The organism is Arenimonas sp., assembly GCF_022842045.1.
Taxonomy (GTDB): Bacteria; Pseudomonadota; Gammaproteobacteria; order Xanthomonadales; family Xanthomonadaceae; genus Arenimonas.
Genome location: NZ_JALHQI010000018.1, coordinates 1 through 46,786, shown reverse-complemented (window position 1 = coordinate 46,786; position 46,786 = coordinate 1). Strand labels below are relative to the sequence as shown.

Annotated in this window: 43 protein-coding genes and 1 pseudogene; 27 read left to right on the top strand and 17 right to left on the bottom strand. The window is 70.2% G+C overall.

Annotation, left to right across the window (positions count from 1 at the left end):
* From gyrB to Q0C12_RS05930, 10 genes and pseudogenes are all read left to right on the top strand, one after another.
* Positions 1 to 855: pseudogene (gene gyrB, locus Q0C12_RS05975) on the top strand (DNA gyrase subunit B); the annotation flags it as partial.
* Entirely contained in the window at positions 833 to 1,939 is a 1,107-nt protein-coding gene (locus tag Q0C12_RS05970) for a CPBP family intramembrane glutamic endopeptidase (protein WP_290887568.1), read from the top strand. The pseudogene gyrB and the gene Q0C12_RS05970, both read left to right, overlap by 23 nt.
* A gap of 73 nt (positions 1,940 to 2,012) precedes the next feature.
* Complete coding sequence (locus tag Q0C12_RS05965; RefSeq protein ID WP_290887565.1) at positions 2,013 to 3,614, top strand: inactive transglutaminase family protein; 1,602 nt, start codon at positions 2,013 to 2,015, stop codon at positions 3,612 to 3,614.
* Between the two features lie 3 nt (positions 3,615 to 3,617).
* Entirely contained in the window at positions 3,618 to 4,589 is a 972-nt protein-coding gene (locus Q0C12_RS05960) for an alpha-L-glutamate ligase-like protein (protein WP_290887562.1), read from the top strand.
* Positions 4,590 to 4,771: 182 nt separating this feature from the next.
* Positions 4,772 to 6,031, top strand: coding sequence for a tetratricopeptide repeat protein (locus tag Q0C12_RS05955; protein ID WP_290887559.1), 1,260 nt, complete (start codon positions 4,772 to 4,774; stop codon positions 6,029 to 6,031).
* A 106-nt stretch (positions 6,032 to 6,137) separates the two neighbouring features.
* Entirely contained in the window at positions 6,138 to 6,794 is a 657-nt protein-coding gene (locus tag Q0C12_RS05950; RefSeq protein ID WP_290887556.1) for an energy transducer TonB, read from the top strand.
* Between the two features lie 52 nt (positions 6,795 to 6,846).
* Positions 6,847 to 7,641, top strand: coding sequence for a MotA/TolQ/ExbB proton channel family protein (locus Q0C12_RS05945; protein WP_290887553.1), 795 nt, complete (start codon positions 6,847 to 6,849; stop codon positions 7,639 to 7,641).
* A gap of 28 nt (positions 7,642 to 7,669) precedes the next feature.
* Positions 7,670 to 8,083 carry a biopolymer transporter ExbD gene (locus tag Q0C12_RS05940; protein ID WP_290887550.1) on the top strand — a complete coding sequence of 138 codons (414 nt, stop codon included), beginning with the start codon at positions 7,670 to 7,672 and terminating at the stop codon, positions 8,081 to 8,083.
* Positions 8,084 to 8,095: 12 nt separating this feature from the next.
* Positions 8,096 to 8,506: a biopolymer transporter ExbD gene (locus Q0C12_RS05935; RefSeq protein ID WP_290887547.1), complete on the top strand. Its 411-nt coding sequence runs from the start codon at positions 8,096 to 8,098 to the stop codon at positions 8,504 to 8,506.
* 156 nt (positions 8,507 to 8,662) lie between these two features.
* Positions 8,663 to 9,058: a biopolymer transporter ExbD gene (locus tag Q0C12_RS05930; protein WP_290887545.1), complete on the top strand. Its 396-nt coding sequence runs from the start codon at positions 8,663 to 8,665 to the stop codon at positions 9,056 to 9,058.
* Here Q0C12_RS05930 and Q0C12_RS05925 read toward each other — a convergent pair.
* Entirely contained in the window at positions 9,055 to 9,816 is a 762-nt protein-coding gene (locus tag Q0C12_RS05925) for a pyridoxine 5'-phosphate synthase (RefSeq protein ID WP_290887543.1), read from the bottom strand. The two genes, Q0C12_RS05930 and Q0C12_RS05925, sit on opposite strands and share 4 nt — an antisense overlap.
* 87 nt (positions 9,817 to 9,903) lie before the next feature.
* Between Q0C12_RS05925 and Q0C12_RS05920 the strand changes: the two genes are divergently transcribed.
* Complete coding sequence (locus Q0C12_RS05920) at positions 9,904 to 12,774, top strand: diguanylate cyclase (protein ID WP_290887539.1); 2,871 nt, start codon at positions 9,904 to 9,906, stop codon at positions 12,772 to 12,774.
* Positions 12,764 to 12,928: a DUF2256 domain-containing protein gene (locus Q0C12_RS05915; protein ID WP_290887536.1), complete on the top strand. Its 165-nt coding sequence runs from the start codon at positions 12,764 to 12,766 to the stop codon at positions 12,926 to 12,928. Before Q0C12_RS05920 ends, Q0C12_RS05915 begins: the two co-directional genes overlap by 11 nt.
* 9 nt (positions 12,929 to 12,937) lie before the next feature.
* On the opposite strand, the gene Q0C12_RS05910 is transcribed toward Q0C12_RS05915, so the two are convergent.
* From Q0C12_RS05910 to Q0C12_RS05890, 5 genes are all read right to left on the bottom strand, one after another.
* A complete protein-coding gene (locus Q0C12_RS05910) occupies positions 12,938 to 13,180 on the bottom strand; it encodes a GlsB/YeaQ/YmgE family stress response membrane protein (RefSeq protein ID WP_290887534.1) in 243 nt (80 codons plus the stop codon).
* Positions 13,181 to 13,261: 81 nt separating this feature from the next.
* Positions 13,262 to 13,522 (bottom strand): hypothetical protein, encoded by a 261-nt coding sequence (locus Q0C12_RS05905; RefSeq protein ID WP_290887532.1) that lies wholly within the window; start codon positions 13,520 to 13,522, stop codon positions 13,262 to 13,264.
* An 84-nt stretch (positions 13,523 to 13,606) separates the two neighbouring features.
* On the bottom strand, positions 13,607 to 15,022 hold the full coding sequence (gene cls / locus Q0C12_RS05900; RefSeq protein WP_290887577.1) for a cardiolipin synthase: 1,416 nt from the start codon (positions 15,020 to 15,022) through the stop codon (positions 13,607 to 13,609).
* A 59-nt stretch (positions 15,023 to 15,081) separates the two neighbouring features.
* Entirely contained in the window at positions 15,082 to 15,783 is a 702-nt protein-coding gene (locus Q0C12_RS05895) for a 2OG-Fe(II) oxygenase (protein ID WP_290887530.1), read from the bottom strand.
* Entirely contained in the window at positions 15,780 to 16,802 is a 1,023-nt protein-coding gene (locus Q0C12_RS05890; protein ID WP_290887528.1) for a class 1 fructose-bisphosphatase, read from the bottom strand. The genes Q0C12_RS05895 and Q0C12_RS05890 overlap by 4 nt, the downstream gene beginning before the upstream one ends.
* 87 nt (positions 16,803 to 16,889) lie before the next feature.
* On the opposite strand from Q0C12_RS05890, the gene Q0C12_RS05885 reads away from it, so the two are divergent.
* Entirely contained in the window at positions 16,890 to 18,134 is a 1,245-nt protein-coding gene (locus Q0C12_RS05885; RefSeq protein WP_290887526.1) for a DUF4010 domain-containing protein, read from the top strand.
* Between the two features lie 9 nt (positions 18,135 to 18,143).
* Here Q0C12_RS05885 and Q0C12_RS05880 read toward each other — a convergent pair whose 3' ends face one another.
* Together Q0C12_RS05880 and Q0C12_RS05875 are read right to left on the bottom strand one after the other, a co-directional pair.
* Complete coding sequence (locus Q0C12_RS05880; RefSeq protein ID WP_290887524.1) at positions 18,144 to 18,782, bottom strand: response regulator transcription factor; 639 nt, start codon at positions 18,780 to 18,782, stop codon at positions 18,144 to 18,146.
* Complete coding sequence (locus tag Q0C12_RS05875) at positions 18,779 to 19,924, bottom strand: histidine kinase (protein WP_290887522.1); 1,146 nt, start codon at positions 19,922 to 19,924, stop codon at positions 18,779 to 18,781. Before Q0C12_RS05875 ends, Q0C12_RS05880 begins: the two co-directional genes overlap by 4 nt.
* Positions 19,925 to 20,066: 142 nt before the next feature.
* On the opposite strand from Q0C12_RS05875, the gene Q0C12_RS05870 reads away from it, so the two are divergent.
* Entirely contained in the window at positions 20,067 to 20,771 is a 705-nt protein-coding gene (locus Q0C12_RS05870) for a hypothetical protein (protein WP_290887520.1), read from the top strand.
* Here the strand turns inward: Q0C12_RS05870 and phhA are convergent.
* Positions 20,768 to 21,655: a phenylalanine 4-monooxygenase gene (gene phhA / locus Q0C12_RS05865; RefSeq protein WP_290887518.1), complete on the bottom strand. Its 888-nt coding sequence runs from the start codon at positions 21,653 to 21,655 to the stop codon at positions 20,768 to 20,770. The genes Q0C12_RS05870 and phhA overlap by 4 nt on opposite strands.
* Before the next feature lie 121 nt (positions 21,656 to 21,776).
* Between phhA and Q0C12_RS05860 the strand changes: the two genes are divergently transcribed.
* On the top strand, positions 21,777 to 22,256 hold the full coding sequence (locus Q0C12_RS05860) for an Lrp/AsnC family transcriptional regulator (RefSeq protein ID WP_290887516.1): 480 nt from the start codon (positions 21,777 to 21,779) through the stop codon (positions 22,254 to 22,256).
* A 16-nt stretch (positions 22,257 to 22,272) separates the two neighbouring features.
* Here the strand turns inward: Q0C12_RS05860 and Q0C12_RS05855 are convergent, their stop codons facing one another.
* Positions 22,273 to 23,922, bottom strand: coding sequence for a M20/M25/M40 family metallo-hydrolase (locus Q0C12_RS05855; RefSeq protein WP_290887514.1), 1,650 nt, complete (start codon positions 23,920 to 23,922; stop codon positions 22,273 to 22,275).
* Positions 23,923 to 24,008: 86 nt separating this feature from the next.
* Here Q0C12_RS05855 and Q0C12_RS05850 point away from each other — a divergent pair, with 86 nt between their 5' ends.
* Positions 24,009 to 24,638, top strand: a complete 630-nt coding sequence (locus tag Q0C12_RS05850) for a DUF2238 domain-containing protein (protein WP_290887512.1) — start codon at positions 24,009 to 24,011, stop codon at positions 24,636 to 24,638.
* Here Q0C12_RS05850 and Q0C12_RS05845 read toward each other — a convergent pair.
* From Q0C12_RS05845 to Q0C12_RS05835, 3 genes are read right to left on the bottom strand one after another with little or no spacing between them, the layout of a single operon-like run.
* Entirely contained in the window at positions 24,635 to 25,846 is a 1,212-nt protein-coding gene (locus Q0C12_RS05845; protein ID WP_290887510.1) for a GGDEF domain-containing protein, read from the bottom strand. The genes Q0C12_RS05850 and Q0C12_RS05845 overlap by 4 nt on opposite strands.
* Before the next feature lie 33 nt (positions 25,847 to 25,879).
* A complete protein-coding gene (locus tag Q0C12_RS05840; RefSeq protein ID WP_290887508.1) occupies positions 25,880 to 26,641 on the bottom strand; it encodes a rhomboid family intramembrane serine protease in 762 nt (253 codons plus the stop codon).
* A gap of 43 nt (positions 26,642 to 26,684) precedes the next feature.
* Positions 26,685 to 27,623: a TerC family protein gene (locus Q0C12_RS05835; RefSeq protein ID WP_290887574.1), complete on the bottom strand. Its 939-nt coding sequence runs from the start codon at positions 27,621 to 27,623 to the stop codon at positions 26,685 to 26,687.
* A gap of 316 nt (positions 27,624 to 27,939) precedes the next feature.
* Here Q0C12_RS05835 and Q0C12_RS05830 point away from each other — a divergent pair, with 316 nt between their 5' ends.
* From Q0C12_RS05830 to Q0C12_RS05785, 10 genes are all read left to right on the top strand, one after another.
* Entirely contained in the window at positions 27,940 to 29,115 is a 1,176-nt protein-coding gene (locus Q0C12_RS05830) for a GGDEF domain-containing protein (protein ID WP_290887506.1), read from the top strand.
* 33 nt (positions 29,116 to 29,148) lie between these two features.
* On the top strand, positions 29,149 to 30,321 hold the full coding sequence (locus Q0C12_RS05825) for a class I SAM-dependent rRNA methyltransferase (protein WP_290887504.1): 1,173 nt from the start codon (positions 29,149 to 29,151) through the stop codon (positions 30,319 to 30,321).
* Positions 30,322 to 30,366: 45 nt separating this feature from the next.
* Entirely contained in the window at positions 30,367 to 30,954 is a 588-nt protein-coding gene (locus tag Q0C12_RS05820; RefSeq protein ID WP_290887502.1) for a pyridoxamine 5'-phosphate oxidase family protein, read from the top strand.
* A 50-nt stretch (positions 30,955 to 31,004) separates the two neighbouring features.
* Complete coding sequence (locus tag Q0C12_RS05815; RefSeq protein ID WP_290887500.1) at positions 31,005 to 32,279, top strand: TCR/Tet family MFS transporter; 1,275 nt, start codon at positions 31,005 to 31,007, stop codon at positions 32,277 to 32,279.
* Between the two features lie 54 nt (positions 32,280 to 32,333).
* A complete protein-coding gene (gene folE / locus Q0C12_RS05810) occupies positions 32,334 to 32,915 on the top strand; it encodes a GTP cyclohydrolase I FolE (RefSeq protein ID WP_343212438.1) in 582 nt (193 codons plus the stop codon).
* A gap of 45 nt (positions 32,916 to 32,960) precedes the next feature.
* A complete protein-coding gene (locus Q0C12_RS05805) occupies positions 32,961 to 33,536 on the top strand; it encodes a hypothetical protein (RefSeq protein ID WP_290887498.1) in 576 nt (191 codons plus the stop codon).
* A 121-nt stretch (positions 33,537 to 33,657) separates the two neighbouring features.
* A complete protein-coding gene (locus tag Q0C12_RS05800; RefSeq protein ID WP_290887496.1) occupies positions 33,658 to 34,350 on the top strand; it encodes an OmpA family protein in 693 nt (230 codons plus the stop codon).
* 176 nt (positions 34,351 to 34,526) lie between these two features.
* On the top strand, positions 34,527 to 35,315 hold the full coding sequence (locus Q0C12_RS05795) for an EAL domain-containing protein (protein WP_290887493.1): 789 nt from the start codon (positions 34,527 to 34,529) through the stop codon (positions 35,313 to 35,315).
* Between the two features lie 98 nt (positions 35,316 to 35,413).
* Positions 35,414 to 35,821, top strand: coding sequence for a BlaI/MecI/CopY family transcriptional regulator (locus Q0C12_RS05790; protein ID WP_290887490.1), 408 nt, complete (start codon positions 35,414 to 35,416; stop codon positions 35,819 to 35,821).
* Positions 35,818 to 38,193 (top strand): M56 family metallopeptidase, encoded by a 2,376-nt coding sequence (locus Q0C12_RS05785; RefSeq protein WP_290887488.1) that lies wholly within the window; start codon positions 35,818 to 35,820, stop codon positions 38,191 to 38,193. Before Q0C12_RS05790 ends, Q0C12_RS05785 begins: the two co-directional genes overlap by 4 nt.
* Positions 38,194 to 38,277: 84 nt before the next feature.
* On the opposite strand, the gene Q0C12_RS05780 is transcribed toward Q0C12_RS05785, so the two are convergent.
* Positions 38,278 to 41,775, bottom strand: a complete 3,498-nt coding sequence (locus Q0C12_RS05780; RefSeq protein WP_290887486.1) for an indolepyruvate ferredoxin oxidoreductase family protein — start codon at positions 41,773 to 41,775, stop codon at positions 38,278 to 38,280.
* 263 nt (positions 41,776 to 42,038) lie between these two features.
* Here Q0C12_RS05780 and Q0C12_RS05775 point away from each other — a divergent pair, with 263 nt between their 5' ends.
* Positions 42,039 to 44,129 carry a PASTA domain-containing protein gene (locus Q0C12_RS05775; protein ID WP_290887483.1) on the top strand — a complete coding sequence of 697 codons (2,091 nt, stop codon included), beginning with the start codon at positions 42,039 to 42,041 and terminating at the stop codon, positions 44,127 to 44,129.
* Between the two features lie 350 nt (positions 44,130 to 44,479).
* On the opposite strand, the gene fni is transcribed toward Q0C12_RS05775, so the two are convergent.
* The 3 genes from fni to Q0C12_RS05760 form a co-directional block, all read right to left on the bottom strand.
* Positions 44,480 to 45,505 (bottom strand): type 2 isopentenyl-diphosphate Delta-isomerase, encoded by a 1,026-nt coding sequence (fni, locus tag Q0C12_RS05770; protein ID WP_290887481.1) that lies wholly within the window; start codon positions 45,503 to 45,505, stop codon positions 44,480 to 44,482.
* On the bottom strand, positions 45,502 to 46,398 hold the full coding sequence (locus Q0C12_RS05765; protein ID WP_290887479.1) for a Brp/Blh family beta-carotene 15,15'-dioxygenase: 897 nt from the start codon (positions 46,396 to 46,398) through the stop codon (positions 45,502 to 45,504). Before Q0C12_RS05765 ends, fni begins: the two co-directional genes overlap by 4 nt.
* Positions 46,395 to 46,786 (bottom strand): lycopene cyclase family protein (locus tag Q0C12_RS05760; RefSeq protein ID WP_290887476.1); only part of this gene is annotated, 392 nt, incomplete at its 5' end. The genes Q0C12_RS05765 and Q0C12_RS05760, both read right to left, overlap by 4 nt.

Below are 46,786 nucleotides of genomic sequence, written 5' to 3'. Positions count from 1 at the left end.
ATCGAGCGCGGCCACGTCTACATCGGCCTGCCGCCGCTGTACAAGATCAAGCAGGGCAAGAACGAGATGTACCTCAAGGACGACGGCGCGCTCAACGCCTACCTCGTCAACAACGCGGTCGAGAACGCCGAGCTGCGCCCGGGCGAAGGCCTGCCGGCGATCTCCGGCGCGGCGCTGGAAAAACTGCTGCTCGATTTCGTCGCCGCGCGCGAGACCATCGCCCGCTTCGCGCATCGCGTCGATTCGCCGGTGCTCGAGGCGATGCTGGAAATGCCCGCGCTCACCGCCGAACATTTCGCCGACGAACAGCGCCTGGCGCCGTGGTGCCGCGAGCTGGAGAAGCGACTGAACGCCACCGGCCTCGGCCGCGCGCGCTACGTCTTCTCGATCCAGCCCGCCAGCGACGACGGCCACGCGGGCGCGCTGGTGGTGCAGAAGCAGCACCACGGCCTGGCCGCGACCCAGGTGCTCGCCGCCGCCCAGCTGCTCGGCGGCGAACTGCGCCAGGTGAACGAAATGGCGGCCACGCTCAACGGCCTGCTGCAGCCGGGCGCCACGCTCGTCCGCGGCGGCAAGAGCCAGCCCGTGTCCAACTTCGTGCAGGCCCAGGAATGGCTGCTCGAGGAAGCGAAGAAGGGCCGCATGATCCAGCGCTTCAAGGGCCTGGGCGAAATGAATCCCGAGCAGCTGTGGGAAACCACGGTGAATCCGGAAACGCGCCGCCTGCTGAAGGTGCGCATCGAGGACGCCGTCGCCGCCGACCAGATCTTCGCCACGCTGATGGGCGACGTGGTCGAACCGCGCCGCGAGTTCATCGAGGACAACGCGCTGCGTGTCGCCAACCTCGACGTCTGACGACGCCGCGACATCGCCTCGCCACCGCGTACTGCGCTGGTGGCGGGGCACGCCGTTCCGCGGCGCCATCCTCGACCTGCTGCTTTACTTCGGTGCGACGCTCGCGCTGACCATCGCCTTCGCCACGCCGCTGGTGCTGCAGTTCCAGCGCGAGCAGCCCTACGGGCCGCAGCGCGTGCAGCTGGTGTTCCAGCCCTGCGAGGCCGAGCGCTGGAACGAGGCGGCGGTCAAGGACGTCCTCGCACGCCAGGGCGAGCTGCGCCCCGCGCGCGCGCCGGACGGCAGCCCGATCCCGAAGTTCATGAACGTGCTGATGCTGCCGCACGAGGCGGAGGGCGCGCACGAGCCCGCGGTACTCGGTTACTTCGAGCTGCATCCGCACACCGGCCAGCGCCCGCACATCGATGGCCCGGCCCTGGTGAAGGCCGCCGGCTGCCCGGTGACCGAGATCCGGGTGTCGCCGCTGGCCAGCCTGGTGGATGCGATGCAGTCGCTGCCGCAGCGCCTGGCCAGCCCGCTGGTGATCCTGGCGTTGTGCGCATCCGGGCTGGCCGCGCTGCTGGTGTGGTGGGTGCGCGGGCGCCGGCTGCCGGCGCTGCCGGCACCCATGCCGCTGGGCCGCGCGCTGGTGCTGGCCGTGCTCGCCGGCGTGCTGCTGCAGGCGGCGGCCACCGGCCTGCTGCTCGGGCTGCGGGACCTCGGCCTGCCGCTGGAGCCCAGTAACCTCGAGCCCCTGTTGGCCCTGATCGAAGAGCGGCCGGTGGTTGCCTTCCTGCTGGTGGCCGGCGTCGCGCCGGTCGGGGAGGAGCTTTTCTTCCGGCATGTATTGCTGCGGCGATTCGCCGTGGTCGGACGGGCGGCCACCGGCCTGGTCGCCAGCGCGGTGGTGTTCGGCGTCCTGCACGAGATCACCGCGGGCAACGGCGGCCGCCTAGCGCAGCTGGCCATGGCCGGGATCTACGTGCTGATGGGCGCGGCCTTCGGGTTGTTCTACCTACGGACCGGGCGCTTCGCGGCGGTCGCGCTGGCGCACGGGGTGGCGAACGCCGTGGCGCTGGGCCTGCTGGCGTATTCGACTTCCTGACTCCGGGGTTACACTGGCGCGTCGCCGTCGGCCGGGGAAATCCGGCGGCTCCAAGCAACCGACCTGGACACCCATGAGCAAACGCCACCTTTACCTGCTGGCCTTCTCGATCATCGCGATCGCGTGCGCGGCCATGTACTACAAGTGGAACGTGCTCAAGTTCCCGCTGCAGCCCGATGCGCAGGTGCAGGTGTGGACCGTGCAGGCGCACGTCGAATACCAGCCGCGCGCCGCCGCCAACGCGGTGACGCTGCAGATCCCGTCCTACACGCCCGGCTTCGCGGTGCTCGACGAGCGCTTCATCGCGCGCGGCTATTCCAAGCTCGAGTCCACCAGCCCGGAGGGCCGCGAGGTGCAGTGGGCCAACCGCCGCGTGGTCGGCGAGCAGGACCTCTACTACCGCGCCACCATCGTGCGCAGCCAGGAGCAGGACCAGGCGCTGCTGGACTTCGACCCGGTGATCCCGTCGCCGCCGGAGCTCGAGGAGCCCTACGTCACCGCCGCCGACAGCCTGCTGCTGCAGGTGCGCGAGGGCTCGATCAACAACGTCACCTACGCGCGCGAACTGCTGCGCCGCCTCGGCGAGGCCACGCCGAGCGAAGAGGTGGCCCTGCTGGCCGAACGCTACGGCGCCGATGAAAGCGACCGGGCCCACTTCGCCGTACAGCTGCTGGCCCGCCGCAGCATCCCGGCGCGCGTCATCCATGGCATCCGCCTGACCGACGAGCCGCGCGAAGGCGAGGGCCGCCTGCAGCCGTGGCTGATGGTGCACGACGGCCTGGCCTGGACCATCATCGATCCGCGCACCTTCGCCGAGGGCCTGCCGTCCGACCTGTTCCTGTGGAGCAGCAGCGATCGCCGCGTGCTGCAGATGGAGAGCGAGTCCGCCGCTTCGCTGATGTTCTCGGTCAGCCGCAACCTGGCCGACGCCATGGCCATCGCCGAGCGCCGGCTCGAGGTGCAGGACGCCAACCTGGTCCGCTACTCGCTGCTGAGCCTGCCGCTGCAGGCCCAGGAAACCTACCGCGTGCTGCTGATGGTGCCGATCGGCGCCTTCATCATGCTGCTGCTGCGCAACCTGGTCGGCGTCAAGACCTACGGCACCTTCATGCCGGTGCTGATCGCGCTCGCCTTCCGTGAAACCGCGCTGGTGGCGGGCGTCACGCTGTTCGTCCTGGTGGTCGGCTTCGGCCTGCTGGTGCGCTTCTACCTCGAGCGCCTGCGCCTGCTGCTGGTGCCGCGCCTGACTGCGATCCTGATCCTGGTGGTGCTGCTGATGGCCGCGGTCAGCGTCCTGTCGAACCGCCTGGGCCTGGAGGTCGGCCTGTCGGTGGCGCTGTTCCCGATGGTGATCATGGCCATGACCATCGAGCGCATGTCGGTGGCCTGGGACGAGCGTGGCGCCGGCACCGCCATCCGCGAGGGCGTGGGCACGCTGATCGTCGCCGCGCTGGCCTACCTGGTGATGAGCTGGCGGCCGCTGGAGCACCTGGTGTTCGTTTACCCCGAGACCCTGCTGGTGCTGTTCGCGTTCTCGCTGCTGCTCGGCCGTTACTCCGGTTACCGGTTGAACGAGCTGTTCCGCTTCCGCGCCCTCGCCCGCGAGCCGGACCCGATCACGCCGCCGCCGGCGCCCGCCGACGCCACCGACACCGCGTCTTCCGGCAAGGCCTGAGCCATGGGCTGGTTCAATCCCTTCCGCGTCGCCAAGCGCCTCCGGCAGATCGGGCTGATGGGCATCGGCCAGCGCAACGCGCACTACGTGCTGATGCACAACCCGCGCAAGTTCTACCCGCGCGTGGACGACAAGCTGCTGACCAAGAAGCTGGCGCTGCAGGTCGGCCTGCCGGTGCCCGACCTGTACGCGGTGGTGCGCGAGGAACACGAGATCGCCGAGCTGCACGAGAAGCTCAAGGGCCGCGACAGCTTCGTGGTAAAGCCGGCGCACGGCTCCGGCGGCGACGGCATCCTGGTCATCTCCGGCCGCCGCGGCGACAAGTACCGGCGCGCCAGCGGCTCGCTGATGTCGCGCGACGAGTTCGAGCACCACCTGTCGAACGGCCTGTCCGGCCTGTTCTCGCTCGGCGGCCAGCCCGACCACCTGATCGTCGAGTACTGCGTGCAGTTCGACCCGATCTTCGACAACGTCAGCTACAAGGGCGTGCCCGACGTCCGAATCATCGTCTTCCTGGGCTATCCGGTGATGGCGATGATCCGCCTGCCCACCCGCCTCTCGGACGGCAAGGCCAACCTGCACCAGGGCGCCATCGGCGTCGGCATCGACATCCCGACCGGCAAGACCAAGCGCGGCGTCTGGGGCACCGAGATCATCCGCGAGCACCCCGACACCGAGCACAGCATCGTCGGCCTGGCCATCCCGCACTGGCGCGACCTGCTGCAGATGGCCTCGCGCTGCTACGAGCTGTCCGGCCTGGGCTACGTCGGCGTCGACTTCGTGCTCGACCGCGACAAGGGACCCTTGATCCTCGAACTCAACGCCCGCCCCGGCCTCGCCATCCAGATGGCCAACGGCAATGGCCTCGAGCACCGCCTGCGCAAGATCGAGGCGCTGCGTGACCGCGGCGAACTGGCCAAGGACCCGGCCGAGCGCGTGCAGTTCGCGATCGACAACTTCCCGACCACTGGCTGAACGCCGCCGGGGCCTTCACGCCGATTTAAACCTACGGCCCGCGACAACGGTCAAGCTGCGGCCAAGAGAAATGGATACGGGGGCGAACGGTCCGACAGGACATCCGGGTTGAGCCGGGCACGCGTTCCCCGTTACCCTTGCTGGCCCACACCGCGCACGGCGCGGCGCCAAGGAGTCATGTAATGAAGGCCCTACACACGCTCAAGATCGTCGTGCTCGCCGTGTTCCTGACGGCTTCGTTCGCGGCGCCCGACGCCGACGCCCAGCGCAAGCGCGGCGAACCGACCGAGCTCTATCCCGACGCCGCCCGCAAGTCGCCCGCCGGTACCTACGCGCCGCGCCTGGCCAAGCAGCACAAGACGCTGCAGGAGATCTACACCGAGGAAGGCCGCGAGCAGGAAGCGCTGGCGCTGGCCGAGGAAATCATCAACCACGAGAGGGCCAAGCCCTTCGACAAGGCCATCGCGATGATGACCGCCGGCACCGTGGCCGTGTCCATGGACGACGAGGCCCGCGGCATCGACTACTTCGAGCGCGCGATCGCCGAGGATGCCCTGGTCAACGACAACCACTACAACCTGATGGTCAACCTGGCGGCGCTTTACATCAACGCCGAGCAGTTCGACAAGGCCGACCCGCTGCTGGCGCGGCTGATCAGCGAGACCTCGACCAAGAACCCCGACGTCTACGCGATGCAGGCCTCGAGCTTCTACAACAACGACAAGTTCGCCGAGGCGATCGAGTCCCTGAAGAAGGCCTCCGAGCTCAAGGGCGAGTCGCAGCCGCAGTGGAACCAGATGATGCTGGCCGCCTACGCCGAGCTGGGCCAGGACGACCAGGCCATCGCCCTGGGCGAATCCATCCTCGCCAAGAACCCGGACGACAAGCGCGCCATCTCCAACCTGGCGCTGCTCTACAGCAACAACGAGCAGCCCGAGAAGGCCGTGGCCCTGCTCGACGGCGCCCGCAAGCGCGGCCTGCTGAACGAAGCCGTCGACTACGAGCGCATCTTCTCCACCTACTACAACATGGAGCAGGAGGCGCAGGCCGCCGGCGTGCTCGAGGAAGGCCTGGCCAAGGGCATCCTGCCCCAGGAGGCCAAGTACTACACGATGCTGGCCCAGGCCCACTACTTCAGCGACAGCATCGCCCCGGCCATCAGCGCCGCCCAGAAGGCCGCCGACCTGTCCAAGGACGGCGAGCCCGGCCTGTTCCTGGCCCAGGTGCTGGGCCAGGAGGACCGCAACGCCGAGGCCATTGCCGCCGCCCGGGCCGCCATCGCCAAGGGCGTGAAGAGCCCCGGCACGGCATGGATGGTGATCGCCCGGGCCGAGTACTATTCGGACAACCTGGCGGCCGCCAAGACCGCTTACCGGGAAGCTGCCAAGGACCCGACCACCCGCGACCAGGCCCAAAAGGCCCTGGCCCAGATTTCCCGTTGATCGGTTGGTAAACCGGTAACCTTGGTATAAGCTAACAAGTTCCCGCCGCTCCCCGGCGGGTCACGGCTTAACGCCGGCAGACCAGAGAGCTCGAGCCGCCACCCGCATGACGGACAAGAATTACAACTACGAAGACAAGCCCCAGGGCATCAGCTGGGCTCGCATCGGCGGCAATGCCTTCGCCATCGCGCTGCATGCGATCGCGTTCATGCTGATGCTGATCCCCGTGGCTACCCCGGAGAAGGCCGAGAAGCCCGACGAAGTGACCCAGGTCAGCTTCATCGAGCCGCCGCCGCCGCCCCCGCCGCCGCCGCCGCCGCCGCCGGAGCCGCCGAAGGTGGTCCAGCGCATCATCGAGCAGCCCAAGCCGACGCCGGCCCCGCCGCCGCCGGAAGAGCCGCCGGTCGTGTTCGACGATCCGAGCCCGATCGACATCGAGGCGCCGCCGCCGGCCCCGCCCGCGCCGCCGGCCCCGCCCGCCGACTTCAGCCCGTCCGAGGACATCAGCGGCCGTGCGATGAACCCGCCGCGCTATCCCCAGAAGGAGCTGCGCGATGGTATCGGTGGCGTGGTGATGCTGCGCGTCACCATCGACGCTTCCGGTAACGTGCTCGACGTGCAGATCCAGCGGTCGAGCCGCAACCGCAATCTTGATCGCGCGGCCATGGATGCCGCTCGCAAGTGGAGGTTCAACCCGGGTATGCGCGGCGGCCAGAAGGTCGGTGGCGACGTCCTGGTGCCCGTGAACTTCAATCCCGGCTAAGCAATAAAAGCGTTCATCCCGTAACGGTCAATCACACAAGAAAGGCACCCTTATGCTGCAGGACATCCTCCTCACCGCCGCCGCCGCCGTCCCGGCTGCCGTTGGCGGCGCTGCCAACAACGCCGAAGCCCTCAACCAGATGGGCTTCGCCCACCTCTGGAAGGAAATGACCTCCGCCCCGGGCGAGTTCCTCGTCTCCTGGGTGGTCTTCCTGATGCTGGTCGTGATGTCGTTCGGCTCGTGGTGGTACACGATCGTGAACTTCATCAAGAACACCGTCGTCTCCGGCCGCGCCGACACCGTCGTCCGCACGTTCTGGGAAACCCCGAACGCCCAGGACGCGATCCGCTTCATGGAAGAGCAGCCGGCCAACGAGCCGTTCTCGAAGATCGCGCTCGACTGCGCCCAGGCCGCTGCGCACCACCAGCGCCATGAGGGCAGCCGCCTGGTCGACGCCCTGAACCGCTCGGAGTTCATCGACCGCGCCCTGCGCCAGGCCGTCACCCGCGAGAGCGCCAAGCTCGAGAACGGCATGACCTGGCTGGCCACCGTCGGCGCGACCGCCCCGTTCGTGGGTCTGCTCGGCACCGTGTGGGGCATCTACGGCGCCCTGATCCGCATCGGCGCCACCGGCTCGGCTTCCATCGACGCCGTGGCCGGCCCGGTGGGCGAGGCGCTGATCATGACCGCCTTCGGCCTGTTCGTCGCGATTCCGGCCGTGCTTGCGTACAACGCGTTCAACCGCGCCAACCGCAACACCTACGCCAAGTTCGACACCTTCGCGCACGATCTGCACGACTTCTTCGCCACCGGCTCGCGCGTCGGCGACGTGCCGGCCAAGCGCTGAGTCAACAGTCCAACCAGGAGCGGCAGGCATGGCCTTTTCTACAAACTCCGGTGGCGGCGGCCCGATGGCGGACATCAACGTCACGCCCCTCGTGGACGTGATGCTGGTGCTGCTGATCATCTTCATGATCACGGCGCCGCTGATGTCGCATAAGGTGAAGGTCGACCTGCCCCAGGCCACCCTGGAGCAGAAGCCCGAGATCGACCAGCCTCCGATCACGCTGGCGATCGAAGCCAGCGGCCAGGTCTACTGGAACGACGAGAAGATCTCCACCGAAATGCTCGAGGCGCGCCTGGCCGTCCTGGCCCAGCGCTCCCCGCAGCCCCAGGTGGACGTGCGCGCCGACAACGTCACGCGCTACGCGATCATCCAGGACGTCGTGAAGAAGGTGCGCCTGGCGGGTATCCGCAAGGTCGGCTTCGTGTCCTCCCCCGAGCGCTGAGGAAAGACTCCCATGGCATTCTCCTCCAACGCTGGCAGCGGCCCGATGGCCGACATCAACGTCACGCCCCTCGTGGACGTGATGCTGGTGCTGCTGATCATCTTCATGGTCACCGCCCCGGCCCTGTCCTACCAGATCCAGGTCGACCTGCCCCAGCGGACCACCAATCCGCCGCCGCAGCCGAAGGATCCGCCCGAGCCGATCCGCCTGCGGATCGAAGCGGGTGGCACCGTCACCTGGAACAACTCGCCGATGCCGATCTCGGTGCTCCAGTCGTCCCTGGAAGTCGAAGCCGAGCGCTCGATCCAGCCGACCCTGGAAATCGAGACCGACCCCGACGCGCAGTACGAAATGCTGGCCAAGGTCCTGGCTCGCGCCAAGAACGCCGGCATGGAAAAGATCTCTTTCGTGGAACCCGGCTAAGGCCGCGCTTCCCGCACCTGCAGCAACGCCGCCTCCGGGCGGCGTTTTTTTTTGGACCGGTGGGAGGGACTTCAGTCCCGATGCTCCTGACCTCGTCTTGCGACGGTGTCCACCCGGGCGTACAAGGAAGTCGGGACCCCCGGAAGGAGTAGCGCCATGGCCTTCACCGCCGCACGGACCGCTTCCGACACGATGTCGGAGATCAACATCACGCCCCTGGTCGACGTCATGCTGGTGCTGCTGGTGATCTTCATGGTCACCGCCCCACTGATGGACTTCCGGATCCCGATGGGGCTCTCCCAGCCCACCCCCGAGCCGCCGCCGCCGAGTGAACAGGTCTCGCTGTTGGTCGAGCGCGGCGACCTGTTCCGGCTCGCGGGGCAGCCCGTCACGGCCCAGGCCCTGCCGGCCGCGCTGAAGGCGATCGAAAGCCGCCAGCCGGGCTTCCTGCTGCGGATCGAGGTCGATCCCGAAGCCGACTACCAGTCCGCCGCCACCGCATTCGCCGCCGTGGAGCGCTCGGGCATCGGCAAGTACGGATTGGCCGACTAGGCCCCGCCGGACGCCGCGCGGATGAGGTCGCGGTAGGCCCGGACCGTCGGACCGAGGCCCTGGTGCAAGGCCTCGCCGAACAGTGCGTGCCCGATCGACACTTCGAGCACGCCCGGCACGCCGCGCAGGAAGTCGCCGAGGTTGGCCTGGCTCAGGTCGTGGCCGGCGTTGACGCCCAGGCCCAGGGCCTGCGCCTCGCGCGCGGTGCGGGCACACAGGGCGACAGCCGCCCGGGCGTCGCCCGTGGCGTGCGCTTCGGCGAACGGCCCCGTGTAGAGCTCGATCCGGTCCACGCCCATGTCTGCCGCCAGGGCCAGGCCCTCGGCCCCCGGGTCCATGAACAGCGACACCCGCACGCCCCAGGCCTTGAGCTGCGCCACCAGGGGAGCCAGCCGCGCCGCGTCGCGCGCCAGGTCGAACCCGTGGTCGGAGGTGAGCTGGCCGTCGCCGTCGGGAACCAGGGTTGCCTGGGTCGGGCGGACCGCGTCCACCAGCGCCAGGAAGCCCGGGTAGCCGGGGCGAGGCGGTGCAAACGGGTTGCCCTCGAGGTTGTACTCGACCCGGCCCGCCACCACGGCGGCAAGGTCGTGCACGTCCGCGGGCCGGATATGCCGCTGGTCCGGCCGGGGGTGCACGGTGATGCCGCCGGCGCCCGCGGCGATCGCCGCCTCGGCCGCCACCACCACGCTGGGCTCCAGGCCGCCGCGGGAATTGCGGAGCACGGCCACCTTGTTGACGTTGACGCTGAGCAGGGTCATCCCGGCAGCGTACCCTGCCGCCCGGCCGTCGGAAATCCCTTCTTCAGGACCGCGGAACCGGGCCGGCGCCTGGTGGATAATCGCCCGATGCCCTACCTGACCCTGCTGCGCGGGTTTGCCCTGGCCGCCGCCTTGCTGGCGGCGACGATGGCGGCTGCGAATGCGCTGCCCGGCAATCCGCTGGCGCGCCACTTCAGCTCCGAGGAAACCCACGCCTCGCCCAGCCACTTCGATGTCACCACCGGTGCGAACGGCGAGCTGTTCGTCGGCAACTATGACGGCGTGCTGCACTACGACGGCGTCGACTGGCGCCTGGTCCCGCTTCCGGCCAACGTCGCGGCGCGTGCGGTGGCCACTGGCACCGATGGCCTGGTCTACGTCGGCAGCTACGATGGCTTCGGTCGCCTGGTGCGCAAAAGTGATGGCAACTTCGTTTACGAGGAGCTCCTGACGCGTGCCGGCCTGCGCGGCGAAGATCGCCACATCGGCATCGTCTGGGACGTCATGGCGACCCACGCCGGTGTCTGGTTCCATACCGAGGGGGCGCTGCATTTCCTGCCTTATGACGACGGCCAGGCGCGCCGCTGGCCGCTGCCGGCCGAGGTCCGCAGCTTTTACGCCGTCGGGGACGAACTGTGGGTGCGGCTGAACGGCAAGGGCGTGTGCCGCTTCGAGGATGGCGAATTCGTGCTGCTCCCAGGCGGTGAGGCCTTCGCCGATCGCGCCCTGTCCGGCGTGGTGCCGCGCGAGGGATGGAACCTGATGGTGGCCGGCGATGGCCTGTTCATCGCCGACGAAGACGGCATCCGCCGCATGACCGGCGCCGCCGACCAGCGCGTCGCCGGCCGCTCCGCCTACGTCGCGCAGGCCTTGGACGACGGCAGCGTGGTCATCGGCACCCAGGACGGCGAACTGCTGCGCATCGGCGCCGACCTGCAGCCGCGCGAGATCCTCGACCTCGGCGGCTTCGCGATTCGCGCGCTGGGCCTGGATCGCGAGGGCGGGCTCTGGGTCGCGACCGAAGGCGACCTGGTGCGGCTGTCGCTGCCCTCGCCCTGGTCTTTCCTGGGCCAGGACCATGGACTGGTCGGCAGCCCGAATGATTTCGAGTGGTACGACGGGGCGGTCTGGCTGGCGTCGTCGCGCGGCCTGCAGCGCATGACGGTGCGTCCGGATGGCGGCGTCGCCAACGAGCGCCTGCCCTGGACCCAGTTCGAGGCCCAGGCCCTGCATGCCAGCGAAGGCGGCCTGCTGGTCGGCATCCGCGAAGGATTGCTGGTGCTGGACCCGGGCGCCCGCGCGCCGCGCCGGCTTTACGAACACGCCTACCATGGCGTCTACGGACTGATGGAATCGGAGTACGACCCGGGCCTCGTCTACGCGGCCACCGCGTCCGACCTAATGCTGCTGCGCCGTCCGGCGGGCCGCTGGGAAATCGTCGCGACGATCCCGTTCCACGGCATCAGTGCCTACGGCATCGAGGAAGCCGGACCGGGCGAACTCTGGCTCGGCGACAGCCGCGGCCCGGTGCAGCGCTGGCAGCTGGACCTCGACGCCGGCATCTTGGTCGAGCGCGAAGTGTTCGACGATGCCCGCGGGCTGCCGGTGGATGCCGACACCGGGACCAGCATTTTCCGGCTGGACGGGCGCATCCATGCCGTTAGTGGCGGTGTCGGCTTCCGCCTCGACGGCGACCGCTTCGTTCCCGACCAGGCGCCGCCGGTGACCCTGGTCGATCGGCCCGACGAACTGGTGGTCGAACACACGCCGCTGGGCGACTTCGCTTTCACCACCCGCCAGCTGTGGCGCCGCTTGCCCGGCGAGGACACCTGGCAGCAGGTCTACCCGGGCGCCAGCTTCGCCGCCGGTTACTCCAACCTGCGCATGAGCCGCGATGGCGTTCTGCGCGTGGCGACCTGGGACGGCCTGCTGCAGTACAACCCGAATGAAGTCGAAGCGCGTCCGCAGCCGCTGAGGCTGGAGATGGAGCGCGTGATTGCCCGCGGCCCCGCCGGCGACAGCCTTCCGCTGCCCACCCGCACGGTCGGCGAACCGGTGCAGGTGCCGGCCGGCTACGGCCTGAGCCTGCGGTTCGGCATGGTCAGCATGGAAAGCGGCGCCGAGTTCCGCTACCTGCTGCACGGCGTCACGCCTGCCTGGAGCGACTGGACCGACCGCGACCTCACCATCCGCGCCCTGGCTGCCGGCGACTATTCTCTGGAAGTGCAGGCGCGCACCCGCAATGGCCGCCAGGCCGCGGCGATGAACTACCGTTTCCGGGTCGAGCCGCGCTGGTACGAGCAGTGGTGGGTGCTCGTCATCGGACTGGTCGCGCTGGCGGCGCTGGCGGTCGCCATTACCTTGTGGGCGGTACGCCAGCGCACCGAGCGCTACCTGGCCGCCAACCGCCGCCTTGAAGCGCGCATTGCCGAGCGCACGCGCGAGCTCGAGGAGCTCAACCACAAACTCGCCGAGCTGGTGACCGAGGACGCACTGACGGGCGTCGCCAACCGCCGGGCGCTGGAGAACGGCCTGCGCCGCGAATGGTTCCGCTGTCTCGACCAGCGCCGCCCACTGTCGGTGCTGATGATCGACGTGGACCACTTCAAGGCCTACAACGACACCCACGGCCACCTCGAGGGCGACGTGCAGCTGCGCGGCATCGCCCAGCGCCTGAACCAGCAGCACGACCCGCAGCGCGAACTGCTGGCCCGCTACGGCGGAGAGGAATTCGCCCTGCTGCTGCCGGGCGTGCATCCCGACGAAGCGCTGCGCCGCGCCGAGTCGATCCGCGCCGCGATCGCCACCAGCGACGCCGGCATGACGGTCAGCGTGGGCGTCGCCGGCTTCGTGCCGGACGTGCAGGTGGAGCCGGACGCGCTGCTGCGCCGCGCCGACGCGGCCCTTTACGTGGCCAAGCGTGCCGGCCGCAACCGCGTCGCCGCCGATGGCGGCTGAGCGCCGAGCGCCGGGCAGTCCGCGACCGGAAAAGACCTGTCCGGTCTGCCAGCGCCCGTTCCAGTGGCGCAAGAAGTGGGAGCGTGACTGGGACCGCGTGGTCTACTGCTCCGACGCCTGCCGGCGCGGCACGCCGCGCGGCAGGGCCGGCTGAGCGGGCTGCTCAGGCCTTCTTGATCAGGCCGATGATGGCCAGCAGCAGGATCGCGCCGATGAAGGCGGTGATGAACAGCCCCATGTCGCCGCCGAACGACAGCCCCAGCTTGGGCAGCAGCCAGCCGCCGAAGAACGCGCCCAGCACGCCGACGACGATGTTCACCAGCACGCCGAAGCCGCGGCCCTTCATGACCACGCCGGCGAGCCAGCCGGCCAGCGCGCCGATCAACAGGAAAATTAGCAGGTTCATGGTTCTCCCTCCCCGGGAACGAATGGAACGGAATCCCGCGCGGCGCGCGGGGGTGTAGACACGCTCAGGCTAGCACGTGGCTCAGTCCTGGCCTTCCCGGGCGTCCTGGGCGCGCTTGCGCGCCTCGGCCTGCTCGCGCATGGCGCGCAGCTCCTCGGGACCCAGGATGTGGCTGATGTCGCGCGACTGGCTGGAAATGCGCGAGGACAGCCAGCCCAGCACCCACGCCACCATGAAGCCAAGCGCACCGGCCAGGAAAACCAACACGCCCAGCGTGGGCATCGTGCGGACCATCGCCAGGGCCAGGCAGGCGATGGAAGCGAGCAGGTAGAGCCAATGCATGCGTGCAGCCTCCGGATTTTCCGGCGAGTGTAGCCCAAGCCGGGCCGGCCCCGGCCAGTGCCCCGGCGCCGGCTCCGGCGCCGGCTAGAGCAGGGGCGAAAACAGGCGGGCGCAGGACTCGCCCAGCCGCCGGGCAAAACCGCCTGGCGGCCGGTCGGCGCGCACCTCACGGCAGTGGCCCAGGTCTTCGGTCACCTGCCCCTCGAGCCGGCCCGCGATCGCCTCGTCGTGCAGCAGCACGCTGAGCTCGAAGTTGAGCCGGAAGCTGCGGTGGTCGAAATTGGCGCTGCCGACCAGGCAGGTGTCGTCGTCGATCAGCAGCGCCTTGGTGTGCAGCATCCGCGGCTGGTACTCGAACACGCGCACCCCCGCCGCCACCAGCTCGTCGAAGTAGGAGCGCGCCGCGGCGCTGACGATGATCGAGTCGCTGCGCGCCGGCACGATCACCCGCACGTCCAGGCCGCGCAGCGCCGCCGAGGTAAGCGCCATCCTGGCCGCCTCGCCCGGCACGAAGTAGGGCGTCACCAGCCATACCCGCCGGTCGGCTTGGTGGATCGCCTCGACCTGCACCCGGTGGATCGCTTCCCAGGGGGAGTCCGGGCCGGCCGGCAGCACCTGGGCCAGGATTCCGCCGGCCGCGGCCGCCGGCCACAGGCGTTCATCGCGCAGCGCGGTGCCGGTGGCGTAGTTCCAGTCCTCGAGGAAGGCCAGCTGCAGCCAGCGCACCACCTCGCCCTCCAGCCGCAGGTGCAGGTCGTGGAAGGCGTCGGCGCGGACGCGCTCGTTCTCTTCGTCGGTGATGTTGATGCCGCCGGTGAAGCCGATGCGGCCGTCCACCACGACGACCTTGCGGTGGTTGCGCAGGTTCACCCGCGGCCGCCACAGCCAGCGCAGCCGCGCCGGATGGAACCAGGCGATCTCGACCCCGGCCGCGCGCAGCGGTGCCAGGAAGACCTCGCGCAGGCGGCCGGAACCGATCGCATCGAGCAGGAGCCGCACCCGCACGCCCGCCTTCGCCTTCGCCACCAGCGCGTCGCGCAGGGTGGTGCCGGTCTGGTCGGGCTCGAAGATGTAGTACTCCACGTGGACGTGGTGGATCGCGCCGGCAATGGCTTCGAGCAGGGCGTCGAGGGTTGGCCCGCCGCCGCTCATCAGGTCGGCGCGGGTGGCGCTCGAAGGCGCGAAGCCCGTGCTGGACTGCCCGAGCCGCGCCACGGTGGTGCAGTCCTCGCTGGCCTTCAGGCCCGAGGGCAGCGTGTCGTCCAGGCTGGCGCGCGAGCGCGATCGCCGCAGCCGCTGGCGCCGGATCCGCTGCGGCCCGAGGAAGTGGTAGATCAGCAGGCCCAGCACCGGCAGTAGCGCCAGCGACATGATCCAGCTCAGCGTGGCGATCGGCTCGCGCTTCTGCAGCACGATCCACCCGGCCAGCACGACCAGATAGGCCGCCCAGATGGCCAGCAGCCAGGGCTTGAGGTCAGGCCAGAGTTCGCTCAACGGCATCGGGGCGCCCGGGAACGCAGGTTTGGGCGCCATGATGGCACGCCGGGTGCACGCGCCGCTCAACGCGCGCCGAACAGCTGCTCCGCGCGTTGGAACAGGATCCAGCTGGTGGCGATGTACTTGTCGCCCCCCAGCGGGCGGTTGCCGCGGTGGGTGTGGGTGAACGCGGCGGGCGCGATCAGCAGGCTGCCGGTGCGCGGCGCAATCTTGCGGCCCTGGTAGAGGAACTCGGTTTCGCCCTCGCGGAACCCGTCGTTGAGGTAGATCGTCCACAGCACGTGCCGGTGCAGGGTTTCGGCGCTCGCGTCGCGCGGGTACAGCTCGCAGTGCCAGTACGGATAGCCCCCCTGCCCGGCGGTGTAACGCTGCAGGTTGATGGCGCCCGGCCGCAGCACGCTGCGCACCAGGTTGGCCAGCGCCGCGTCGTCCATGGCCGGGAAATCCTCGGCGGCGATACGGCGCAGCTTCCCGTCCGCCCCCGGGACCTGCAGCATCAGCGGCGCGATCAGCGCGTGGCTGTACTTGCGCAGGTAGGCCAGCAGGCCGGCGAACACGGCGTTGTTGAGCGCCGCCTCCACTTCCTGCCACTCCGGCTTGCCGGTGATCTGGATGTCGCGGCTGTCCTTGAGTTCGGGCATCACGCCGCCCCCGACCCGGCCCGGCACCGCCGCGCCGCTTTCCTCGAACGCGGCCAGGATCTGCGCGCAGGCCTCGGCGTTCAGCGCGCCTTCGTAGACTTCGATGAAGTCGCCGTGGCTCACGCGTCGTGTTCCGCGTGGTAGCGGACCGCGGCTTCCACTTCCTTGCGCGAGCCCAGCATCACCGGCACCCGCTGGTGCAGGCCGGTGGGCGTGACCTCGAGCATGCGCTGGCGGCCGGTGCTGGCGGCGCCGCCGGCCTGCTCGACGATGAAGCTCATCGGGTTGGCCTCGTACATCAGGCGCAGCTTGCCGCCCTTGTCGCGGCACTTGGCGTCGATCGGGTAGAAGAAAACGCCGCCGCGGGTCAGGATGCGGTGCACGTCGGCCACCATGCTGGCCACCCAGCGCATGTTGAAGTCCTTGCCGCGCGGGCCTTCCTTGCCGGCCAGCAGGTCGCCGACGTAGCGCTGCATCGGCGGCTCCCAATGGCGCTGGTTCGACATGTTGATGGCGAACTCCTTGGTTTCCTCGGGGATGCGGATGTCGCGCGAGGTCATCACGAAGCTGCCGATCTCGCGATCGAGCGTGAACGCATGGGTGCCGTGGCCGACGGTGAGCACCAGCATCGTGCTCGGCCCGTAGGTGGTGTAGCCAGCCGCCACCTGCGCGGTGCCGGGCTGCAGGAAGTGTTCGTCGCCGGGCTGGACCACGTCGTCCGGGCAGCGCAGCACCGAGAAGATGGTGCCTACCGAGATGTTGACGTCGATGTTGGAGCTGCCGTCCAGCGGATCGAACAGCAGCAGGTAGTTGCCGCGCTGGAAGGCGTCGGGAATCGGCTGGCTGTGGTCCATTTCCTCGGAGGCCAGGCCGGCCAGGTGGCCGCCCCAGGCGTTGGCCTCGAGCAGGATGTCGTTGCTGAGCACGTCCAGTTTCTTCTGCGCCTCGCCCTGGATGTTCATGCTCTGCGCGCCCGGGGTGCCGGCGTCGCCGAGCACGCCGCCGAGGGCGCCCTTGCCCACCGCGATCGAGATGGACTTGCAGGCGCGTGCGACGACCTCGATCAGCAGGCGCAGGTCGGCGTTGATGCGGCCGGCGTGCTGTTCCTCGATGAGGTAACGGGTCAGCGAGATCGGCTTCATGGCGCTCCGGCGGGCAGGGGGACCCGTGCATTGTCCGGGCTGGGGCGGGGCTTGCAAGCCGCGGCCCGCGGGGTGCGAGAATCAGGCATGTCCGCCGTGCCCGTGTTCGACAACGCGTTCCTGCTGTCCCTGGGCACCGCCCTGGGCCTGGGCCTGCTGGTGGGCGCGGTGCGCGAGCGCCGCCGGCCCGAGCCGGCCGTGGTCGCGGGCCTGCGCACGCATGCGCTGGCGGCGCTGTCCGGCGCGGTGTCGCTGTGGCTGGGGCCGGCGGTGTTCGCGGTGGTGGTGGCACTGTCGGGCCTGCTGGCGGCGATGAGCTACCGCCAAAGCCAGGCCCAGGACCCCGGCCTGACCGGCGAAGTGGCCCTGGTGCTGACCACCCTGCTCGGCGGCCTGGCCGTGCCGCTGCCGGCCCTGGCCGGCGCGCTCGGCGTGGTGGTGGCCGCCCTGCTCTACGCCAAGGCGCCGCTGCACCGGCTCACCCGTGACCTGCTCAGCGAACGCGAGCTGCAGGACGGGTTGGTGCTGCTGGCCTCGGCCCTGGTGGTCCTGCCGCTGGTGCCCGACCGCACCCTGGGTCCGTACGACGTCTTCAACCCGGCCACGCTGTGGAAGCTGGTGGTGCTGGTAATGGCGATCAGCGCGCTGGGCCACGTCGCGCTGCGCGCCACCGGCAACCGCTGGGGCCTGGCGGTGGCGGGTTTCTTCGCGGGCTACGTGTCGTCCACCGCGGCGGTGGCCGGCTTCGGCCAGCGCGTGCGCGAGACGCCGGCGTTGCTGTCCTCGGCGGTGGGCGCGGCGATGCTGGCGAACTTCGCCTCGCTGACGCTGTTCGTGCCCATCTTGCTGGCGGTGTCGCCGGGCCTGCTGGGCGAGGTCTGGCCTGAGCTCGCGGCGGCGGGCGCGGTGATGGCATGCGGGGGGCTGCTGGGCCTGCATCGCGGCGAAGACGGGGCCATTCCCTCGCCGACCGCGAAGACCCGGATGTTCCGGTTCTCGCATGCACTCACCTTCGCGGCGGTGATCACGGCCGTGCTGTTCGCCTCCGCCGCACTCAACGACTGGCTGGGCCCGCGCGGCGCCATGGTCGCGGCGACGCTGGCGGCGCTGGCCGAGGTGCATGCGGCGGTGGCCACGGTCGGCAACCTGTTCCGCAGCGGCGTGTTTGATGCCGAACAGGCGCGCTGGGGCCTGGTCGGCCTGCTCGCGGCGAGCTGGGTGGCGAAGTCGGTGGTGGCCTGGACCAGCGGCGGTCGCGCCTATGGCCTGCGCGTGATGCTGGGTCTCAGCGCGGCGGTGTTGGCCGCGGCGGTGTTGCCGTGGCTCACCTGAGCACCGGGGTCAGATCACCCGCAGCGTGATGGCCTTGAGCACCGCGCGGGTGCGGTCGCGGGTGCCGAGCTTGTCGAGGATGTCGGAGACGTAGTTCTTCACCGTGCCTTCGGAAAGGAACACCGCGCGCGCGATCTCCTTGTTCGAGTAGCCGCCGGCCAGCAAGCGCAGGATCGCCACCTCGCGCTCGCTGAAGGTGTCGGTGGGGGCGGCCTGGTCGCGGTAGGCATAGCGGGCGCGCACCGGGTCGGTGGGCACCGGCGCGAGCAGGGTCTCGCCGCCGGCGACGCGGGTGATCGCCTCGAGCAGGTCTTCCGGCGACGCATCCTTGAGCAGGAAGCCCTGCGCGCCGGCCGCGGCGGCGCGCAGCGGCAGCGCCTCGTCGTCGAAGGTGGTCAGCAGCACCACCGGCGTGGCGTCGCCGCGTTCGCGCAGGGCCTGCACCAGGCCGAAGCCATCGAGGCCGGGCATGCGGATGTCGGACAGCACCACGTCCACCGGGATCGACGACAGCGCGTCCAGCAGCGCCTCGCCGTCGCCGGCCTCCAGCACCACGGCCACGGTGTCGAAGCCGGCCAGCAGCGCCTTCAGGCCGCTGCGCACCAGGGCCTGGTCGTCGGCCAGGGCGATGCGGATCGGCGCGCTCACGCCGCCACCGGCAGCCAGGCCTGCAGGTGCACGCCGCCGGTGCCGGTGCGGCCGACGCTCAGTCCGCCGCCCAGTGCCTCGAGTCGCTCGCGCATGCCGCAAAGCCCGTTGCCGGCGCGGACCTCGCCGCTGCCACGGCCGTCGTCGCGGATGTCCAGCCGCAGCGCTTCGTCCTCGCGGCGCAGCACCACCCACAGGTTCTGTGCCTGCGAATGCTTCACGGCATTGGTCAGCCCTTCCTGCACCGCGCGCAGCACCGCCTCGGCCTGCGCCACCGAGCCCACGCGGGCATCGGGGCCGACCTGGAGCTGCAGGCGCGGGCGCGGGAAGGGACGGGCCAGCGCGGTCAGTGCTTCCTCGAGGTCCAGGCCGTCGCCCTGGCGCATCTGCTGCACCACGCCGCGGATGTCGGCCAGTAGTTCGTCGGCCAGGCGCGCGCACAGCTGCACCTGCGCATCGGCCAGGAAGCGCGGGTCGCGGGCCAGGGCGGCAAGGTTGAGCTTGAGCGCGGTGAGCTTGTGGCCGGCCACGTCGTGCAGCTCGCGCGACAGGCGCAGGCGCTCCGAGTCGCGCGCCGTCTCGGCCAGCAACGAGCGCGTGGCCAGCAGGTCGGCGTTGGCGGCGGCCAGTTCGTCGCGGGTGCGCTCGGCGCTGAAGGCGAACCACGCGGTCAGCGCCGCGAAGCACTGGAAGCTGCCGTGCATCACGGTCGAGATCAGCGGCGACTGCAGCTGCCAGCCGTCGCGGTAGATCAGGTAAATCGCGACGTTGATCGCCAGGATGATCGCCACCGCCGGACGCGGCGACCACAGGTGCACGATCTGGATCACGCACAGGATCAGCAGGATCGGCAGCGAGGAATTGCGCGCCAGCAGCATCAGTGCGAACGCCAGCGCCACCTGGCCCAGCAGCATCAGCCGCGGCAGCATCCGCACCTCGGCCTCGCGCGGGCCGCCGGTGACGGCCAGGAACAGGCCCAGGAACGCCAGGTGCATCATCGCCAGCAGCGTCACCGAGGGCGGTCCGGGCAGCCAGGGCGGCGGCGACCAGCGCGCGAACAGCAGCTCCCAGCCGATCGCCGCCCAGGCGATGTAGGCGGCGAAGTTCAGCGGCGACAGCAGCACCTTCAGGCGTTCGTTCATGGCGCCAGCTTGGGCCGCGGGCAGGCCGCGCTCAAGTCCCGCGGGCAAGAAAGTGACTTCCGGCACCGCGACCCGATGACCGCCGGCACCTGAACCCCGCCGCCCCCGCCGCGAGACTGGCGCCACCTCGGGAGGAACCGCGATGAACCTGCATACCCTCAGTTTCTACACCCACGCCGGCCTCGGCATGCTCGCCCTGGCCACGTTCTGGATCGCCGGTCTCAGCCGCAAGGGCAGCCCCGTGCACCGCGCGGCCGGCAAGGTCTACCTGCCGGCGATGGCCGGGTTGCTGCTGGCGGCGGTGCCGCTCGCGCTGGCCGCGTTCCCGCACCGGCCGGTGATCGGCAGCTTCCTGTGCTACCTGCTGGTGATCACCGTGACCTCGGTCTGGTGCAGCTGGCGCGCCGTGAAGGACAAGAAGGATTGGGCGCGTTACACCGGACCGGTCTTCCGCGGCCTGATGTGGCTGAACCTGGCCAGCGCGCTCGCGATCGCCGGCGTCGGGCTGCTGATGGCGAAGCAGATGCAGCTGGTGATCGTTTCGTTCTCGGGCATCGGGCTGCTCGCCTTCGTGCAGATGTGGCGCTTCTCGCGCCAGCCGCCCGAGGATCCGCGCTGGTGGCTGCGCGAACACCTCACCGCGATGCTGGGCAACGGCGTCGCGACCCATATCGCCTTCCTGAGCATCGGCCTGCCCAAGGTGCTGCCGATGCTGGCGGGCTCGACGCTGATGAACCTGGCCTGGCTGGGCCCGCTGGTCGTGGCCTTCGTCGCCGGCACCTACCTGACCCGCAAGTTCCTGCCCAAGCGCGCGTCGCCGCCGGAGGGCGCGCGCGTCGGCGGCTAGACGTCGCCGTCGTCGAGCCAGCCCTCGCCGGTGCCGCGGTTGAACACCGCGTCGCCGGGCTGCACCGCGCCGGCCGGGAAGCTGTCGAGCTGCGCCAGCCTGGCGTAGATCGGGGTGAAGTCGGGGCGCGTGGCTTCCATCAGCTGCTCATAGCTGTCGATCACGAAGTAGGTCTTCTGGAAGGTGTCGATGCGGTAGCGGGTGCGCATGATGCGCTCGAGGTCGAAGCCGATGCGGTTGGGCGCGGCGCTGTCGAGGCAGTGGATCGACTCGCCCTTCGAGGACACGATGCCGCTGCCGTAGATGCGCAGGCCGTCGTCCTGCCTGATCAGGCCGAACTCAACCGTGTACCAGTAAAGCCGCGTCAGGTTCACCAGCGCCTCGGGGCCGATGGCGTGCGCCTTGACGCCGCCGCGGCCGTAGGCGGCCATGTAGTCGGCAAACACCGGGTTCATCAGCAGCGGCACGTGGCCGAACAGGTCGTGGAAGAGGTCGGGTTCGCTGAGGTAGTCGAGCTGCTCGGGCTTGCGGATCCACCACGTCACCGGGAAGCGGCGGTTGGCGAGATGCTCGAAGAACGTGAGCTCGGGCAGCAGGCCCTCGACGCCGATGAGCTCCCAGCCGGTGGCCTTGCGCAGCACCGGGTTGAGCTCGTCGAACTTCGGGATGTGGTCGGGCGACATGCCCATCAGCCGCTGCTGGCGCAGGAACTCGTCGCTGGCGCGGCCGACCAGCAGCGTCTGCTGGCGCTCGAACAGCGTCGCCCAGACCTCGTGGTCGGTCGCGGTGTAGCTGGCCCAGGGCTGCTCGACCACGGCCGTGGTGTAGACCGGGACGTAGCCCTTGTCGGTGAGCTGGTGTTCGACGCGGTTGGGCTGGGACATGGTCGGCTCCGGGAACAGGCCTCCAGTCTAGCGGCGAGCCGACGCAAGAGGATTGCGTTGTTGCGCGGATTGGCCTGCCTGGCGCAATATAATTGCGTCAATACGCCAAGGTACGCCACGAATGGACAGCCCCGGCCTCGATCGCACCGACCTCGCCCTGCTTGCCATCCTCCAGCGCGAGGGCCGGATCAGCAACGCCGAGTTGGCCGAGCGGGTCAGCCTGTCGGCCTCGGCCTGCCTGCGCCGGGTGCAGCGGCTGGAGCAGGCGGGCGTGCTGGCGGGTTACTCGGCCGTGCTGGATCCGGCGCGCGTCGGCCTGGGCCTGCAGGCCTTCGTGCGCGTGCAGCTCTCGCGCCACGACGCCGAGGCCATCGCCGGCTTCACCCGGCGCGTCAACGACTGGGACGAGGTGATCGCCTGCCACGCCCTCACCGGGGACATGGACTACCTGCTGCACGTGGCGGTGCAGGACCTCGAGCACTTCTCCCGCTTCCTGCTCGACCACCTGCTCAACGCCACCGGCGTCGCCGACGTCAACTCCAGCTTCGTCCTGCGCACCGTGAAGAAGGCGCGCGCCCTCCCCCTCGCGCACCTCGCCTGACCCCGTTCCTGATGCCTTACTGGCCGCCGAAGGTCTTGCCGAAGAAGTCGCCTTCCTTCCAGGCGGGGCGGGCATCGGCGTTGCCGACGCGGCGGCCGATCTCGGCATTCAGGCGCGCCAGCATCGCCGCGCTGGGGTAGTGGATCGACAGGTCGGTTTCGTCGCTGGGCTGGTGGTAGTGGCCGGTGAGGAAATCCTCGTAAAGCGCCAGCGCGTCCACGTCCGGGTTGCGCGCCTTGATGCCCGCGTCCAGGTACACCGCCGGGATGCCCTGGCGCACGAACGCATACTGGTCCGAGCGCACGAACACCACCTCCTCCGGCTTCGGGTCCGGCGTCAGGCCCACGCCCAGCTGTGCCGCGGCGGCCTGCACGTCGGCTTCGAGCGTGGAATGCTCGATGCCGATCGGCACCACGTCGGTCACGTCGGTCAGGAACACCGGCATGTCCATGTTGATGTTGGCCACCAGCGACTCGCGCGGCACGGTCGGGAACTTCGCGAAGTAGTCGGCGCCCAGCAGGCCCCGCTCCTCCGCCGTCACCGCCACGAACAGCGCCGAGCGCCGCGGCTTGGTCGCATCGGCCTGCAGCTCGGTCGCCGCCTGCAGCATCACCGCGATGCCCAGCGCGTTGTCGAACGCGCCGTTGTAGATGCCGTCGCCGTCCACCTCGGCGCCGATGCCGATGTGGTCCAGGTGCGCGCTGTAGGCGATGTGTTCGCCGGCCAGCACCGGGTCGGAGCCGGCGAGCCTGGCGACCACGTTCACGCTGTCCACGCGCTTTAGCTCGGTGGCACCCGCCAGCGTCACCCGGCCCGGCAGGTCGAAGGACTCCAGCTCGCCTTTCTCCCGGCGTTCGAAAATCTCGTCCACCGGCATCGGCGCGCCGGCCAGCAGCTTGCGGGCGCCATCGACGCCCAGGCTGGCCGTGGCCTTCAGTTCGGGCCAGGCATCGACCGGCCTGCCCTCGGCGTCCACCAGGCGCATGCCCGGCATCTGCCAGTTGCGGGCGCCGCGCGCCCAGGGGTACTTGGCCTCGTCCACCGGGTTGCCCAGGCCGATGGCGCCGACGGCGCCGCGAGACGCCAACTGCCCCATCTTCTGCAGGCCGGAGGAATGGAACGCGCGCTGGGTGTTGCCGAAGGTGGCCGGGGCGCCGGAGAAGTAAACGGCCACCTTGCCGCGCAGGTCCACGCCTTCGAAATCGTCGTGGCCCAGCTCCGGCGCATGCACTGCCTGGCCGACGAAGACCAGCGGCGCATTCACCACATGGCTGCCCGCGTTGAAGTTCAGGCCGGGCAGGAATTCGTCCTGGAACACGAAGCTGAGGTCGCCGTCCTCGCGCTGCACCGTGAACGCCGCGCCCTCGCGCACCCGTCGCGCCTCGAGCAGCGGCACCTTCTGGAAGTAGCTGCCGTCGTCGCCCGCCGGCGCCAGGCCGATGGCGCGGTAGCGGCTGGCCACGTAGCGCGCGGCGAGGTCGTAGCCGCGGGTGCCGGCGGCGCGGCCCTCCAGCAAGTCGTCGGCCAGGAAGGCGACGTCGGCTTCGATGCGGCGCGCGCCGTCGTCCGTCGGCGGTGCCGGCGCGACCGCGGCGGGTGGCGCTTCGGGCGCACCGCTGCAGGCGACGAGCAGGCAAAGGGCGAGCGGGGCGAGCTTCAGGCGCATGGTTGGGGCTCCAGGGAGGACGGCCGACGCTAACACCGTCGCCGCCGCCGTGGAATGATGGCGAAGTCGACAACGGGAGCAGGCACATGGCGGGAACCGGAACCCTCACTTCCCCCGGAAGGGGCGAAGGCTGGCTGATCGTCACCCTCGTGCTGGTGGCGCTGGCGTGGTCGGGCCTTGCGCCGCACGACCGCCTCACCTGGGCGCTGGAAGTGATCTGGGTGGTCGTCGGCCTGCCGCTGGTCGCGCTGGCCTGGGGCCGCTTCCCGCTGACGCGGCTGTTGGCCTGGCTGCTGGCGGCGCACGCCCTGGTGCTGATCTACGGCGGCGCCCACACCTATGCCGAGACGCCGCTGGGACTGTGGGCGAAGGACGCCTTCGACCTGTCGCGCAACCACTACGACCGCGTCGGCCACTTCTTCCAGGGCTTCGTCCCGGCGATCCTGGCGCGCGAACTGCTGCTGCGGCGCACGCCCCTGTTGCGCGGGCCTTGGCTGAACTACCTGGTGGTCGCGGCGGCGCTGTCGTTCAGTGCCTTCTTCGAGCTGATCGAGTGGTGGGCGGCGCTGGTGTGGGGCGGCGAGGCCGATGCCTTCCTGGCCACCCAGGGCGATGTCTGGGACACGCAGTGGGACATGTTCCTGGCGTTGTGCGGCGCCATCCTGGCGCTGCTGCTGCTCGGCCGCCGGCACGACCGCCAGCTTGGCATCGGCTAGCGCGACGGACCGGGCTCCCAGCCGCTCATCGCGTCGGCCATCACCAGGTTGCGGCCGGCGTTCTTGGCCGCGTACATCGCGCGGTCGGCGCGCTGCAGCAGCTGCGAGAAGTGCCGGTCCATCGGCGCCAGCATCGCCACGCCGATCGACAGCGTGGCCGAGCGCCGGCCCTCGGCCAGCACCAGCGGCCGCGCCGCGAAGCCCAGCCGGATGCGTTCGCCGGCGCTGACCGCGCTGGCGCTGTCGGTGTTGGGCATCAGCACGATGAACTCCTCGCCGCCCAGCCGGCCCAGCACGTCCTCAGCCCGCATCTCGGCGCGGATGCGCGCCACCGACTGCACCAGCGCCTGGTCGCCGGCGGCGTGCCCGAGCTCGTCGTTGATCCGCTTGAAGTGGTCGATGTCGATCACCAGCACCGCCAGCGGCATCCCGTGCCGGCGCGCCGCCGCCATCGCGCGCGCGCCCTGCTCCTCGATCGCGCGCCGGTTGTAGCAGTCGGTGAGGTAGTCCACCCGCGCCGCGCGCTCGAGCTCCCGCTGGCTGCGCTCGGTGCACATCAGCAGGAAACCGACCGTGGCAATGACGGGCAGCACGCTGCCCACCGCGTAGGTCAGCAGCTGCACGTGGGTGATCTGGAACACGCCGGTGACCAGGCCCGGATCGACCACCAGCGCGCCGGCGCGATAGAACATGATGCCGGCCGACCCGGCGAACACGCCGCCGGTGACCAGGCGGATCGGGCCGCGCCGTTCGGCGTGCCGGAACACGGTCCAGGCGCTGTAAGCCAGCAGGCCGCCCAGCGCCAGCGAGATCGCGATCAGCCGCAGCGTCAGGTCCGGCGCCACCACGCCCCAGTACACCGAGATCAGCACCGACAGCAGCACCAGCGCCGACAGCCGCCACGGCGGCGATGGCGTCCGGTAGAACAGCCGCAGTGAGCGCGCATAGGCCGCGAAGGCGAGCGCGATGCAGGTGTTGGCCAGCACCGTGCTGACCCAGGGGTCTAGCTGGTCGCGCAGGCTCAGCATCACGAACCCGGCCGGCTGCAGCAGCGTCGCCGCGATCCAGTGGAACAGGCTCGGCCGGTAGTCGGCCGCCAGCGACCGACCGACCAGCAGCAGCACCATGCCGATCATCAGCGTCAGCAGCGCGCCGACCAGCAGCGCCGAGCGGATGTCGAAGAGCCAGGCGGTGGCCGTAGCGGTCATGGCCGCGAGTCTGCGCCGCGTCGCGACCCCGGTCTAGCGGTCGTCGGGCGCCTGGGACGGGTCGCGCGGCCGGAACGGCAGCACCACGCCGGTGGGCTCGTCCTGGCGCTGCCACAGCACCGGCACCTCGCCGGGCGAGGGCAGCTCGAGCTCGGGATCCGGCGCCGCCTCGTCCGCTTCGTCTTCCCAGCTGTAGCGTGGCCGCGGTGGCTGCGGGTCGGCGTGGCGCCAGACGAAGGCCGCCAGCACGCCGGCGATGGCGCCGCACAGGTGGTACTCCCAGGAGATGCCGGCCTCGCGCGGCAGCACCGTCAGCAGCATGCCGCCGAAGAAGAAGAACGCAATGAAACCGGCCGCGATCGCCGCCTTGTCCCGGCGCAGCACGCCGAGCGTGAACAGCAGGAAGCCCAGCCCGTGCGTGAGCCCGCTGGCGCCAAGGTGGAAGGACGGCGACTGCCCGATCACCCAGGTGCCCAGGCCCGACAGCAGCCAGATCACCGGCAGCGCCCGCAGGCCGGCGCGCGGGTACACGGTGCCGACCAGGGTGCCGAGGATCAGCAGCGCCGAGCTGTTGGCCAGCCAGTGGCCGGCCGAGCCGTGCAGCAGCGGCGCGGTCAGCACGCCGAGCAGGCCCGCCGGCGACTGCGGCGACAGCGTGAAGGGGCGCAGGTCGCCGAGCCAGGGGCCGGCGAAGAAGATCGCCCCCAGCGCCGCCACGAAGGCCATGCTGGCCAGCAGCGCGCGGCGGAAGCGGTCGCGGACCGCGGCGGCGTGTTCCCGGGCTTGTTCGTCCATCGCCACTAGGTGGGGGCCGGCGCCGGCGGGGGCAAGGCCGGCCTCAGGCGGGGCCGGCCGCGTCCTTGGGCTTGATCATCAGGCTCAGCACCATCGCCGTCACCAGCGTCGCGCCCACCACGCCCAGCGACACCGCGACCGGGATCTTGAAGATGTCGATGATCAGCATCTTGGTGCCGATGAACACCAGCACCAGCGCCAGGCCATAGGCCAGCAGGTGGAAACGGTCGGCCATGTCGGCCAGCAGGAAGTACAGCGCGCGCAAGCCCAGCACCGCGAACACGTTCGAGGTCAGCACGATGAAGGGGTCGAGCGTGATCGCGAAGATGGCCGGGATCGAATCGACCGCGAAGATCACGTCGGTGATGGCGATCATGACCAGCACCACGAACAGCGGCGTGTACTTGCGGCGCTTGCCCTCGCCGATCCACAGCGCCTCGCCGTGGTAGCGGCGGATCAGCGGCAGGTGGCCGGTGATCCAGCGCAGGATAGGGTTCTTGTCCATGTCCGGCTCCTGGCCCACGGCCCAGAACATCTTGATGCCGGTGAACAGCAGGAAGGCGCCGAAGAGGTACAGCACCCAGTGGAACTTCGCGATCAGCGCCGCGCCCACGAAAATCAGGATGCCGCGCAGGATGATCGCGCCCAGCACGCCCAGGATCAGCACCCGCTGCTGCGACTGCGCCGGCACGCCGAAGTAGGTGAACAGCATCAGGAAGACGAAGATGTTGTCGACCGCCAGCGCTTTCTCGACCAGGTAGCCGGTCAGGAACTCCAGCGCGATCCGGTTGGCCTCGGGTTCCGGCAGGCGGCCCTGCAGGTAGAACCATAGGCCGGCGTTGAAGACCAGGGCCAGCGCGATCCAGGCCGCCGACCACAGCAGCGCCTCGCGGGTGGACACCTTGTGCGGGCCGTTCTGGCGCAGCACCAGCAGGTCGACCGCGAGCGCAGCGAGTACGAAGGCCGTGAAGACGACCCACATCAGGGGGGTGGCGATGGTTTCCAAACATTTCTCCGGTGGCGAGCTGCCTCGACCGCCGGCGGGCGCGACGTCCCGGGACGGGACGGCGTTCGTCGCTGGCGGGCGAAGGTCTCGCTCGCAGGTCCGTGGGACCTGCCTGCCGTACCGGGGCCGTGGACAAAGGTCCGGGTCCGTGATGACGATATCGGCAGCGGGAGCTACTCCCCTTCTACGGGCCAGAGTCTGGCACGAACGGTGAACCGGGTGTCAATCACGGTTTGGCCGGGGCGTTCTGGGGTAGGTTAAGGGGGCGACCTCAGCGGCGCGGGAGGCGGGGATGGGTCTGGATGTGCGCTCGGTGATGCTGGTGGGGGTGCTGCTCAGCGCCCTGACTGTGCTGTTGCTGACCCAGGCCGGCCGGGGCTTCCCGGCGGAACGCCGGCGCCACCTGCGGATTTGGACCGTCGGCCTGTTGCTGCACCCCGCCGCCTGGGCACTGCTGGCCGGCCGCGGCGTCCTGCCCGACGCGGCCTCGATCACCCTGGGAAATGGCCTGCTGCTGCTCGGCTTTGCCGAGATGTGCCGGGCGGTGCGCGGCTTCCAGGGGCTGCCCGAGCGACGCTTCCTTTGGTGGGGCGCGGTGCTGGGGGCGATGGCCTTGCTGGTGGTGTTCAGCGAATACCGGCCGCACTACAGCGCCCGCGTGCTGGTGAATTCGGCCTGCGCCATGACCCTGATGGGCGCCATCGCCTGGGCCCTGCGGCCGGCGATCGTGCAGGGCGGCTTCACGGCCGCCCGGCTCACCGGTGCCTTCGCGGCCTTCGGCGTGCTGGTGGCCGCCTGGCGGTTCGGCGAGCACGCCTGGGCGCCGCGGGCCACCGGCAGCCTGCTCGATGCCTCCGCCAGCGACATGGTGGTGTTCGTCTACGCCTGCGTGGGCGTGATGTTCCTGAGCCTGGGCTTCATCCTGATGCACACCGAGCGCGCCTACGCCGACCTGCGCAAGCTGGCCACCGTGGACGCGCTGACCGGCGTGCTGGCCCGCAACGGCCTGGCCGAGCAGGGCGCGCGCCTGATCGCCGAGTCGCGCCGCCACGGCCGGCCGCTTTCGCTGCTGCTGATGGACATGGACCAGTTCAAGTCGGTCAACGACAGCCTGGGGCACTACGCCGGCGACAGCCTGCTGCGGCACCTGGCCGAGCGGGCGCGCCTGGTGCTGCGTGGCGAGGACGTGCTGGCGCGCCTGGGCGGGGACGAGTTCGTGGCCCTGCTGCCCAGCACCGACCTCAACGGGGCCCGGGTGGTGGCGGAGCGGCTGCGGGACGGCATCAACCATGCCCACATGCGTTTCCAGGGCCAGGAGGTGCCGGCGCCGCTGTCGATCGGCGTGGCCCAGCTGCAGGCGGACGACGACGTGCTCGACAGCCTGCTCAAGCGCGCCGACCAGGCCATGTACCGGGCCAAGCGCGCCGGCGGCGACCGGGTGGAGATGGCCTTGGCGAACCCGCGGTAAGCGCCCCCGGGCCGGCCCCGGTATCATTCGCGCATGAACAACGCCGCCCTGCCCGTCATCCAGCTCAAGATCGAACGCCGCTCCAACCACCCCTGGATCTTCCAGAAAATGGTCGAGAAGCCCGTGGCCAAGCCCAAGCCGGGCAGCCTGGTGGACATCGTCGACAACAGCGGCAAGTGGGTGGGGCGCGGGTTCTACAACGGCCATTCCCGCATCGCGCTGCGGGTGCTGACCGAAGACCGGAACGAGGCCATCGACGAAGCCTGGTTCGCGGCGAAGATCCGCGCCGCGGTGGCGCTGCGCCGGGACCTGCTCAGGCTCGACGAAACCACCGACGCCTGGCGCGTCGTGCACTCCGAAGGCGACGGCATCTCCGGCCTGGTCATCGACCGCTACGGCGACCTGCTGGTGGTCGAGTTCTTCTCGGCCGGCCCGTTCCGCTACCGGGAATGGATCTACAGCGCGCTGCGCACCGAGTTCCCGGGCTGCCGCGTCTACAGCTTCTCGGAAGAGCACGTCCAGAAGCAGGAAAGCTTTGATTTCCGCTCGCCGCCGGCGCCCGAGCCCAGCGTCATCACCGAGCACGGCCTGAAGTTCCGCGCCAGCCCGGGCAGCGGCCACAAGACCGGTTTCTTCGCCGACCAGCGCGACAACCGCGAATTCCTCACCCGCTTCACCGCCGGCAAGCGCGTGCTCGACATCTGCTGCAATTCCGGCGGCTTCGCGATTTACGCCAAGGCGCGCGGCGGCGCGGATGAAGTGATCGGCATCGACCTGGACGAGGAAATCCTGGAGGTCGCCGAGAAGAACGCGCGCCTGAACGACGCCAAGGTGAAGTTCGTGCAGGCCGACCTGTTCCACTACCTGCGCGATGCGCAGCAGCGCGGCGAGCTGTTCGACGTGGTCATCCTCGACCCGGCCAAGCTCACCCGCGACCGCGACCAGGTGATCGCGGCGCTGAAGAAATACAACGACATGAACAAGCTCGCCATGCAGGTGATCAAGCCCGGCGGCGTGCTCCTGACCTGTTCCTGCACGGGCCTGGTGAGCGAAGAGGAATTTCTGGACATGATCCGCCGCGCGGCCTTCTACGCCGGGCGCACGGTGCAGGTGCTGAAGGTGGCTGGCGCCGGCGCCGACCATCCGTTCATGGCGCACGTGAAGGAAAGCCGCTACCTCAAGGCCGTGTTCTGCCGGGTCGAATGACCGCCGTTCGCGCCCCCGACACGGCGGCGCTGCGTTAATCGCCGCATGTTCGATTCCCTCGACGCCGTCTGGACCCACGCCTGGGCGCGCCTGCTGGCCGGCGCCCGCAGCGGTGGCGATCCCTTCCACCAGGGCGTGCTGGCCACGGTGTCTTCCGATGGCCCGCAGGCGCGCTATGCGGTGCTGCGCGCCGTTGACCCGACAGGTGGCACCGTGGCCTTCCACACCGATCGCCGCAGCCCCAAGGTCGCGCAGCTGGCGGTCGATCCGCGCGTGGCCTGGTGCTTCTTCGGGCACGGCGAGCAGGTGCGGCTGTCGGGCACGGTGGTGCTGCACCACGACGATGCCGAGGCCGAGGCGGCCTGGTCGGCCAGCCGGCGTTCGTCGCGGCAGAACTACGCCGGGCTGAATGCACCCGGCACCTTCGTCGGCCAGCCGGGCGAGGGCGGGCCGCCCGGACTGGGCGCGCCGCCGCTGGATGCCGCTGCGCTGGTCGCTGCGCGCGGCCACTTCGCGCTGGCCCGCGTTCAGGTGCACGCGCTGGACTGGCTGTCGCTGTCGGCGCAGGGCCACGTCCGCGCCCGGTTCGAGCGCGAGCCCGGGGGCTGGCAGTCGAGCTGGACCACGCCGTAGCCGGCGCGGCCTTCGGCTAGACTGCGCCCCTCCCGCCCGGACCCTTCCGCTTGGACGCACCCGCCCCCGTCGTCGCGCCGCCCGGCCGTCGTGCCGCGCTCGCCTTCATCTTCATCACCGTGCTGGTGGACGTGCTGGCCTTCGGCGTCGTCATCCCGGTGCTGCCGGCGCTGCTAAAGCAGGTCACCGGCGGCGAGATCGCCGCCGGCACCGTCTGGCACGGGCTGTTCGCGACCGGCTTCATGCTGATGCAGTTCTTCGCCTCGCCGGTGCAGGGCGCGCTGTCGGACCGCTTCGGTCGGCGGCCGGTCATCCTGATCTCGAACGCGGGCCTGGCGATCGATTTCCTGATCATGGCGCTGGCCGACACGCTGCCGATCCTGTTCATCGCGCGCCTGCTGGGCGGCATCACCTCGGCCAGCTTCAGCACGGCCAATGCCTACATCGCCGACGTCACCGCGCCCGCGAACCGTGCCGCGGCCTTCGGGCGGCTGGGCATGGCCTTCGGCCTCGGCTTCACGCTGGCGCCGGTGTTCGGCGCCTGGCTGGGCGCGATCGACCTGCACTTGCCGTTCTACGTGGCGGCGGCGCTGTGCGGCGCCAACTTCTGCTACGGCTACTTCGTGCTGCCCGAGTCGCTGCCGCCGGAGCGGCGCTCGGCCTTCGACTGGCGCCGCGCCAACCCGCTGGGTTCGCTGGTGCTGCTGCGCCGCCATCCCGAGCTGTTCGGCCTGGCGGGCGTCAGCTTCCTGATGGCGCTGGCGCACCTGGTCTATCCGATGACCTTCGTGCTTTATGCCGACTACCGCTTCGGCTGGAACGGCCCCGAGGGCTTGCGCATGATCGGCTGGACGCTGCTGCTGGTGGGCGTGCTGAGCGTGATCGTGCAGGGCGGGCTGATCGGTCCGATCACGCGCCGCTTCGGCGACCGCCGCACGGTGCTGCTGGGCGCGGCGATGGGTGGCATCGGCTTCGTGCTGTACGCGCTGGCGCCCAATGGCTACTGGTTCTGGGCAGCGATGCCGGTGGCGGCGCTGTGGGCCATCGCCGGCCCGGCCGCGCAGTCGTTGATGACTGCGCGCGTGGGTCCGGAAGAGCAGGGCCGCCTGCAGGGCGCGCTCGGCAGCCTCAATTCGATCGCCGGCATCCTCGGCCCCACGCTTTTCACGCAGACCCTGGCGTTCGTGGCGGCCAACAACGTGCAGGGCCCGCTTGCCGGCGCCACCTTCCTCCTGGCCGCCGCGATGGTCTCGACCGCTGGCGTGCTTGCCTGGCACGTCACCAAGGAACGCGCCCAAGAACGCGGTTATGGGCCCCGCGCTTAGACCCCGTCGTCATGGGGGGCGGGCGTAGGATGGGGGCCTGACCGGAGGATTTACGTGGACAAGCCCAGCAAGGAAGAAGCCGAAGCCGCCGTGCGCACCCTGCTGCGCTGGGCCGGGGACGACCCGACCCGCGAGGGCCTGCTCGATACCCCGCGCCGCGTGGTGGATGCCTACGGCGACTGGTTCAGCGGCTATGGCGAAGACCCGCGCGCGTACCTCGAGCGCACCTTCGAGGAAGTGGCCGGCTACGACGAGATGATCGTGCTGCGCGACATCGAGTTCGAATCGCACTGCGAACACCACATGGCGCCGATCATCGGCAAGGCCCACATCGGCTACCTGCCGAGCGGCAAGGTGGTGGGCATCAGCAAGCTGGCGCGCGTGGTCGAGGCCTACGCGCGCCGCTTCCAGGTGCAGGAGAAGATGACCGCGCAGATCGCCCGCTGCATCGAGGAAGTGCTGCAGCCGCGCGGCGTCGGCGTGGTGGTGGTCGGCACGCACGAATGCATGACCACGCGCGGCATCCACAAGCGCGGCGTGAGCATGGTGACCTCGAAGATGCTGGGTGATTTCCGCGAGGACGCCCGCACCCGGGCCGAGTTCCTGCGCTTCATCGAGGTCGGCCCGGGTCGCTGAGGGCGGCAAGGTGGCGGTAACACGCCCGATGCCTATAATCGCCGCATGAGCGACCCCCGCGCCCAGCTGCAAGACCTCCGCGCCCGCATCGAGGCCGCCCCGGCCCTGCCCGAGCGCGCCGACTGGCTCGCGCGCCTCGATGCCGCCCTCCAGGCCCTGGCGGCAAACGCGCCGCCGGCCGCGCAGCTCGAGCGCCTGCGCCAGGACGTCGAGGACGCCGAACACGCCCGCGACGCCGCCAACCTCCAGCGCATGAAGGTCGCCGGCCAGCTCAACACCCTGCAGAAGGCGCTCGCGGCCGCGGCGCCCCAGGTCGACGCCAGCAAGGATGCCCAGAGCGACGCCCTGCGCCGCATCGAATGGCTGGCCAACCACGGCGGCGCCGATCCCGGTGCGGCGGCGGCGGCCAAGAGCGCCGAGATGGAGGCGCCGATGCCGGGCCGCGCGGTGCTTGAGGCGGTCATCGCCGGCGAACGCAAGTTCACCAAGCAGCAGCTCGAGTTCTCGATCGCCGAAGCCATGGTGCTCACCGGCTGGCAGCAGACGCCGCTGGAACTGATGGAACAGGGCGAGGCCTGGCTGGCCGAACTCATCCTCAAGAACCAGGCCGCTTCGGCCTGAAGCGATTGGCTCAGCGGCCGTTCCGGTAGCTGAACGGCGACAATGCCCGGGTTCGCAATCGGGCCCGCATGGGTGTATCTCTGGGGATGCAATTCCGCACGTCCCCCCCCAGAGGTTGACCATGAAAACCCAATTCAAGACCGTGCTGTCCGCTACCGTCCTCGCCGCGCTGATCGCCGGCTGCCAGAGTACCGGCGGGTATTCGTCCGCCCCGCCCCCGCAGGGCGAGGAAGAAGGCATGAGCCGCACCCAGAAGGGCGCGATCATCGGCGCCGTCGCCGGTGCCGTGGCCGGCCTGCTCAGCGGCGACGACGCCACCGAACGCCGCCAGCGCGCCCTGGTCGGCGCGGGTGTCGGCGGCCTGGCCGGCGGCGCCATCGGCCGCTACCAGGACAACCAGGAACGTGCCCTGCGCGAGCGCATGGCCGGCACCGGCGTCGAGGTCGTGCGCGACGGCGACAACATCACGCTCGACATGCCCGAGGCCATCACCTTCGGCTTCGACAGCTACGCCCTGCGCCCGGGTTCGTACACCGTGCTCAACCGCGTCGCCGACACGCTGAAGGAATTCGATCAGACCATCGTCGAAGTGGCCGGCCATACCGACAGCGTCGGTTCCGCCGCCTACAACCAGAAGCTGTCCGAGCAGCGCGCCCAGGCCGTCGGCAATTACCTGACCAGCCGCGGCATCAACGGCGAGCGCCTGATCATCACCGGCGCCGGCGCCAACCATCCGGTCGCCAGCAACAGCACCGAAGCCGGCCGCGCCGAAAACCGCCGCGTCGAAATCACCCTCGTCCCCATCCGCTCCTGACAAATATGACAAACAAACCTGGTTCATTTGAATCAAATGAACCAGGTTGATTTGCCCCACATCCGCTCCCGAGCCCAAAGCCTTACCGGGTTCGCACGGCGTTTGCATCGTGGGGCGGGCCGGCTGGTCTAGAATCCGGGCATCACGCAGCCCGGGTGTGGCGGCGGGGGAGCCGGATGTACCTCAAGCAATTCTTCGGCGACGTCAGCAGCCCGCACCCGTGCGTGAACTGCCGGGGTGACGAGACGCTCGACTTCAACGTGCGCGTGGCCTTCCAGCCGATCGTCGACATCGACACGCGCAGCATCTGGGCCTACGAAGCGCTGGTGCGCGGCGAGCAGGGCGAGGAGGCCGCCGACGTGATCGCCCGGGTGACGCCCGACAAGCTCTACCGCTTCGACCAGACCTGCCGCGTGCTGGCCATCGACACCGCCGCCCGGCTGGGCATGGCCACGCGACTGTCGATCAACTTCGCCCCCAACGCGGTGTACGAACCCGCCACCTGCATCCGCCTGACCCTCGCGGCCGCCGAGCGCTGCGGCTTCGACCCGCGCCAGCTGATCTTCGAGGTCACCGAGTCCGAGAAGATCCGCGACGTGCCGCACGTGGTGCGCATCATCAAGGACTACCAGGGCCGCAGTTTCCTCACCGCCATCGACGACTTCGGCGCGGGCTATGCGGGCTTGAACCTGCTGGCCGAATTCCAGCCCGACCTGGTCAAGCTCGACATGGCCCTCATCCGCGGCCTGGACCAGGACCGCGTGCGCCGCTCGATCACCAGCGGCATCGTCGCCACCTGCCGCTCGCTGGGCTGCGAAGTGCTGGCCGAGGGCGTGGAGACCGAGGCCGAATACCGCGTGCTCCGCGACATGGGCATCACTCGTTTCCAGGGCTTCCTGTTCGCGCGGCCCGCGCTCGAGGCGCTGCCGCAGATAGACCCCGCCCTCTGGGACGCCCTCGCCTGACGGGCGGGTGGGGGGACGGCTTGCCATGACTTCCGGCCCCTTGCGCGGGGCCGGGCAATCTTCTACAACTGTAGTACGACACTTGTAGAAGAACGCCGATGGCCCCCGAACTCCCCGACGGCGAAGACATCGCCCTGAGCGAACTGCAGCTCGACGTCATGCGCGTGCTGTGGCGCGGCGAGGCCAGCGTGGCCGACGTCGCCGCCGCCCTCGCCGCCGAGCGTGGCCTCGCCCACACCACCGTCGCCACCCTGCTGACCCGGCTCGCCAGGCGCGGCGCCGTGGCCCCGCGCCGCGACGGCCGGCAGCTTTATTACCGCGCCCTCGTCAGCGAGTCGCAGGTGCGCCGGACGATGGTGGGCGACCTGATCCAGAGCCTGTTCCAGGGCGACCCGAAGGCGCTGCTTGCCCACCTGGTCAGCGAACGCGAGGTGGCCCCGGGCGACCTTGCCAAGGTGCAGGCGCTGCTCGCGGCCGCTGACGAAAAGAAGGGCCCACGCCGATGAGCGGGCTCGACCTGCTGGTGTCCTTCCAGCTGACGCTGCTGCTGCACGCCACGGTGCTGCTGTCGCTGGCGTGGCTGCTTGAGCGCACGGGTGCCCTCGGGAACCCGGCCTGGGCCGAGCTGGCCTGGCGGGCTGCCCTGTTCGGCGCCCTGTTGTCGGCGTCGGTCTCCGTGCTCGGGCCGGTGCTTCGCGAGGCTCCGCCGCTGGCGAACGTTGCGACGGACGCCCCGCTCACCCCGGAGGTTCGCGCCGCCCGCGACCGGGTAGCGGACGCATCGGCCGCTGCGGCACCCGCGCCGCTCGCCGTAACCGGCGACCTCGGGCAGGCGCGCCGCGAGGCCGCGCCCGACCCTGCCGCCTATCCGGACGCTGCACGGCACGCCGATGCCGCGCGGGCGTCGGCATCTGGCAACGCGCTGGCGCCGATCCCGGCGCCCGTCGGGACGACGGTGCTGACCTTGCCGGTGCTTGCCACCGTGCTGCTGTGGTTGCCCTGGGCGATCGGCCTGGCCTTCGCCGGCACCCGTTTCGCGCTGCAGTGGCGGCACCTGCGCCTCTGGTCGCGCGCGCTGGCCATCCACGACGCGCCGCCGGCGCACGCGGTGTCCGAACAGGCCCGCGCGCTGGGCGACCAGCTCGGCCTGGCGCAGCTGCCATCACTGCACCTGGTGCCCGGCCTCGCCAGCCCGATGCTCCTGCCCGGCGCACGCCTGCTGTTGCCCGAGTGGGTGGACACGTTGGACGCCCCGCGCCAGCGTGCCCTGCTTGCGCACGAACTGGCGCACCTGCAACGCCACGATCCGGCCTGGCGCATCGCGCATCGGCTGGCGCGGGTGCCGCTGTCGGTGCATCCGCTGGCCTGGCTGGCCGTGCGCCGCCTCGATGCGCTGGCCGAAGACGCCTGCGACGCGCGCGCCGCCGAACTCTGCGGCAGCGGTCGACCGCTGGCCGAGTGCCTGGCCGTCTGCCTTACCCACGCCGGTCGCCGCGCCGGACACCCACCGCTCGCGGTAGCCATGGCCGATGACGACGGCCAGGTGGTGCGCCGCGTCCGCAACCTGCTCGAGGAAACCCCCATGACGCGTCCGATCCCCACCGCCCTGCGCCGCACCGCGCTGGTCGCCGCCCTCGCCGCCGCCATCGCGCTGCCGGGGCTGGCGGTCAGCAGCATCGCCAATGACGCCTTCGCCGACGGCCTGTTCAACTGGGGCGAGGGCAGCACCCATATCCAGACCAATGGCAAGGACAGCTACCGCTATCGCCACACCGGCAAGGGCGAGCGCATCGCGCTGACGATGCGCGGCCGCGTCGAGTTCACAGCCGATGAATCGGACATCGCGGGAATGGATCCCGAAGCAAGCTTCGACTTCGCCGACACGCGCGAAGGCGTCAAGCAGCAGCTGGTGGTAACGGTGGTCGACGGCAAGCTGGTGCGCGACTACCGCGTGGACGGCGAGGCCCGGCCGCTCGACGATGAAGGTCGCGCCTGGCTGGCCGAGCGCCTGCCGCACCTGGTGCGCGAGTCCGGCATGAACGCCGAGGCCCGCGGCAAGCGCCTGCTGGCCACGGGCGGCACGCCCGCCTTGCTGGATGAGATCGACAGGATCGACGCCGACCATGCCCGCCGCAACTACCTGCAGGTGCTGTTCGCGAACGCCACGCTGGATGACGTACAGATGCAGCGCGCGCTGGAGGCCGTGCGCGGCCTGGGCTCCGACCACGAGCGGCGCCTGGCCTTGTCCTTCGCGCTGTCCAGCCACGACATGTCGCCCGCGCGGCAGGCGCAGCTGCTCGAAGTCGTCGCCGACATCGGCTCCGATTACGAGCAGGCCCTGCTGCTGATGGACCTGGCCAAGCGCCAGCCACTCACTGGCCCGGTGCTGGCAGCGTGGCGCGCGGCCCTCGAGAGCGTTGGCAGCGACTACGAACAGCGGCGCGTGCTGGATGCCCTGCTGGCCCGCGACGAACCGGCCGCGGCGCGACTCGCGCTGGAAAGCGCGCGCGGCATCGGCAGCGATTACGAGGCGCGCCAGGTGCTGGAGGCTGCGATCCCGCTGGCGCGCGGTGACGACGGCGTGCGCCGGGAATGGTTCGCGGTCCTGGCCGATATCGGCTCGGATTACGAACAGCGCCAGGCGCTGGAAGCCCTGGTCGGCGCTGGCCCCGTGGACGTGGCGCTGGCCACCGCGGTACTCGACTCGATCGCGGACATCGGCTCAGGCCACGAAGCCGCCGCCACCCTGCGCGGCCTGGCGGCCGTCATGCCCGCCGACCCCATCCTGATCGAACGCTACCGCGCCGCCACCCGCCGCCTCTCCGACCACGAACGCGGCCAGGCCGAAAAAGCCCTGGACCGCTTCGCCAGCCTCTGAAAAAAGACTGTGGGAGGGACGTCAGTCCCGATGCCTTCCGACGAAAGGCATCGTGACTGACGTCCCTCCCACATCACGCGTTGGTCAGGCGCGCCAGCTCGCCAGCAGCTCCGCCTCGCGGGCCTTGGCCTTGGCGAAGTGGGCTTCCTTGACGTGGCCGAAGCCGCGGATGTGCTCGGGCACCGAGGCGATCTCGGTGGCCAGCGCCACGTTGCCGGCGTCGAGCTTGCCCAGCAGTTCCTCGACCGTGTTGGCGTAGTCGGTGATCAGCTGGCGCTCCATGCGGCGCTCCTCGGTCTTGCCGAACACGTCGAACGCGCCGCCGCGCAGGAACTTCAGCTTCTTGATCAGCTTGAACGCCGTGAAGATCCACGGGCCGTATTCCTGCTTCACCAGGTGGCCATCGGCATCGCGCTTGGAGAACAGCGGCGGCGCCAGGTTGAAGTGCAGCTTGTAGTCACCGTCGAACTGCTGCGCGATGCGCTTCTGGAAATCACCCGAGGTGTAAAGGCGCGCCACTTCGTACTCGTCCTTGTAGGCCATGAGCTTGAAGTAGTAGCGGGCCACGGCCGCGGTGAGCGCGGTCGAGCCGTCGGCCTTGCGGGCCTCGGCCTGGCGCACCTTGTCCACCAGCGCGACGTAGCGGCCGGCGTAAGCCTTGTCCTGGTAGTCGGTGAGGAACTTCACGCGGCGTTCGATCAGTTCGTCGAGCGACTGGCTGATGGCCTCGTCGTCGAGCGAGTCGGCGAGCGTGCTGGCTTCCGCCGGCGCCTCGACCAGGCCCGCCGCCTCGAGCACCGCCTCGGGGTTGATGGCCGACAGGCGGCCCCAGGCGAAGGCGGTCTTGTTCATCTCGACCGCGGCGCCGTTGAGCTCGATGGCGCGCTCGATGGCTTCGAAGCTGATCGGCACCAGCCCGCGCTGCCAGGCCACGCCCAGCATGAACAGGTTGGTGGCGATGGCGTCGCCCATCAGTGCGGTGGCGATCTCGGTGGCGGCGACCTGCAGCGGCTCGCGGCCGCCCAGCGCCGTGCGGATCGCCTCGACGATGCCCGCGGCCGGGAACTGCATGTCCGGCTGGCGCGTGAACGGACCCGGCATCGCCTGGTAGTCGTTGATCACGACCTCGGTGCGGTCGGCGCGGATCTTGGACAGCGCCCAGTAGTCGTTCACGACGACCATGTCGCAGCCCAGCACCAGGTCGGCCTCACCGGCCGCGATGCGCACGGCGTGGATGTCGGCCGGCGTGCGCGCGATGCGCACGTGGGTGGTGACCGCGCCGCCCTTCTGCGCCAGGCCGGTCTGGTCGAGCACCGACGCGCCCTTGTTCTCCAGGTGCGCGGCCATGCCCAGCAGCGCGCCGATGGTCACCACGCCGGTGCCGCCGACGCCGGTGATCAGGATGTTCCAGGGCTGTTCCAGGTCGCCGCGGATCACGGGCGCCGGCAGGTTCGCCAGCAGCTCCTTGTTGCCCGTGCCCTTGCGCTTGCGCAGCCCGCCGCCCTTCACGGTGACGAAGCTCGGGCAGAAGCCCTTCACGCAGCTGAAGTCCTTGTTGCAGTTGCTCTGGTCGATCTCGCGCTTGCGGCCGTACTCGGTTTCCTTCGGCAGCACGCTCACGCAGTTCGACTTCACGCCGCAGTCGCCGCAGCCCTCGCAGACCAGCGAGTTGATGGCGATGCGCTTGGCCGGGTCCACCATCTTGCCGCGCTTGCGGCGGCGGCGCTTCTCGGCCGCGCAGGTCTGGTCGAAGATCAGCACGGTGGTGCCGGGGACCTCGCGCAGGCGCTTCTGCTGCGCGTCAAGCTCGCTGCGGTCGAAGAACTCCACGCCGCTCGGGAAGATCGAACGATCCGACCACTTCTCGATGTCATCGGAGAGCACGACGATGGTCTTGACGCCCTCGCTGCGCACCTGGTGCGCGATGTCGGGCACGGTGAGCGTGCCGTCCACCGGCTGGCCACCGGTCATCGCTACCGCGTCGTTGTAGAGGATCTTGTAAGTGATGTTCACCTTCGCGGCAATCGACTGGCGGATGGCCAGCGAACCGGAGTGGAAGTAGGTGCCGTCGCCCAGGTTCTGGAAGACGTGCTTTTCCTCGGTGAACGGCGCCTGGCCGGACCACGTGACGCCTTCGCCGCCCATGTGCGTGAAGGTGTCGGTCTTCCGGTCCATCCACGTGACCATGTAATGGCAGCCGATGCCGCCCAGCGCGCGCGAGCCTTCCGGCACCACGGTGGACGAGTTGTGCGGGCAGCCCGAGCAGTAGTGCGGCACGCGCGGGAAGTTGGCGCGCGGGGCGGCCAGCTCCTTCTCCTTGGCGGCGATCCACTGCAGGCGGCTGTCCATCTGCTCGCTGCGGAAGAAGCGCTGCACGCGGCCGGCGATGACGCGGGCGATGCGCGCCGGGGTCAGCTCGTTCGTGCTCGGCAGCACCCAGTTCTCCAGCTCGTCGTACTTGCCGACGATGGAGGGGCGATGCTCCCAGTTGTACATGTATTCCTTCATCTGCCGCTCGACGAAGCTGCGCTTCTCCTCGACGACGATGATGTCCTCCAGCCCGCGCGCGAACTCGCGGATGCCCAGCGGCTCCAGCGGCCAGGTCATGCCGACCTTGTAGACGCGGATGCCGATGTCCTCGGCCACCTTGCGGTCGATGCCCAGGTATTCCAGCGCCTGAAGCACGTCCAGGTAGCTCTTGCCGGTGGTGACGATGCCCAGCCGCGCCTTGGGAGAATCCACGACGACCTTGTCGATGTGGTTGGCGCGCGCGAACGCCTGCGCGGCCTTCACCGCGTACTGGTGCAGGCGCATTTCCTGGTCCAGCGGCGGGTCCGGCCAGCGGATGTTGAGGCCGCCCTGGGGCAGCTCGAAGTCGCCCGGCAGGATGATGTCGAGCTGGTGCGGGTTCACGTTCACCGAGGCCGACGACTCCACCGTTTCCGCGATCGTCTTGAAGCCGATCCAGCGGCCGGTGTAGCGGCTCATCGCCCAGCCCAGCAGGCCCATGTCCAGGATGTCCTGCACGCCGGCCGGGTTGAGCACCGGCATCATCGCGCTCTCGAACTCGCCCTCGGAACCGTGCGGCAGCGTGGACGAGCGGCAGGCGTGGTCGTCGGCCGCCAGCGCCAGCACGCCACCCAGCTTCGAGGTGCCGGCGGCGTTGCCGTGCTTGAACACGTCACCGCAGCGGTCCACGCCCGGGCCCTTGCCGTACCACATCGAGAACACGCCGTCGTACTTCGCGCCCTGGAACAGGTTGGTCTGCTGCGAGCCCCAGACCATCGTCGCGCCAAGGTCTTCGTTCAGGCCCGGCGTGAACTCGATGCCGCTGGCCTTGAGGTGCTTGCGCGCCTTCCACAGCTCCAGGTCGAAGCCGCCCAGCGGCGAGCCGCGGTAGCCCGAGATGAAGCCGGCGGTGTTGATGCCGGCGGCGCGGTCGCGCATCTGCTGCATCAGCGGCAGCCGCACCAGCGCCTGCACGCCGGACAGGTAGATCCGGCCCTCTTCGCGCGTGTATTTGTGCTCGAGCGTGTACTCGCGGTCGAGCGGACGTTCGGTCGGGAGGGTCGGGACGGACATGGGCGGTTTCCGGGGCTGGAGCAAAGACTCGGAATTATACCCGGGTCGCGGTCCCGGGCCGGGTGGGGAGGGCGTGAAGCGGGCCACCCACTCCCACGGCCTCTCCCGCGGCGGCGGCTGCCAAACCCCGCGCCACCGGGCCGGGCTGCCTGTTGCCGAGCGGTCCCGACTGCCGTCACCCGTTTGTCCCGCACGGCCTCGCATGGCCGAGCGAGGACCCATTGCTCGTTTCTTTCTTCAGGCCCACCCCCCTGAAGCCTGACATGACTCCCCAGACATCCCGCGTCAACAACGACCTTCCTCGACGGCTTGCCGGGTATTGGTGCCTGGTGGTGCTGACCGCGCTGCTGGCCTGGCCGGCGATCTCCAGTGCCCAAACCTGCCCCCGCGGATTCCTCGACCCGCGCAACGGCGGCGAGTGCTGGGAGTGCCCGGCCGGATTCAATCGGACCGTTTTCCCCGTGACGGCAGCCAATGCCTGCGAGGCTGCCGTTCCAGCTACGACGGGTCCGGCCACCAGGCAGGGCTCGGCGGTCTGCGATGCCGGGGACGTCACTGATCCGCGCAACGGTGGCGAGTGCTGGCGTTGCCCTTCCGGCCTGGTCAGGACGGTGTCGCCGGTCAACGGGCCTGCGGCTTGTGGCCAACCGGGCGGCGTGTTCGACCGCAAGCAGCCAGCGACCTTCATCCGGCGCGCGGGCTGCGGCGCCGGGCAGTTCGCGGATATCGGATCGTGCTGGACGTGCCCGGCTGGCGCGGTCAGGGGTACGGCCCACGTTCAATCAAACCAGGCCTGCGTGGTGCCCGCGAGGACCGACGTGCGGCCCGCGACACTGGTCGGGCGCGTCGCCTGCGGACGCGTCGGCGAACGGGCCTGCGCCATCGCCGGCCGCAACAGCTGCGATCGCGGCCTGGTCGAGTTCGACAATGTCTGCCAGGTACGCGGCGATTGCGGCGCCGAGGGGAAACGGCGTTGCCTGGCCGGCGAGCCGGGCGCCTGGCAGCCGCTGACAGGATGCGTGGCGACCCTGGTGCCGCAGAACAACGTCTGCATCCGTCCTGCGTGCGGACGCCTCGATGAGCGTGCCTGCGCCATCGTGGGACGGAGCAGCTGCGATCCGGGCCTGGTCGAGATCCGGGGCATCTGCCTGGCAAGCGGTGCGTGCGGCGGTGATCGCCAGCGGGCCTGCACCGCAGCGGAAGCCTTCCCGAGTTGCCGCGGAGGGAGGCGTGAAATCGACGGGCGGTGCGTGAGCGACCGGGACGCCGCGTTTTACAGCGCGTGCGCCCTGTCGAACGAGCAGGGGCCGATTCCCGGAAACCTCTCGGAAGGCATCGTCAGCGCCAGGTACGAATGGGAAGTGCGAGGCATGCAGCAGGCCCCGCTCGGCCTGTTTGCCTACATGCAGAGCCTGTTTCCGAACCCCTTGCGCCCGGGGACGGGCGTGCTGCGGGGGCAATGCCGCAACTTGAGCGAGGCCTTGGTGGACACCAGCCTGGACACGTCGGCTTGCACGTCCATTCCTTTCGCCGATGCCAACGGCATCCTCAAGTGCTCTGTCGGGTCGCGGCTCGATTCCCTGCGTTGGACCAGCCGCCGGGCCAAGTGCACGGAGTTCGTCCTGACCGACTTCAGGCTCACTTCGACCTGCGGCGAAATCGCCGACGTTCGCCAGTGCGCCGGCGGCATCTCCGCGGATACCAACAAGCTCCGTTGCAGCCCAGACGTTCCGCCGGCGGGACCCTACCAAGACTCCTGCGTTGGCATCACGTTCGAGCGCGGGATACTGACGGCCGCCTGCCAGACGCTCCGCGGGGGATACTCAACCCTGCACGGCCTCAATGTCTCGGGCTGCAACCAGCCCATCAACAACCACAACGGCAAGTTGATCTGTGGCGACATCCCGAGTTCGACCGTGCCGGACCTTGTTGGCCAGACCCTGGGGCAGGCCAAGAACAGCCTCGCACAGGTGCGCCTGAGCCTGGGTCGGCTGAACACCAACGGCTTGCTTGGAACCGACGAGACCCTGGTGGTGCTCTCGCATACCCCCGCGGCCGGAGTCTCGGCGGTCCACGGATCGGCTGTCGATCTGAGCCTGGGACTGAAGCCGACCGCCGGCGGAACGTCCGGCACCAAGGTATGTGACGGCAAGGAACCCAAGTTCCTCGTCTACTGCAGCGCCTGCAAGGACAACATCTGCAGTGACCAGGAGAAGCTGGAGAACAACGGGGTGTGCAAGCCCACGCTGTTCCAGGACGAAGGTTTCGTCTGCAGCGAAGAAAGCGCCGAGTCCTTCCTGAGGCAGAAGTATGGGTATCAGTGCCCCTTCACCAAGGGTGCCTGCAAGTTCTGACGGCAGGTTCGATCCAACGTGGGTGTTCACCGTCGCACGGGCGGTGGCCACGCAACCAATACCGGGGGGCGCTCGTTAGCACCGCTACCGCGCCGCCCTCCACCCTGCCAGGTTGGCGTTGAAGCCTCGTGGGTTGCCTTCGCGGTGTCTTCCCTGAGTCTGCTCCGGCCCGCCGACGGCAGCGCCCGCACGTACATCGCACCTACCGCCAGCCTCTTGGCGTCGGGCAATACCGAGACTCTCGCCCTGCGGGTAACCAGCGAAATCGAGTAGCACGCCTTCCAAGGGGCGGGTGGAGCCCCGAGACCCTTCCCGCCTTCACGCCAGGTCTTCCTGAAAGCCAGCCCGGGCTAGGCGTCTTCGAGCAGCCGCACGCGGCGCAGCGCGGCCAGGTCGGCCGAACCGGTGGCGAAGCAGGCCAGCCGCAGGCCCTGCTCGAGCTGGGCGAAATGCGCCATCAGCGGCGCCACGCCCTCGATCGCGGCCCGCAGCAGCGGGCCGGCCTGGCCGACCAGGCTGGCGCCCAGGCGTAGCGCCTTGGCGGCATCGAGGCCGTGGCGGATGCCGCCGGAGCCGATCAGCGGCAGCGCCGGCAGCGCCGCCCGCACCTCGCGCAGCGCGGTCGCGGTCGGCAGGCCCCAGTCGCGGTAGATCTCGGCCAGCGCCGCCTGCTGCGGATCAGTCGCCAGGTGGCCCTCCACCGCGCTCCAGCTGGTGCCGCCGGCGCCGGCGACGTCGATCGCCGCCACGCCGCAGCCTGCCAGCCGCCGGGCCACCGGCGCGGAAATGCCGAAGCCGACTTCCTTGACGATCACCGGCACCGGCAGCGTCGCGCAGACGCGCTCCAGGCGCGCCAGCAGGCCGCTCCAGCGGGTGTCGCCGCGCGCCTGCAGCGCTTCCTGCAGCGGGTTGAGGTGGATGATCAGCGCATCGGCGTCGATCATGTCGACCGCGCGGCGCATGTCGTCGGTGTCGTACTCGCGCAGCTGCGCGGCGCCCAGGTTGCCGTAGAGCGCGATGTCGGGCGCCAGCCGGCGCAGGCTGCGGTCGGTGCCCTGGAAGCCGCCGCCGGACAGCGCCACCCGCTGCGAGCCCACGCCCAGTGCGATGCCCAGCGCCTGCGCCGCTTCCGCCAGCACCGCGTTGATCCGCGTCGCGTGCGCGTGGCCGCCGGTCATCGAGCTGATCAGGAAGGGCCGCTGCAGCCGCTTGCCGAGGAAGTCGGTCGACAGGTCGATGTCCTGCAGGTCCAGCTCGGGCAGCGCGCAGTGTTCGAAGCGCAGTCGGTCGAAGCCGGCGTCCACCGCGCGCGCATTCACCCGGCCCGAGAGCACCGCTTCGATGTGGCCGGCCTTGCGTTCCGACATCAGGCTCATGGCGCGGCCCTCGCTGCGCGTTCGGCGTGCATCACCACCAGCATGTGCGGCAGCGTCAGCGCCGCCAGGCCGATGAACACCAGCTGCGCCAGCGGCGTGCCGGGTACCGGCAGCGCGTCCCCGGCGCGCGCCAGCCAGGGCCACGCCACGGCCGCGAGCACCAGCGCCAGCAGCGTGTAGCCCACGGCCACGCCCGCCATCCGCCGCCGAGCGCCGGCATCCGCGCCCAGGGCGGCGTGGCGAAGGTGCCGCAGGCTGTGCAGCGCGCAGAAGTACACGATGAAGAAGAGCAGCGGCGGCAGCAGCAGCGCCAGCGCGGTGATGGCCGCCAGCTCGATGGCCGTCGTCAGCGAGCGGCGCAGCGCGAACGCCGCCACGATTGCCATGCCGGCCGCCAGCCACGGCGCCATCGTCGCCAGCGCCTCGGCGACCGCCGCGCCGTCCGCACCGGACAGCATCACGAAGATCGCCTGCACCTCGCCCGGCCAGCGCCAGGCCGGCAGCGCCAGCAGCGCGCCGCCGGCCACCGCGCGCGCCGCGCCCGGAAGGTGCCCGCGCCAGTCGCCCGCGAAATGCCAGGCCGAGATCGCCAGGAACAGCGCGAGGCTTGGACCCGGCAGCCACCGCCAGGCCACCAGTACCAGCGCCGCCAGCGCGACATAGGCCAGGTGGAATGCAACCAGGCCCCGCCGCGTGCGCCACAGCCCGGACTGGCGGGCCAGCCACGGATCCAGCGCACCGTGCGGCAGCCCGGTCACGGCGACCGCCAGCGCCAGCACGACCAGCAGCGCGGGCGCCGCCGGCGCGCCGGCGCCGGGCCACAGCGCGACCATGAAGCCGCCCAGCGCCAGGAACACCCAGGTCTCGGGCGAGGCCGCGAACGCCCGGCTCATGCCGGCAGCCCCGCGCGCGCCGGCAGGGCGCGCAGGAAGGGCCCGGGCGGCAGCGCCGCCATCACCCGCAGCTGGTCGCGCCAGCTGGCCTGGTCCGACATGAAGCGCGCGAACGCCGCCGCCGGCACCGCCCGCGCCAGCCGCATGAAGAATTCCGGCGTGCGCGCGGGATGGCGGGCCAGCGCGCGCAGGAACACGCCGTCCATCCAGCCCCGTAGCCGCGGCTCCGCCGGATGGCCGACCGGCGGCTGGCCGCGCATCACGGCGTCGGCACAGCGGTCGGCCCAGGCCTGGATGCGAAGGAACCCATAACCCGATGCCGCGCGAAGGGCGCCCGCGGCGGTGCCGGCGCGCACCGCGCCGCGCGGCAACGCCGGGCCGGCCGGCG

Excerpts from the sequence above, each read along its gene's own strand:
- Q0C12_RS05960 (WP_290887562.1), top strand. The coding sequence starts at position 3,618 with ATGGGCTGGTTCAATCCCTTCCGCGTCGCCAAGCGCCTCCGGCAGATC.
- Q0C12_RS05790 (WP_290887490.1), top strand. The coding sequence starts at position 35,414 with ATGGCCCCCGAACTCCCCGACGGCGAAGACATCGCCCTGAGCGAACTG.
- Q0C12_RS05820 (WP_290887502.1), top strand. The coding sequence starts at position 30,367 with ATGTTCGATTCCCTCGACGCCGTCTGGACCCACGCCTGGGCGCGCCTG.
- Q0C12_RS05905 (WP_290887532.1), bottom strand. The coding sequence starts at position 13,522 with ATGCATTGGCTCTACCTGCTCGCTTCCATCGCCTGCCTGGCCCTGGCG.
- Q0C12_RS05780 (WP_290887486.1), bottom strand. The coding sequence starts at position 41,775 with ATGTCCGTCCCGACCCTCCCGACCGAACGTCCGCTCGACCGCGAGTAC.
- Q0C12_RS05935 (WP_290887547.1), top strand. The coding sequence starts at position 8,096 with ATGGCATTCTCCTCCAACGCTGGCAGCGGCCCGATGGCCGACATCAAC.
- Q0C12_RS05955 (WP_290887559.1), top strand. The coding sequence starts at position 4,772 with ATGAAGGCCCTACACACGCTCAAGATCGTCGTGCTCGCCGTGTTCCTG.
- Q0C12_RS05845 (WP_290887510.1), bottom strand. The coding sequence starts at position 25,846 with ATGACCGCTACGGCCACCGCCTGGCTCTTCGACATCCGCTCGGCGCTG.
- Q0C12_RS05885 (WP_290887526.1), top strand. The coding sequence starts at position 16,890 with ATGTCCGCCGTGCCCGTGTTCGACAACGCGTTCCTGCTGTCCCTGGGC.
- Q0C12_RS05795 (WP_290887493.1), top strand. The coding sequence starts at position 34,527 with ATGTACCTCAAGCAATTCTTCGGCGACGTCAGCAGCCCGCACCCGTGC.
- Q0C12_RS05965 (WP_290887565.1), top strand. The coding sequence starts at position 2,013 with ATGAGCAAACGCCACCTTTACCTGCTGGCCTTCTCGATCATCGCGATC.
- phhA (WP_290887518.1), bottom strand. The coding sequence starts at position 21,655 with ATGTCCCAGCCCAACCGCGTCGAACACCAGCTCACCGACAAGGGCTAC.
- Q0C12_RS05825 (WP_290887504.1), top strand. The coding sequence starts at position 29,149 with ATGAACAACGCCGCCCTGCCCGTCATCCAGCTCAAGATCGAACGCCGC.
- Q0C12_RS05785 (WP_290887488.1), top strand. The coding sequence starts at position 35,818 with ATGAGCGGGCTCGACCTGCTGGTGTCCTTCCAGCTGACGCTGCTGCTG.
- fni (WP_290887481.1), bottom strand. The coding sequence starts at position 45,505 with ATGAGCCTGATGTCGGAACGCAAGGCCGGCCACATCGAAGCGGTGCTC.
- Q0C12_RS05855 (WP_290887514.1), bottom strand. The coding sequence starts at position 23,922 with ATGCGCCTGAAGCTCGCCCCGCTCGCCCTTTGCCTGCTCGTCGCCTGC.
- Q0C12_RS05940 (WP_290887550.1), top strand. The coding sequence starts at position 7,670 with ATGGCCTTTTCTACAAACTCCGGTGGCGGCGGCCCGATGGCGGACATC.
- Q0C12_RS05925 (WP_290887543.1), bottom strand. The coding sequence starts at position 9,816 with ATGACCCTGCTCAGCGTCAACGTCAACAAGGTGGCCGTGCTCCGCAAT.
- Q0C12_RS05910 (WP_290887534.1), bottom strand. The coding sequence starts at position 13,180 with ATGAACCTGCTAATTTTCCTGTTGATCGGCGCGCTGGCCGGCTGGCTC.
- Q0C12_RS05805 (WP_290887498.1), top strand. The coding sequence starts at position 32,961 with ATGAGCGACCCCCGCGCCCAGCTGCAAGACCTCCGCGCCCGCATCGAG.
- Q0C12_RS05945 (WP_290887553.1), top strand. The coding sequence starts at position 6,847 with ATGCTGCAGGACATCCTCCTCACCGCCGCCGCCGCCGTCCCGGCTGCC.
- Q0C12_RS05840 (WP_290887508.1), bottom strand. The coding sequence starts at position 26,641 with ATGGACGAACAAGCCCGGGAACACGCCGCCGCGGTCCGCGACCGCTTC.
- Q0C12_RS05870 (WP_290887520.1), top strand. The coding sequence starts at position 20,067 with ATGAACCTGCATACCCTCAGTTTCTACACCCACGCCGGCCTCGGCATG.
- cls (WP_290887577.1), bottom strand. The coding sequence starts at position 15,022 with ATGCCGTTGAGCGAACTCTGGCCTGACCTCAAGCCCTGGCTGCTGGCC.
- Q0C12_RS05850 (WP_290887512.1), top strand. The coding sequence starts at position 24,009 with ATGGCGGGAACCGGAACCCTCACTTCCCCCGGAAGGGGCGAAGGCTGG.
- Q0C12_RS05800 (WP_290887496.1), top strand. The coding sequence starts at position 33,658 with ATGAAAACCCAATTCAAGACCGTGCTGTCCGCTACCGTCCTCGCCGCG.
- Q0C12_RS05775 (WP_290887483.1), top strand. The coding sequence starts at position 42,039 with ATGACTCCCCAGACATCCCGCGTCAACAACGACCTTCCTCGACGGCTT.
- Q0C12_RS05830 (WP_290887506.1), top strand. The coding sequence starts at position 27,940 with ATGGGTCTGGATGTGCGCTCGGTGATGCTGGTGGGGGTGCTGCTCAGC.
- Q0C12_RS05890 (WP_290887528.1), bottom strand. The coding sequence starts at position 16,802 with ATGAAGCCGATCTCGCTGACCCGTTACCTCATCGAGGAACAGCACGCC.
- Q0C12_RS05950 (WP_290887556.1), top strand. The coding sequence starts at position 6,138 with ATGACGGACAAGAATTACAACTACGAAGACAAGCCCCAGGGCATCAGC.
- Q0C12_RS05835 (WP_290887574.1), bottom strand. The coding sequence starts at position 27,623 with ATGTGGGTCGTCTTCACGGCCTTCGTACTCGCTGCGCTCGCGGTCGAC.
- Q0C12_RS05915 (WP_290887536.1), top strand. The coding sequence starts at position 12,764 with ATGGCGGCTGAGCGCCGAGCGCCGGGCAGTCCGCGACCGGAAAAGACC.
- Q0C12_RS05930 (WP_290887545.1), top strand. The coding sequence starts at position 8,663 with ATGGCCTTCACCGCCGCACGGACCGCTTCCGACACGATGTCGGAGATC.
- Q0C12_RS05860 (WP_290887516.1), top strand. The coding sequence starts at position 21,777 with ATGGACAGCCCCGGCCTCGATCGCACCGACCTCGCCCTGCTTGCCATC.
- Q0C12_RS05920 (WP_290887539.1), top strand. The coding sequence starts at position 9,904 with ATGCCCTACCTGACCCTGCTGCGCGGGTTTGCCCTGGCCGCCGCCTTG.
- Q0C12_RS05875 (WP_290887522.1), bottom strand. The coding sequence starts at position 19,924 with ATGAACGAACGCCTGAAGGTGCTGCTGTCGCCGCTGAACTTCGCCGCC.
- Q0C12_RS05765 (WP_290887479.1), bottom strand. The coding sequence starts at position 46,398 with ATGAGCCGGGCGTTCGCGGCCTCGCCCGAGACCTGGGTGTTCCTGGCG.